Here is a 56,548-nt window from a genome sequence, read left to right on the forward strand (position 1 = left end):
TCGCCGCCCTGAACGATGAATTTGATACCCACCTGCCGGTAGATTTCGACATTCTTGGCCGCTACGTGCTTCGGCGTGCAATCGACGACCAGGTCGGCTGCTGCGAGCAGATCCTCAAGCGTTCCGCTCACATCGAGTCCGGCTTCACGCATGAGGTCGGCCTGTTCTTTCGCCGCACCAAATAGCTGATAGCCCTTTTGCGTCACCATGCGTGAGCGCCAGTCGGCGTTGATGTCGGAAACCCCTGCGAGTTCCATATCGCCCTGCCGGGCAACCGCGTCGGCCACCCGTTTGCCGATGACACCATAACCGTTGACGGCTACGCGGATCTTTCGATTTCCATTCACGTCATTCTCCTCAGGTTGATTGATTCTCGCTGGCTGTCCATCGGTCGATCCTTCTATAGCCGGCCTGACCGCCCGACCGCCCCGACCAGTCGGAATGATAACCCCAACGCCAATAAATAGCCGAGGAGCGCGAGCAGCGGGACGTTGCCCAGCACCCGTGGCCCGGCGCTGTGCAGCATCAAAAGGGACGCCGCGATGTAGAGGCCCAGGGTCACGAGCGCCAAGGCGAGCCGGTTGCCGGTCCTGTCGAGGTGAGCTTCGATGGTTTCCAGTCCCTCGTGCCGGACAATTATGGCGGGGTGGAAGCCATCGCTCTGCAGGCGCCGGAGAAAGGCCGCGAGCACGCCGGGCAAGTCATGGGCTGCCAGCGCGGCTTCTGCCTTCAAACGAGCGCGGCCACCATTGCCCGTCTCATCACTCAGGAGACCTTTCATCACGTCGCGACCGCGCGCCAGCAGCGTATCGAGGATTTTGAGGTCCGGATCGAGCGTACGCAGAGCGCTCTCGATAAGGAATAGGGTCCGGATCAGAACCACGAGGTTTTGCGGCAACATAACCTTGTCGTCAGGACCCAGATGCGCAACCCGCAGGACCGCCTCGGCAAGCGACCAGTCTTTCAATGGCAGTGACGCATAGTCGGCGAGTATTTCGTCGATGCCCCTGATAAACGCGGATCGGTCATCGACCTCATGGAGCAGCCCCAGGTCGATCGCTGAATCCAGCAGCCACAGCGGGTCGCCACTTACGAAGGCCTGAAGGAAAAACGCGAGCGCGCGGCGTGTACGGTTATCGAGATATCCTGTCAGACCAAAGTCGTGGAAGCACAGTCTTCCATCAGGCGTGACGAATAAATTGCCGGGGTGTGGATCGCCGTGGAAGAGCCCGATGACGAAGAACTGGTTAAGGTAGGCGTCGACAAGTACTTCCGCCAGGCGAGGGCCATCAACCGAAGGGTCTGCAATCCCCGTCCCACCGCTCATTTCCTGGACCAGAACGGTCTCGGTTTGAAGGTCGTCAATTACATTGGGGATAGAGAGCGACGGCCAGTCGCGAAAGGCCTCGTTGAAACGGCGGATGTTGCGTGCCTCTTGCCGGAAATCGGTTTCCTTGCGCAGATTAGCCCATATTTCGTCGACGAGACGGAGCGGTTGAAGGCGCTCAAGTCGGGGGGCAATGATTATGAGTAACCGCGTGGTAGCGACCAGCGCACGCATGTCGCGGTCGATGCGGGCGCGGATTGCGGGCCGGCGAATCTTGACGATGACCGCACGCCCGTTGTGCAGACGGGCGCGGTGGACCTGCGCAATGGACGCGGCCGCCAAAGGTTTGGTCTCGAAAGCCGCAAAGAGTTGCTCGGTCGACTGGCCAAAGGCTTCCTCGACCGCCTGTTGCGCCTCAGCACCTGGAAAAGGCTCGACATTATCCTGCAGCCGCCTCAGTTCATCGAGCCACCGCTCGGACAACAAATCCCGGCGCAAGCTCAATGTCTGCCCGAGCTTGACGAATGTCGGACCGAGCCGTTCAAGCGAAATGCGGGCGCGGCGTGGCAAGCACGAGCGATCGGGCGGTGTGCGGCGCAATCGCTCATAGGCAGCGAGGCCGAGCAGACCTGTAGCCCGTGCGCCAATGTGGAGAAGCCGACCGATCATGATGCCCGCAATCGGACTCTCGCGCTCATAGCGCGGCTTTCGAGAAGTGCCCGCGCGCCGGCCACTGGCCCCTGGGAAATCGCGCGGACGAACGGTTGCCGGCGGCGGCAGTCTCGTAGAGTCGACCCTGGTATCCGGTGCTTCCGACAGGATCAATGCGAGGCTTGATGTCGCAGTCGCGGGGCGATGAGCGCGGACCAAGAATGGATTGCCTCTGCTCGCAATTGCCGAGTCGCGCTTTCCGGGCTGTAAGAACTCGTACGGCAGGGAAGCGCCGCGCGTCCCCTTGCCGCGCGCGTCCACCGAGAGCTATCGCATGCATCCGTGCATCGCGCCGCAGCCATTCCATCCTGATGCCAACCTCCTCTCTCGAAAAACCGCCTAGCCGGCTCGCCATCAAAACCGGCGGGCTGACCTCGAGAGAGACGCGCGAGCACCGGCATTGTTACAGAGGCGTCTTAGCGAAAGGTCAGGAGCGGCGAGTGAGGACCGCGCTTATCCTCGCTTTGCCGCGGAGGAGATATCGTCGCCCCGGCGCCACTGTTCGAGCCATGATAGATCGGTGTATCGTGCCGGCATTTGGTCATCCTCCGGATCTCCAATATACTTGGAAAATTCTACCTGGCGGATACGATGACCTGCCGCCTCGAGACAGGCGCGTACGCTCCGCTGTGATGAGGCAACGCTGGTCTGTATGATTTCGCAGCCAAGCCGGAACGCGAGGCTGTCAATGGCAGCGACCAGAGACCGGGCGACCGGCGCCTGCTGACCGATGCCGAACGCTGCGAGATAATGTGCTACAAGGGGCTTGGGACTCTTAAGCGGTTCGACTCGGTACAGGCACAGCCCATAAAGGTGGCCAGAAGCGACTGTCGCTGCGAGAATCCCGCGTCTGTCGAATTTATCTTCCCTTGTCAGGGGACTGGCAATCCGGATCCATTGCTCGAACATCAAACTGGGTGCGACTTCTCGCACAAGAGGAAACGCCTGGCCGATTTGCGTGCCCCGGAGCGGGGCGACGCTGATCGGATTCCCGAAATTCATCTCGTGCGGCATTCACAACTCCATCACCGCAGCAGTTGATAATGCGGGGATCGCGGAGTTCCTTGATGTGTCTCAATGGTTAAGCTACAAATTGGTGGACGAAGGAAGTCCATGAAGAGCGCATGCGCACAGCAAGTACAATCACTCTCGTCCGGAAAGGAGCCCTTGCCGGAACCCTGCGCTGCATGTGCCGCGCGCGTCCTCAGTGTATGCGATGCGATCGACGATTGCGATCTTGACCGACTTGCCGCGATTACCAGCGTGCAGGACATTGCTCGGCATCAGATTTTCGTGACCGAAGGCGACCCGGCAGACCACCTTTTCAATGTCACCGACGGTACGGTAAAGGTCTACAAGCTGTTACCCGATGGCCGGCAACAGATTACCGGTTTTCTGTTGGCCGGTGACTTCCTCGGGCTCTCTTTCCTGGAAAGATACGGCTGCAGTGCAGAGGCAGTCACGCGGGTGCGATGTTGCCGATTTCCCCGCAAGCAGTTCGCTGCCTTGCTGACGGACTTTCCGGGCATCGAGCGGCGGCTTCTCGGGATAGCATCCAACGAACTTGCGGCCGCACAGGACCAGATGGTGCTGCTCGGCCGCAAGACCGCGCGCGAACGGGTCTCCACATTCCTCCTCATGCTATCCCGCCGCGCCGCGCGCTCCGGAGGAACCACTGATCCTGTCATACTGCCCATGACCCGGACCGATATCGCCGACTATCTCGGTCTCACGGTAGAAACCGTAAGCCGTACCTTCACCCAACTGAAAAAGGGTGGGTTCATAGAACTTCGCGAAGCTGGCATCGTCCATCTCTCCAACCTGTCTGCGCTTGAGGACCTCAGCCAAGGTTTCTAAACTGCCGGGCCGTCAGGTCAGGACCAGCTCCTGACTTCAACGGTTACCCACCCGATCTGCCGTCCAGGTCGATTTGACGGTGCGGCCACTATATCTCGGCGCGCCCGCCCAGTTGCTCGCGGCGGCGGCGCCATCGCTCTGCCTCGTCACATCGACAGTCGAGGAAACCATGAACCGGACAGGTCATGCACATTTCTTCCAGCCGCTTCTTGAGCGCCTGACGACCGCGATGCAGCCTGACGGTGATATTGTTCAAACTGACACCAAGGCTCGCCGCCACCCGGTCCCGTGGTTCTTCTAGCAAGTCTATGCGCCAGATCACCTCGGCATATTCCGGCTTGAGAGTCGGCAAGAGCTTGTAAAGACAATTGCAGATCGCCTCTTCGAGCTCGTCATCCGGTTCGATCGACAGTTGCTCGAGATCGACGGGATCCACGATTTCCTCCCGTTTACGCCGTTTGCCGGCTCGACGCTGGTGATCAACGATTGTCGTGGCGAGAATACGGCTGAGCCAGCCACGAACGCTGCGCACATCGCGCAGGTCAGCAGACCGCTCGACAGCGCGCAGCATGAACATCTGCAGGACCTCCTCGGCCTCCTCCCCGCTGCCCAGTCGCCGGCGAAGAAAACCTAGAATCTGCCGGTGCCCTTCGACGAGCGCGCGGCGAACTGCAGCATCCGCTGCCCGGGCGGCGATGTCCGGATCATCATCCGGCAATGGGTCGTCATGCGTCAATGTGGGTCTCCAGCCATTATCGACGCAGTGGCCTAGCGGTTGTTACAGGCAAGCCTGCCTACAAAGGCTTTTCAGACCTCGATTGATGCGAGTGCGCCTTAACGGAAGTGAAGCTTGGGCCTGACCTTTGAGGGGCCTGCGCCTCGACGAATATACCTGCCGAATCCCTGCGGCCCTTGAGCCGCGGTGACGTGACCCCCTGACGCCACGGCGCTACCGATCGGACCGCCCTCGGGCTCGCTGGTGGCCGATGCAGTGCACTCTCGCATCCGGCGCACCACGAACACCAGGCGGGCGATCCAAGCCGCACGGCCAGAATGCCCTCGGAATTGCCAGAACGCCTCCGCCCGCACCGATACCGCGCCTTGCCGGGATCACCCTCTGTCAGGAGAACCGGCGCGTGCCAGAGGAGCAGTCTGATCCATTGGGGAAGTGATCTTGGTTAGAATCCCGATGTGATTGACTGCTCTTCTGACGATGCGAGGGCGTTTGATATTCAAACGATCACTCCACTCCTTCCTGGCCCTGCCATGGCGTGCCATGCTTCCAATCCTCTCCTGTCTCGCACAACGGACAACAGGTGCCGCGCAATTCAGAAGAAGGACGCCGCAATGGCAGCTCCTTTCAGACCATCGTGTTCGCTGTTCCGGTGCGCCCCGTGCGCTATAGGACGGCAGTCGCAGTCGCCGGAGTTCCTGAAATGGCAGGTGGAACAGCGCTTTTCGATCTGATCCTTCATCGCCCTACGCGCCCTGTGCAGGCGCACTCCGATATTGTTGGACGTGAGCCCGAGATCAGCCGAAATAGTTTCTCGCGGTTCTCCTTCGAGATCGACGCGCCGAATGATCTCGGCGTAATCCGAGCGAAGCGCCGGCAAGGCGTCCTGAACGCAAGTGCATGGATTTTCATCGTAGTCCGTTTCGGGAGTATCCGCCGTTTCCCGGGGCTCGGCTTCATAGGCATCCCTGCCCCGCTGCCGCGCCGCGCGCCGCCGATAGTGGTCAATAAGCGAATTGCGCAGGACCCGGCGAAGCCAGGCGTCCACCTTCCCGTTGTCCTGCGGTTCCCGGGCGGCCCGAAGGACTTTGACGCAGAAATCCTGAAACGCATCTTCCGCTTCCTCGGTACGACTCAGCCGCCGTTGGAAGTACCGCATGAATTCGGCGCGGCATTCGGTCAGTCGTTGGATGACGGCGTCCTCGCCGAGCGCAGACGAGGGTCTGAATGACCCGTTATGTGTTAAGGTTGGCATAGTAAGACCTCCATGCCGAGAGGAAATCAAAAGGGGGGTTCGGATCGCAAAGGACCCGCGTGTACCCACCGCGAAAAGCCGGATTTACGCGGTGAGCCGGGGCGGTGGGATCTCTTGTTCGAGGAGTGCAGGATCAAAAGCGTCCGCTGGCCCGATCGACCATGCTCCGGTTGTCGGTGCGGCGCGACGAGACAAGGTGCTATCGGGCAGAACCGCGCAGCAGATCGACGAGCGGCAATGGTCAGCGGTTGCAGGGGACTGTTTGTGAAGTGCGCCGGTCGTGCAATGCTCTTCCAGTTCGGCTACTTGCGACGTGGATGGCGCGACCGGAGCCGCGAACACGGCCGCATCGAGATGAAGAAAGTTCAGGCCGAGCGCCAGCAACAGGCAGAGAACCAAGCGGCGCAAGCTTGCAGCACGATTGGGGTTTCTTGCAGAAGCTTTTCTCACTGAAGCGGCACCGACATATCCGATGGCCCGGTCGCCATCTGGGGCACCTGACACGCGAATGCCTCGGCCGGCATTGAGCTATGTCAACGCCGCGCATCTAAGTCGGCCGGCCGGGCGCCCTACCGGGTTCGCTCCAACGAGCGCCAACATTGGTTTGTCTTTTCCGTTGTTCGACTTTCCGGTGCGCTCACGGCCGAGGCGGAATTTGCCTGCTCAGTTCGCCGTAAAGCCGCTCGACATCTTCACGGCGGCACAGGCCAGTGCCAGGCGACAGTACGGCGGCAGCGCCTGCCGCCATGCCGTAGGCGAAGGCATCTTGCTCATCGCGGCCCTGCGCCAAAGCGAGTGTCATCGCCGCGACGAAGCTGTCGCCAGCGCCGACCGCGCTCTTCGCGACCACGTCGAGCGCCGGCTGACGTAGCGCGGCTTGAGCGGTCACGAGCAGCGCACCGTCGCGCCCAAGCGTCAGGGCCACCATCTCTGCCGAACCAGCATCAATGAGTTCCCTGGCCGCCGCCTCTTGTGCCGCGCCGTCGGCGAGCCTGCGTCCGACCAGCGCCTCGAGTTCGCCAAGGCTGGGCTTCACCAGGTGGACGCCGCGAACAAGCCCGGCACGAAGCGCGCTTCCCGACGTATCGAGAACCAGTCGAATTCCCTTGCGGTGCGCCAGGGCAGCTACGGTCTCATAGAAATCGTCGGGAACAGCACGCGGCAAGCTGCCGCTGGCGACGAGGTATTCGCAATCGATATCTTCGAGGGCCTCCAGGATTGCGCGCCATTCCCACTCCATCACGAGCGGGCCCGCGGGGACGAAGCGATATTCCTCGCCGCTCGAACGTTCAAAGACTGCGTGACTGATGCGGGTATGGTCCGCGATCGGTACACGACGGTGTGCGATCAATGCGGTATCGAGAAGGTCGTCGAGCACACCGCCGGTCGCGCCGCCGGCCAGATACATCGCAAGTACAGGGCCACCCAGCTCCCTGATGACCCGAGCCACATTGATCCCGCCCCCACCAGGATCATAGCGTTCATCGGACGTTCGAATCTTGTGAACCGGTCGCACGATGTCCGCCTCGGCGGAGCCGTCGATCGACGGGTTCAGAGTCAATGTGACAATCGTCTTCATTCGCCAGTTCCTCCCGGCTTTCCTGGACACGGTGCCGGCCGAGGGACAGCAACCGGGTAGCGCCGCCCGCCAAGGGCAGCGTAGCAAGTCTTCTGTGATCTCGAGCCGGACATCGCCCGAGAGACGTTGCCCATGCCGATTTGTTACGCGCAAGCCACTCCCGTGGTCCTTCCGAAAACCGCCGACAGGTGAAATGCGGCGCCGACGCGGCGGTCGTCTCGGCCCATTGCCGCAAACTTGCCGGTCCGGAGGACCACCGCAGGAGCGAGCGGCCCGCGTGCCGGTGTAATGGGCCGGCAGCGCGTTCGTCTAATGGTAGTCCTTCTTCTTGGGAGCCTCTCTTGTGCGTCCGCAGGGAGAAAAAAGGGCTTCATCACTCGAAGTTGGGCAGAGCGCTGATGCCGGTCATCGGTGGACCGCCGCAAAACGGAGACACAGCAAAGCGATGAGCCCTGGTCCGGCCGATCCGCATGAAGAGGGTTACGCGGCCTTCCTCTTTGACCTTGACGGCGTGGTCACCAATACGGCGCAGCTGCATGCAGCGGCATGGAAGCAATTGTTCGACGAATTCCTTGCCCAGCGTACAAACCGGCGCGGCAAGCCATATCGCGCGTTCGGAGAAGAGGACTACCGACGCTTCATCGATGGCATGCCCCGATACGAGGGAGTGCGCAGCTTCCTCGTATCGCGCAAGATCAGCCTGCCCCATGGCGATCCTGCCGATCCGCCTGATCGCGAGACGATCTGTGGTCTCGGCAACCGCAAGAATCGTTTCTTCCAGGAGCAGCTGGCAGATAGCGGCGTAGAAGTCTTCGAAACCAGCGTTGCCTTCATCCGAGAGCTTCGCCGTCAAGGCGTGAAAACCGCTCTCGTCTCCTCAAGCAAGAACGCATCGGCTGTCCTCGATGCAGCCGGTCTGAAAGGGATTTTCGACGTGCGGATCGACGGCGTGGAAGCCGAACGGCTTTCGCTGGCAGGAAAGCCGCGGCCAGATACCTTTCTCGAAGCAGCGCGGCGCCTGGAAACGCCCCCGCAACACTCGGTTGTCATAGAAGATGCCATCGCCGGTGTAGCAGCCGGCAGGGCGGGCGGCTTCGGACTCGTGATCGGTATCGACCGGACCGGCGTTGCGGCTGCCATGAAAGCAAAAGGTGCCGATATCGTGGTTGAGGATCTTGCCGAACTGGAGCTTCGCCCGATTCCTCCGATCCAGAACCATCAGACCGCCGATCTTCTACCCGACGCCCTCTCCTGCACGGCCGGCATATGCGCACTATTTTCCAAGAAGCGTCCGGCCGTTTTTCTCGACTACGACGGCACGCTGACGCCGATCGTCGCCCGGCCAGAACTTGCCGTCCTGTCCGCCGAAATGCGGGGGATCCTCGCGGATCTTGCCTCGCATTGTCATGTCGCCATCGTCAGCGGGCGCGACCGCGCGGAGGTGGCTCGTCTGGTCGGCCTTGACGGTCTCGTCTATGCTGGAAGTCATGGCTTCGACATCGCAGGTCCCGATGGCTTGCATGAGGAGCATGAAGGCGCTTCCGCCTTTCTTTCGGCGCTGGACCGTGCCGAAGCACTGCTCCAGGCCGAGATTGGCGACATCGAAGGCGTTCTGCTCGAACGCAAGAAGTTCGCCATCGCTGTCCACTACCGTCTGGTGGCGCGAAGGCAAATCACGCGAATCAAACGCGCCGCGGAGACGGCGGCTGAACGCCATGGCCTGAGGCAAACGACCGGCAAGAAGGTTTTCGAGCTGCGTCCGGATTTGGACTGGGACAAGGGCAAAGCCGTTCTCTGGCTATTGTCCGCGCTCGATCTCGAAGCAGAAGACGTCGTGCCGCTCTATGTCGGCGACGACGATACGGACGAAGACGCGTTTGCCGCACTGTCAGGTCGGGGGATCGGCATCCTGGTGACGAACGCTGCCCGCCATACCTTAGCGCAGTATAAATTGTCGGACACCCAGGCGGTCGAGCAGTTTCTGGGCTCCCTCTCTCGAAAGCTGGCGCGTCGTGGCTAGTTGGACCCTTGCCTATGACGGCTTCGACCCGGACCAGGAAGCCTTGCGCGAGGCGCTGTGCACGCTCGGCAACGGCTATTTCGCAACCCGTGGCGCGGTGGAAGAGAGCGATGCGGACGAAACCCACTATCCCGGCACGTACCTGGCGGGCGGATACAATCGTCTGGTGACGGATATTGCCGGGCGGCCGGTTGAAAACGAGGATCTCGTCAACCTGCCGAACTGGCTCCCGCTCACCTTCCGGCCGGAGGGCGGCGAGTGGCTCAATCTGCCCAGCACCCAGATCCTTGTCTACCGCCAGGAACTGGACCTGGAACAAGGCGTGCTCCGGCGCGTGATGCGCGTGCGCGACCGCGAAGGGAGGGAAACGCATCTCACCGCCCGCCGTCTCGTCCACATGGGTTCGCCCCACCTCGCCGCGATCGAATGGACGCTGCTACCAGACAACTGGTCGGGGGGCATCGAAGTGCTGTCCGCTCTCGACGGACGAGTGATCAACTGCGGCGTTACGCGCTACCGCCAGCTCGATGGCAAGCACCTCATCCCATTGATCGCCGAGGAGCTTGGTGAGGACGGACTCCTTCTCGTCGCTGAGACCAGCCAATCGCGTATCCGGATCGCCGAGGCGGCCCAAACTCGCGCTTACAGCAACAACGAACGGATAAAGAGCGAACGCCAGTTCCGGCAGGATCACGGTTATGCCGCTCACGCGCTCTCGTTCGAGGTGGCGGAAGGAAGCCCCGTCACGATCGAAAAGATTGTCGCGCTACACACTTCGCGTGACCGGGCTATTTCGAGTCCCGAGCAGGCGGCGCGGAACACGCTGCGCAAGGCAGGGCGCTTTGCGGCGCTGCTCGAGGATCACGCCCGCGCCTGGTCGCAGCTGTGGCGCCGCTGCGACATCACTATGGAGGGAAGACAGCGAACGCAGATGATCCTGCGGCTGCATATCTTTCATTTACTGCAGACCGTTTCACCGCACAGCGTCGATCTCGACGCCGGTGTGCCCGCGCGTGGCCTTCATGGCGAGGCGTATCGCGGTCACATCTTCTGGGACGAACTCTTCATCTTCCCTTTCTTCAACCTGCGCATCCCCGAGATCACGCGCGCGCTGCTGTGCTACCGGCATCGCAGGCTGCCCATGGCACGATGGCTGGCGCACGAAAGCGGATACCGCGGCGCCATGTACCCGTGGCAGAGCGGCAGCGACGGGCGGGAGGAGACGCAGACGCTCCATCTCAACCCCAAATCCGGCCGCTGGTTGCCCGACAACTCGCACCTGCAACGTCATGTCAACGCCGCCATCGCGTACAATGTCTGGCGCTATTACCAGGCGACGGGAGATCACGAGTTCCTGTCGTATTACGGCGCGGAAATGCTATTCGAGATCGCCCGATTCTGGGCGAGCATTGCGGTCTTCAACCCAATTCGCGGCCGATACGAAATTCGCGGCGCAATGGGCCCGGACGAATTCCACGATCGCTATCCGTGGTCGGATACGCCCGGACTCGACAACAACGCCTACACCAATGTCATGGCAGCCTGGGTGCTCGGTCGCGCATTGGAGGCCCGCAATCACCTCGATGCTGAACGGCGAACCGAACTCGACGAATCGCTCGGTCTCAGCGCGGAGGACCTCGCCGCCTGGGATGAGATCGGCCGCAAGCTGATGGTGCCGTTCCACGAGGGGGTGATCAGCCAATTCGAAGGTTATGAAAGGCTGCTGGAGTTCGAGTGGGAGGCTTACCGAGAAAAGTACGGAGACATTCGCCGGCTCGATCGCATCCTTGAGGCCGAAGGAGACACCGTCAATCGCTACAAGGCATCAAAGCAGGCCGATGTGCTGATGCTGTTTTATCTCTTTTCATCCGACGAACTGGGACATCTGTTTAACCATCTTGGCTATAGCTTTGAGAAAGAGCTGATCCCGCGAACTGTCGATTACTATCTGCGACGAACCTCCAACGGCTCGACGCTGAGTGGGATTGTGCATTCCTGGGTTCTGGCCCGATCGGACCGAGCGGAATCCTGGATGCAGCTGAAAGACGCGCTGGAGAGTGACATTGCCGATGTTCAGGGAGGTACGACCCCAGAGGGCATTCATCTTGGTGCCATGGCCGGCACGGTTGATCTGATCCAGCGCGGGCAGACCGGACTGGAAATTCGCGATGACACGCTGCGGCTCGACCCTTGCCTTCCGCACGAGCTGCAAGGTCTGAGCTTTCGCATTCGCCACCGCGGTCAATGGCTCGATGTCGAGATCAAAGGCGGCCGCATCACCGTGTCTGCATCCGAGAGCTGGGATGGACCGAGCCGGCTTGTGATTGGCGGCAAAAGCTACCCTCTGGGCGCGGGCGAAGTCCGTCAGGTCGCTTGCCATTACCCACAGCGTGGTGATGATCGGGCTGAAGGCGGCTAAGCGTGATGATCAACCGGAATGACCTGCGATTTCGAACTGGGCGCACCGAGCCAGCCTGGTGCGGGGCTCGTAGCAGTTTGCGGTTGCTCCGGCAAACCTCTCAGCAAGTTGTCCTCTTACCCGGACCTTGCCGCCCCGATTGGCCGACCTGGCCGAACCCCCCCCCCTGTTGCCGGCGCCGCGTCGTCGGATCGGATGACGCAGAGCTCTGTGGGCCGCACGTGCATGACCATCTCCATCGGCATGATCCGGCACTATTCGGCAACCAGGCCGGCCCGCAACAACACAGGAGAAACGAACGTGAGCTATTATTCTGCCAAGACCATCGAAGCCGGAGACATCGAAGCCGCGCACGAGCGCGTAAAGGCGCCGCTGCAAGAACATGGGTTCGGCATTCTCACTGAGATCAACCTGCAGGCAACTCTAAAGGAAAAGATCGGCGCGGACTTCCGGCCCTACCGTATCCTGGGCGCATGCAATCCAACCCTGGCGCACAAGGCATTGCAGGCCGAGGACAAGATCGGAACCATGCTGCCCTGCAACGTCATTATCCAGCAGGTTGCTGCCGAGGCGTTCGAAGTCGCGGCGGTCGATCCGGTCGCCTCGATGCAAGCGATCGAAAACGCGGCGCTGGCAGAGGTCGCGGCAGGCGTGAGAGATAAATTGAAAGCGGTGATAGCGGCTCAATCGGCCCGTGCACCCCCCTAAGAAATAAACAAGGAGAATGCCTACGCCAAGGAAATATTCACGATCAACCCACCGAAATTTAGAGGAAATGATGATGAAACGGACACTCTTTACAACCGCACTTGCCGCCGCGCTTGCTTCGTCGCCCGCCATTGCACAGCAGGCTGAACATCAGCACGGCGCTACAACCGCTCAGGCTGGTGAACCGGACCACAAGGCCGGCATGATGATGGGGTCTCAAGCGATGCAAGAGCACCGTCAGAAGATGGAGGAAATGCGCGCGCTGATGCAAAAGGCGCGCACCGCCACCGACCCGGCCGAGCGCCAGCGGCTGATGGCCGAGCACCAGCAGAAAATGCAGGAACACATGGCAAGCATGATGAAAGGCGATCATGCCGCCATGATGCGCGCTTGTCAGGAACGCATGGCGATGATGCATGACATGATGGAGCAGATGGCGGCTCAGCAGGGCGAAATGACGCATCATTAACAAACCGATCAGAGCCGCCGCGCCGGGAAAACGACACGGCGGCCCATCGGGCTTCAACCGACGAGTCGCGGAAACGCGGCGCGAAAGGCACCAACCGATTGCTCGGGAGGCAGCGTTCCTTCCTGCTAATAAGTTTGCCGCTGATCAGATTTTTTGGAAATGTCCAATCAGAGGCTCAACCGTTCCTCTTTGTTCTCAAGCGGCAACGCCATACGGCAGAGCAATCCCTGGGGAAGATAGTCTATTTCAACTTTCCCGCGCAAAGATCGCGTAAGCGTCGTCTCGATCAGGGTACTGCCAAAACCGCGGTGCGTTGGCGGAGATACGGGCGGTCCGCCGCTCTCTCTCCATTCCAGCGTCAGCCAACAGCCTCGATCACTGTCCTCAAGGGCCCATTCTACCGAGACGGTCCCTGTCGCAAGGCTCAGGGCCCCGTATTTCGCAGCATTGGTAGCCAATTCGTGGAGAACCAAGCCGACCGAAAGACCTGTCTTCGCATCAAGTGAGACAGTTGGGCCCGCAAGCACGATATTGGTGCCGTGCGCGTTCCGGAAGGGCTCCAACTCGCGAAGGAGCTGATCAAGCAGAGTGGTGCCGCTCTCGCCGTCTTGCGTCAGGTTCAGGCTCTTGGCGACCGCGCCAAGCCGCCCCTGCAGCGCTTGCTTGTAAGCATCCACGGATTGGGTGCCACGAGAGGAAAGACTCACGACGGATTGAACCAACGCCATCATGTTCTTCATGCGGTGATTCAGCTCGGCGGCGAGCAGGCGTCGCTGTTCGTCAAGCTCACGCCGCTCGCTCACATCGAAGGAGACGCCAACAAGGGTCTTGGCTTCTCCTTCCCCTCCGCGCAAGACCGTGCCCCGCGCGGCTACCCAGCGGGATGATCCCTCCCGATCGCGAATCCGGAACTCCCCGGCAAACTCTTCGGTCCTGGCAATGGCGTTATCGAGCACCCGGCGCAGCCCGGGTAGATCCTCCGGGTGAACCCTCGCAAAAGCATCATCGACATTGAGCCGTTCCTGTTCGCTCAACCCCCATAGGTGCCGCAAGGCGTCATCGCCCACGAGTTCATTGTTCTGGAGGTTCCACTCCCACGTACCCATGCGCCCGCCCCCGAGCGCCAGGCGCAAGCGACTTTCGTTCGCTGCAAGCTCGCGGTTACGCGTTTCGAGTTCCTGCTCAAGATGCCTGCGCTCCGAGACGTCCCGGATCACGACCGTGAGGGTGGTGTTCCCACTGAGCACATGCCGGGATAGCGTGGCTTCGACGGGGAATTCTTCGCCATTCTTGCGTTGCCCGAGCACATCCCTGCGATGCCCCATGATGCGGCGGGTCGCCTCCGAATCCGCCGCGAACGCCTTCACGTCGCTGACATGTCTCGCACGAAAGCGACGAGGAAGAAGGATCTCGACCGTTTCGCCAAGTATCTCGTCAGCCTCGTAGCCGAAAATCTCTTCAGCTGCACGGTTGAAAAGCAGGATGCGTCCGCTTCCGTCTGTGCTGACGACACCATCGCCAATCAGCGCAAGAATATCCGATCCTGAAGCTGCTGATGCAGGATGGCTTCCGCCGACCATGAACTCCCTCCCAATGTGGCGATCTACATTAAAACCCGGTGTACCTTGTCCCTGCCCCACGGCAAATCCAAGGACTATCCGACCACCGCACTGAAAAGGTTCAAGCCGACGGAAAAAAGTCATCATCGGCATGGTTGCTCCGCAGCCGCCTGTCCGGACAAGGCTTCAGAAGCGTCCTGTTGCCCGCAATCTCCCGCCCCCAGGTCCAGAAATCGTGAATGCGTCATTCGACTGCCGGCAGGGATGGCTGGAGGCGATTTCCTCCATCGACACAAAACCTCCGATGAACCTGGAGCGACCTTTCCGCCCGTCAGCCCAAGACACTCACTATCCAAGATGCTGATAGCGCCAGCTCATTGGAGGTACACAAACGTGTGACGAACGAACAACGGGGTGATAAGAATATGTGCCAGTGCAATCGTCAGATCGGCGGATATGAAGAAACGACTGGACGCACGGCAGATCACGGCAACTTGCTTGTTGATGACAATGTCGGCTTGTGACCGCACGGGGGCCCAGAACGGCGGCGATCCCTCCGAGGCCATTTCACATGATCTTGGGCCATTCTTCCGGGCCGAAACCGCCATGTACGACAGCATGAGAGCCGCCATCGGAACGAGCTCGGGCGACAATTGGGTAAGAATGATGATTGCGCACCACGAGGGCGGAGCGGCACTGTCGCGGGTGCTTCTTCAGGAAAATCCATCTCCTGAAATCCGGGCTCTGGCAATGCACACGGTGCGAGCGCAGGAACGGGCGGTCCGCGAGCTCGAGAAGCTGCTACGCGACGGGCCCACAGATGTCGAGAGCGCGCTGGTCTTTCTGCGGCCGATACAAAAAATGCACGATGCAACCACAGGCGTTTTCGGTCCCGATGTGTGCACGGTCTGGTTGAGGAAGATGATCGAACATCATCGCGGCGCGATAGACATGTCCAATGTCCTGCTGAAGCAACCCGGCGTTCCTAGAGACACTGCCAATGCGGTCCGAAAGCTCAGGAACGAGCAGGTTAAGGAGATGAAGGTGCTCGAGCGTGCGCGGGAGGGGCTAGAAACCTAGAGGTGCGAGGAAAGAGGTCATACATGGTTCTGTGCGCATATGATTTCACCTTCATCTTCGCAGCGCCACGACGCCGGGCAGCGCCTTACCCTCTAGCCATTCGAGGAACGCCCCACCTGCGCTCGACACGTAACTGAACCGGTCGGCAACGCCCGCGTGGTTGAGCGCTGCGGCCGTGTCACCCCCGCCCGCGACTGCTCGGAGGCGCCCAGCATCTGCCAAATCGGCGATCGCCCCGGCAAGGGCTACCGTTCCCTGGTCGAAAGGCGGAACCTCGAACGCTCCAACCGGACCATTCCAGACGACGGTCCGCATGTGCTTCAGCGCCTTCTCAAGAAGCGCTACTGTCGCGGGACCGACGTCGAGGATCATTTCGTCTGCGCCGACCCGCTCAACCGAAACCGTACGCGAGACGGCGCCGGCGGTAAACTCGGTGGCTACGACCACGTCGATCGGCAGGAAAATCGTGCAATCGGCCTCGTTAGCACGGTGGATAACCTCACGGGCATTGTCCAGCATTTCGCGTTCGGCCATCGATCTGCCTATTGGCCGGTCCTGGGCAGCCAGAAACGTGTTGGCCATCGCACCCCCAATGCCGATGGCCTGCATCTTGGCGACCAAATTGACGAGGAGATCGAGCTTGGTGGAAACCTTGGCTCCGCCGACAAGCGCGAACACCGGGCGATCCGGGTTTTCGAGAACCAGGCTCAGCGACTTGATCTCAGCCTGCAGAGCGCGCCCTGCCACCGCCGGCAGCACGTGCGCGATGCCCTCCGTCGATGCATGAGCACGATGCGCTGAGGAAAATGCGTCGTTTACGTATATGTCGCCCAGGTTTGCGAACTGCGCGACCAGCTCTGGATCGTTGGTCTCCTCACCCGGATGGAACCGCGTGTTTTCCATGAGCAGTAGATCGCCCGGCGCCGCGGCTTTGACGGCCTCTCTCGCATGGCCATCGCGCCAGTTCGTCGCGACGAAACGAACCGGCATGCCCATCGCTTTCTCCAGCGCGCCCGCGACGGGCTCGAGACTCATATCGGCAACCACCTTTCCCTTCGGACGACCCAGGTGAGAAAGGAGGACAACTTTCGCGCCCTTCGCGGTCAGTTCGACAAGCGTAGGGATAATGCGCTCGATCCGGGTGGCGTCGGCCACGACCCCGTCTTCGACGGGCACATTGAGGTCGACCCTGACGATGGCGGTCTTGCCGCCAAAGTCGATATCATCGAGTGTCCGCAAGGATGAGGCAGAGGAGGGCCCGAGCATAATATGCGCCTTTCATTCTGTCTGCGAACGGGTGGATACTCTCCACGCTCAGTGCAAAATATGTTCCGATCGCCTTATCAGCTTTACTCGGGCCGAAGGACGTGGCCGAGACCGTCACTGCAATTGACGATCCGGCTCATACTCGAGAATATTCGTTTCCCAGCTGAGGCTTGCGTGTCAGAACCATAGACGCACGCCAACGACGAAACTGGTCACGCTCGGATCCTCTCCGGCAGCCCTGGCATAATCGGCGCTTTGGCCAAGCCGCCACTCCTGATCGATCCCGACATAGGGTGCAAATTCGCGCACGAACTCGTATCGCAAGCGCAAGCCGGTCTCGATACGATCGACGCCGGCGCCAATCCCGAGCTCTGGTATGTCCTGTGCCGAAAGGCCTATTTCCGCACGCGGCTGCAGGATCAGCCGCTGGGTGATACGCTGGTCAAGCTCGCCCTCGATCCGCGCGGTGACATCACCCTTGTTGGAGACGAAGGCGGCCGCATCGACTTCGAATAGGTAGGGGGCAAGCCCCTGGACGCCAACGACTGCATGCGTCCGGTCGGGACCGGCCAGATCTTGCCGGACACCCGCTTGCAGATCCCACCATGGGCCAATTGCGTGGCTCCAGAGCGCTTGGACTTCAGCTGATTCCGGATTCTCGCTGAAAACGCCCTCACCTTCGCTCTTGAACCAGAACTTGTCGATATCGCCGCCGTAATAGCCTTGAACATCCCACAAATATCCGTCTTTGCCCTGGCGCACGCGATATTCCGCCCGGTCAGCCATGAACCAGAAGACGGGCAGGCCGCTGACCACGCGCGCCACTGCTGCGCGCGAAGCTGCCATGATTCGGGGACCGACGAAGGCATCGGCCGCATAGGCAGGGCCAGAATATGCCTCCGGCGGCGGCGGAGCTTCCGGGATTCCCGCAACTTTATCCATCGCGCCATGAGCCGAGTGATCTATGGCGCCGTCCATCTCCATGGCTCCCGCAGGATCGTGGCCAACGGCGCCGGAATCCATTCCTCCCGGCTCGCCTGGCTGCTGATGATCCATCGACCCGTGATCCATCGGCGGCAGCGCTGTGGCTGCCTGGATTTCGCTTTCCTGCTCGGGATGCGCCGACTGCGGCGGCGCCTTATCTGGTGCATCTGCTTGCACTTCGTGGGGTTGGTGCGCTGCATGGTCTTGTGCGTATGCAGGAGCAGCCGAAGCCAGCAGAAGAATGAACGCTCCAGTCCTCATTGCCCAACCTCCCCGTTCAGGGGGCGGACGGTGACGACCTGAAACATGCCGTTGTGCATGTGGTAGATAAGGTGGCAATGGAATGCCCAGTCGCCAGGCTCATCGGCAGTCAGATCAAAAGTTGCACTGCTTCCTGGCTGGACCGTAAGCGTATGCTTGAGGGGCTGAAAACCGTCGTGGCCATTCACCAGTTCGAAGAAGTGGCCGTGCAGATGAATGGGATGCGCCATCATCGTATCGTTCACCAGACGCACACGGACGCGTTCGTTGAACGCGAAGCGAATGGGGTCATCGGTGACGGCAGAAAACTTCTTCCCGTCAAAAGACCACATGTAGCGCTCCATGTTACCGGTCAGATGAATCTCGACCGAGCGCGAAGGCCGGCGCTGATCCCTGTTCGGTTTGGCCGCCACCAGGTCCTTGTACGTCAGCACGCGGTGGGAGACCTTGTCGAGCCCGGTACCGGGATAGCCCATGCGGTCGACCGGATTCATTGCCACCATGTCGAGCCCCGGACCGACCTTTACGTCCGGTGGCAACTTCGATGTGTCGCGCATGCTCATTCCGTCCATCGCCATCGCACCCATTGGCGCAGACTGCGCGCCTCCCACGCCTTCATGGTCCATCGAGCCAGGTTCCATGTCGCTCATGCCCATATCGGCCATTGTCAGCAGCGGCGGCGCGCGCAGGTCAGGGACGGAAGCGCGCGCGCCCGGTCGGGCCGCGAACATGGCCAGGCCCATCCCGGTGCGATCCATCGCTTCGGCGATAAAAGCAAAGGCATCGCCATCTCTCGGCTCGATGATGACATCGTACGTTTCCGCGTTGCCAATCTGGAACTCGTCAACCTCCAAGGGGCGGACATTCTGCCCGTCTGCGGCGACAACTGTCATCGGCAATCCGGGAATCCGCACATTGAAGTATGTCATCGCGGCGCCGTTGATGATTCTGAGGCGGATTCGTTCACCCGGGCGATAGGCAAATTCCAGCCCGTCGTCGGGACCATATCCGTTGACGAGAAAGCTGTAGGTCGACCCGGTCACATCAGAGATGTCGGTCGGCATCATCCGCATGCGCGCCCACATCCTGCGCGCTGCACCGCTCAGCGGATAATCGTCGGTTGCAGTGGTTTTGTTGTAGTTGAAATAGGCGTCGGCCACCTTGAGCTTTTTCATGATCGTATGCGGGTTCATCGGCGACCAGTCCGAGAGCATGAGGACATAGTCGCGATCATAGGCGAAAGGCTCCGGCTCGGCCGGATCGATGATGATGGGGCCGTAATGTCCCATTGGCTCCTGCAACGTGTGCGCGTGCCACCAGTAGGTTCCCGCCTGCCGGACCGGGAAGTCGTAGCGGAATCGTTCGCCCGGCTTGAGGCCAGCCATCGATACGCCCGGAACACCGTCCATAAGGAATGGAACCAGCATGCCATGCCAATGGACCGAGGTATCTTCCGAGCTGTTGTTGAGCAAATCGACGACAAGGTTCTGTCCCTCTCTCAGCCGTAACAACGGTCCCGGGATCGTCCCATTGACGGTGACGGCGGGACCACGACGAGCCCCCGTCTCGAAAACGGCGTCGGCCACTGTCAGGCTTAGATGTTCTCCCGACAGGACATCGCTACCGCGACGCGCAAGAGTTCCCCCCATCGCTCCGCGCGCCCAAGCTGGCATGGCAGCCGCGATACCCAGGGCACCGAGCGAGACGCTGCCTGCGGCCAAAAACTTTCGTCGATCAATTGATGTCATCTATTATCTCTGCTGGTGGTTCGGTCGTGCGGTTCTGAAGCCTGGGTTTGGCAAAGACCTTTTTGATTGCCCTCGCCCATGATCCAGATCAAAATATCCATTATTGTATCGGCTTTCTCTTGGCCAAACCCCAAGGCCTGGGACCCTTCGAGAGAGGGAGGCTTTTTTAAGGTGTGATGGCCACCTTGAGTACGCCGTCACGCTGGTGGGCGAAGAGTTCATAGGCTGCTTCGATGTCGTCGAGCTTGTAGCGATGGGTAACCATGGGCCGGAGGTCTACCCTCCCCGCCGCCAGGACGTTGATGAGTCGGCGCATGCGTTCCTTTCCGCCCGGACACAGCGTCGTTACGATGCTGAGATCGCCAAGCCCGGCGGCAAACGCATCCAGCGGGACATTTATATCCGCGGAATAGACGCCAAGACTCGAAAGCGTTCCACCTGGGCGCAGCACCCTCAGGCATGCCTCGAATGTTGCCTGGCTTCCAAGCGCCTCGATCGCGACGTCCACCCCCCGCCCGTCGGTCAGGCGCAGTATCTCGTCCACAGGATCGACGGTGCCGGCGTCCACCACGGCATCAATACCCAGCGCTTTCGCGGTCAGGAGACGTGCGGGCAAACGATCGACCCCAATGACGAGGGTTGCCCCGGCAAGCTTCGCGCCGGCCGCAGCGCAGAGGCCAATAGGCCCCTGCGCGAATACCGCGACGGTATCGCCGATCCGGACGCCGCCTCGCTCTGCCCCTCCAAAGCCCGTCGACATGATATCCGGGCACATCAACACCTGCTCGTCCGTCAGACCGTCGGGGACAGGGGCGAGGTTAGCCATGGCGTCCGGAACCAGCACATACTCCGCCTGGCAGCCGTCGATCGTGTTACCGAGCTTCCATCCGCCGATCGATTTCCAGCCATGGCGAGCGTCCGGTCCGTCTTGCGAATGAAAGCCGGCAAGACAGGCGTTGCTGTGGCCACTGGGTGAGATCGCGCCTGCGATCACCCGCTGACCCTCGTGGTACCCGGTGACGGCCGAGCCCAGCTTTTCGATAATCCCGACCGGCTCGTGTCCAACGGTAAGGCCGGGGGCAACCGGGTATTCGCCTTTCAGAATGTGCACGTCGGTGCCGCAGATGGTGGTAGTGGTGATCCGCACAAGCGCATCGAGTGCCCCGACTTCCGGAATCGGCTTCTCATCGAGCACAATCCGCCCCGGCTCCACGAACACCGCTGCCTTCATCTTCGCCATGATCATCCCTGTCTTTGTAAACACGCATCTCTTTTGATTGCACAAAGAGACATCCCAAGGCTGCGCGACGAGTACTGATCAGCAAGTTGTTGCTGACAGGCATTTTCCGTGCACAAGGATTTAGACGCTTATCGAGACGTGATATTACAACTTTCGGAGCTGTCATAGCGGTTGGTGTCCTATGCTCCGGTTTCGCGAACTGCTCGACCTGGCCGACGACAAGTCACGATCCTGCGCGGCCGTCGGTGCGCTTGCGCGCACTGATCTCGCCGAAGTCGAACGGAAGATCGATCTCCTTGCGCTCCACGGGGAACTCGACCGAATGCTTGCGACCTGCGACCAGGGCACCGTCAGCGACTGTCGGGTTATCGAGACGCTCGCAAAAGACGCGATCCAGTGAGCGCCGTCTGGATCTATCCCTAGCCGCGCTCGCCGAAATCGCGGGGTGTCTTGCTTTCTGGCGTGGATGAGTATGGATCGCTCAGCGCTTGTGGCTGAACCCGGCATCCTGTCGTACGCCCTCTTCGCACATTTTTTGCGCGGACTGACGCCGACGCCGCAGGTCGGGCGTTTGCGGCTTATCGCGGCGTCTATATCGCTGCCTCACGTCGCTGGCTCTGGATGGTCGAAGAAACTCCGACGGACCGCTGGGACCTGCTGGAAACGGCGATTTGTCCCGCCAGTGCCGCAGCTATTCTGTTTGCGCCGCACGACGTCTGATCGGCCTCGCCCTCACCGCAATTGGCTAGCTGGCGGAGTTATCATCTGGAGACTCCACATCATGGATTGGACGCAGCGCCACCCCATCAACAATTCGTGGCTCCTGCTTTTCGCGCTCGGCGGCACATAGTTTGCCCTTTCCGAATTTATCCTGCTCGCCAATCGCATGCCTAGGATAAGGCGGCGGGGGGAATTTTGAACGAAACAGTAAGCGCCGAGGTTAATCATTCAGGTTAAGGCCGCACAAACCTCACGAAAGCCAAGGAAAGTAAGGTACGATAATCCACATACTGATGAGCACCAGCGCCAGGCCCGTTGCAGGCTCGACCGGCATCAAGTCGCTATAGCGCCAACTCGAGATGCTCTCGCGCGGCAGCGAGGTGGCAATCAATACCACCACGGCCGCAACCTCGAGACCAAAGGCAAGGTAGATTGCGATCGGGGACTTGGAAGGTTACCAAAGCCAGTTGCCACCACCTTTGAGGACGGCCAATTCATTAACCGTCAACAGGATTCGGCCATCGCCGAGACTGGCGAGGCCGCAGCGTACTGTTCGCTCATATGGGGTGAGGTTTGCACCGTCGAAGAAAGGCATTTGGAAAATCTCTTAGACGAAGGCGACCAGGCTCCCACAAAAATATCAGCCAAAAAGTTCGATTCACGCTTCGGCCTTTATTCGCGACGGTCGTAAAAAGCGGATCCGGCAAAACCAGCAACTTCAATCACTTGGTCGATAGTTATTCTATGATCGCGTCGCTGGAACCGCTTACTTTCAGGATCCTTTGAGATCGATCAAGAAATTTCCGCATGTCGTCTGCTGCCAATTCGGTGAGCGGATGCCTTGTGGCATCAGCGCGTGGCTCTATCATATCGGCGCGCCGCCTTATCTGGTCGACCTGCTTTTCGGTCGCATCAGAGAGGAGCCCGAGAACGATGTTTTCAAGGGTGATGAGGCGAATTCGCATCTGCACGAGTTCAGAGTGACCCGGCTCTGGGATTTGCCAGCTGCCGTCGTCACGCGTTACCGATTTCTCGACGTGTCCATCGGATTCTTCTACCGCCATGTGTGGTCTCCCAATTATACTGCGCTTACCGCGAGCTAGCCCAAGTTCGAGAAGAAACCTATTGTCCATCGGGCGGCGTTAGGTACAGAAACCGCTCAGAAACTCGTGTCCCGATTACCATAACAAACGCCCTCTCTCGTCTGCACGACGTTTAACGTGGCCGCGAAACAACCGCTATGACAAGACCAGAGAGTCCTACCTCGGCTTCGTCGCGCTCGCCTCAGTCAAACTCTGGATATCCTTTGTCCACGAAGCCTAGTTTTGTTGGAGGCTCCGCAATTCTCAGAGTCTGACTCGAAACTATCGGCTGTATTTTCATAGACGTACGATGCGTCGAGTGAGGAGCTGGACGGAAGCGGTGAACAGCCAGCAGCGGGCCGATGCGAGGGTCTGTTCGAAGTCCTTTGCAAGGCGACGGTTGCGGCCGAGCCAGGCGAATGTCCGCTCGACCACCCAGCGTCGCGGCAGGATTTCGAAGCCCTTTGCCCTGTCGGACCGTTTGATGATCTCGATGGTCCACTGCCCGAGCCGGGCGAGGCTACCCCTGAGCTTCTTCCCGGCATAGCCGCCATCGGCGAAGACGTGCCGCAGCCATGGGAACGAGCGGACGATCTCGGCCAGCAGCAGCGGAGCACCGTCACGGTCCTGGATATCGGCGGTGTGGACCACGGCATGAACCAGATTACCTTCGGTATCGGTCACGATATGACGCTTGCGCCCCTTGATCTTTTTACCTGCATCATAGCCCTGCGGACCTCCGCTTTCGGTCGTCTTGACGCTTTGGCTGTCGATTACACCGGCACTGGGCGAAGCCTCACGGCCCTGGGCGGTGCGTAGGTCTTGCAGCAGATAATGGTTGATCCGTTCCCACAGGCCCGCATCGCGCCATAAGTAGAACCAGCGCTGCACGGTCGAGGCCGGCGGAAAACAGGGGGGCAGCATCCGCCAGGGCAACCCGCCGCGAAGCAGGTAAAGGATCGCCTCGACAATGCGCCGGACTGGCCATTTGCGAGGCCGCCCAGTCTGCGATGGCGGCGGGAAAAAGGGCTCCAGAACGGCCCACTCACCATCGGTCAAATCGCTTGGCAGGGCGAGGCCTTTGCGCGAATGATGCGCGCGGGTGGTATCGGTCCACATCGCTGATCTCCGGAAGTTCTTCGCAAAACCTCCTGAATCAACGGCAAGGCACGGCGTCAAGCTAACCTGCTGATATCACCCACCTTAGTTTCGGGTCAGACACTCAGCATTGTCCAACGGACGGCTGCGGCACTACGTTGGCCTCGATCTCAAAAGAGACTGTGGTGAAGCTAAGCAACTCAGTAGTGCTCTCTTGGGGTGTTTATCTACTGGGAGTTATTTCTTAACCGCGACAGACCAGTAGAATATACCAAACCGAAAGGAAGAGCGCGCGACCGGTTTGTCCGTCGTCAGAACATTTGGCACAACTCGCGGCGTAGATCAGCGGAGTGTGGGCCTCGTCTCGGATTGATGTTTAGGCGGCGAGCTTGCAGTGTTGCAAGCGCCGATGTTCGAGTGTCTTTCGCTTGATCCTTTCTCTTCGTTTGATGATGGCGGCAGCCCTGCCGAAGTAGGCATCGGCGGGTGTCACATTGTCCAGGCTCTCGTGGTAGCGCTGGTGGTTATAGTGCTCGACGAAGGCCTCGATCTGCTGTTGGAGATCGCCGGGCAGGAAGTAGTTTTCCAGCAGCACGCGGTTCTTCAGGGTCTGGTGCCAGCGTTCGATCTTGCCCTGCGTCTGCGGATGGAAGGGAGCGCCGCGCACATGGCTCATCCTGTTTGCCTCGATGTATTCGGCTAGTTCCCCGGCAATGTAGCTGGGGCCATTGTCCGACAGCAGGCGGGGCCTGTGCAGCACGTTGGCGTGGTTGCAGCCTGAAGCTGCCAGCGCCATATCGAGCGTGTCAGTGACGTCCTCGGCTCGCATGGTGGTGCAGAGCTTCCAGGCGATGATGTAGCGTGAGTAATCGTCGAGCACGGTCGAGAGATAGACCCAGCCCCATCCGATGATCTTGAAGTAGGTAAAATCCGTCTGCCACATCTCATTGGGTCGAGAGGTCTGCGTGTGGAACGCCTCTGCCGCCTTGATCACCGTGTAGGCCGGGCTGGTGATCAGATCATGGGCCTTCAGCAGCCGGTAAACCGTGGCTTCGGACACGAAGTAGCGCTTCTCGTCGGTGAAGCGCACCGCCAGCTCGCGGGGACTGAGATCGGTCTGCTCCAGAGCCATCTCGACGATCTGGTCCTGCACCTCGGGCCCAATACGGTTCCACACCCGGCTCGGCGCTGAAGGACGGTCCTGGAGCGCCTCCGGCCCACCTTCGAGGTAGCGGTCATACCAGCGATAGAAGGTCCGCCGTGCCACGCCGAGCTGGTCCAGCGTACGCTTGGCGGGCAGGTGCGACTGCTCGACGATCCTGATGATCTCCAGCTTCTCGGATGCGGGATACCTCATTCGTCGTCTCCCCCATCCGCGATCATGCTTTTTTTGAGCAGACGGTTCTCCAGCGTCAGGTCCGCCACGCATTCCTTCAGATCGCGCGCTTCACGGCGCAGATCCTTTACCTCGTCGGTGGTAGCAGCACGGGCTGTATCGCCAGCAAGCCTGCGCTTGCCGGCCTCCATGAACTCCTTGGACCAGGTGTAATACAGGCTCTGTGCGATCCCTTCACGGCGGCACAGCTCGGCAATGGAGTCATCGCCGCGTAGGCCATCGAGCACGATGCGGATCTTGTCTTCAGCAGAGAAATGCCGACGGGTCTTGCGGCGGATGTCCTTCACCACCTGCTCGGCAGGCAATTTGGGCTTTGAGGATTTGGGCTTCATCTTCGTTCCTTCGTCACTACGACGAAGCCCAAATCCTCCTTAAATCACAACCTCAAATCTGTGCCATAGGTGCTGACGGGGGACAGACTGGTCAGGCAATGTCGAGCGCGCGGCCGCTCAAGGGGAACGCCTGCTCGGTTTCGCCATGCTCCGGCTCGAACAGTCAAGAGAGCGCATTGCGCACGCAGATCTGAAGAATGCACGGATGCTGGGATTGATGGGGTTCGTCGATCCGCCGCGCGAGGAGGCGAAGCGGGCGATCGCCGAATGCCGATCGGCCGGCATCGCGATCAAGATGATCACCGGCGATCATGCCGCGACCGCCATGGCGATCGCCCGGCAGTTGAACCTTTCGGACAATCCGCAGGCTTTGACCGGCACAGAGATCGAAGCATTGGACGACGACGAGCTGTCCGGGCGTGTAGAGCAGGTCTCGGTGTTCGCGCGCGCCAGCCCCGAGCACAAGCTGCGTATCGTGCGCGCGCTGCAATCGCATGGCCATATCGTCGCGATGACCGGTGACGGGGTCAACGATGCGCCGTCGCTCAAACAGGCCGACGTCGGCACCGCCATGGGCATCGCAGGGACCGAGGCCGCGCGCGAAGCCTCCGAGATGGTGCTGCTCGACGACAATTTCGCATCGATTGTAGCCGCCGTACGCGAAGGCCGCACTGTCTACGACAATATCCGCAAGGTCATTGCCTGGACCGTGCCAACCAATGGAGGCGAGGCAATAGTGATCGTCCTCGCCGGCTTCGCGCTGCCAATGACTGCGACGCAAATCTTGTGGGTCAATCTTGTCACCGCGGTGACGCTGGGTCTCGTCCTTGCCTTCGAACCCCCAGAGCCGGGTGTCATGGAAAGGCCTCCGCGCAGGCGCGATACCCCTCTGCTGACCCCGCTCCTCGTCTGGCGAGTGGCACTGGTTTCGGCATTGTTCGCGGGCGTTTCGCTGTTGATTTTCTTTGGCGCGCAATCGCTGGGTGCCAGTGTGGAAAAGGCCCGCACGATGGTGGTCAACATGCTGGTGGTTGCCGAGATCGCCTATCTTTTCAATGTTCGCTTCCTGCACATGCGTTCACTCACGTTGAAGGGGGCGCTCGGCACCAGACCCGTGCTGGTCGCGCTGGCGATTGTGATCGTCGCGCAGATCGCGTTTACTTACTTGCCGCTCATGCAAATCGTTTTTGAAACCGAGGCGCTTACCATTACCGAAGGAGCGATCATCGTGCTGATCGGCTTCGGATTGCTGCTGCTTCTGGAAGCCGAGAAGCGGTTCACCCGCAGATATACGATGTGATATCCATCCCACCTACTAACCAGGAAAAATCCATGTTGCGCCCACGCCTTACTCCTCCCAGAGACATCTTCCCGGTCGACCCGTGGGGAGTGGGGGCGGCGCGGTTCGATCGTGACCTTCTTCAGGCATATACCGGGCAAGCGGAGACGATGTTTGCGCTCTCCAACGGGTATCTCGGCATCCGCGGGACGATGGACGAGGGACAACCGGTGGAAGAGCCGGGTACCTATCTGAACGGCTTCTACGAAACGCGGCCGATTACCTACGGTGAGAGCGCCTACGGTTTTCCCGACACCGGCCAGAGCATGCTTGTCTGCCCCGATGGCACCCCCATACGCCTGACCGTCGATGATGAAATCTTCAATCTCGCCACAGCCGAGGTGCTGGAGTTCTCGCGCCGCCTCGATCTGGCGAAAGGCGTGCTCACACGCAACACCACGTGGAGAACGCAGCGGGGGCGCCGTCTTACGCTGAAAACGACACGTCTGGTCTCGCTCGACATGAAGCACGTCGCTGCGATCCACTGGGAACTCGTGCCCGAGGACGACGTGGACTTGGTGATTTCGTCGGAGATCGTGGAGCGCGCTCCGTTGCCACTCGAAGACTTCGACCCGCGACTGGCCGAAACTCCGGAAGGCAGCATCCTGTGTACGACCGGTGGGTCGGTGGACGGCCTGCGAGCCGTGCTGGGCTTTGTGACCTGCCGCTCGCGGCTCGCGCTCGGCTGCGCGATGGATCACGTGCTCGAAACGTCCTCACCGTGCGAGACGGTCGCGGAACGCAAGGAGACCGGCGCCGCGGTGACGATGCGAATAGCCGAACGCGCGGGCGTGCCGATCCGGCTCACCAAGTTCATGGCCTATCATTACGGGCTTGAAGACGGCGACGACATGGTTGCCGCTGCCAGAGCAAGTCTCGACAAGGCCGTCGCACGCGGTTTCCCCGCCCTGCTTGCAAGACAGGAGGAGAACGTGGCGCAATTCTGGGCCGGTGCGGACGTGGAAGTGGAGGGCGACCCTGCGATCCAGCAGGTCATACGTTGGAACCTGTTTCAGCTCATGCAAGCGTCTTTCCGTGTGCATGGTCATGGCATCGGCGCGCGGGGCCTGACGGGGCGCAGCTACGAAGGCCACTACTTCTGGGACACCGAGATCTACGTATTGCCGTTCCTGAACTACACCGCGCCCGATACCGCGCGCGCGGTGCTCAAATTCCGTTACGATATGCTTCCCCAGGCACGAGCGCGCGCGCGCGAGCTGGGTCATCGGGGCGCAACCTTTCCCTGGAGGACAATCAACGGGAACGAGGCCTCGGCCTATTACGCGGCCGGTACCGCGCAATATCACATCAACGCCGACATCGCCTATGCACTGAATAGATATGTCGAAGTGTCCGGAGATGACGAGTTCCTCGCCCGCTACGGCGCCGAGATCCTGGTCGAGACGGCACGCTTCTGGCTCGACCTCGGTTTCTTTTCGGCTCGTCGGGAGGGCAGGTTCTGCATCAACGCGGTGACGGGGCCGGACGAATACAATGCGGTAGTTGATAACAACTACTTCACCAATCTGATGGCTCAGGAAAACCTGCGCCTCGCAGCCAAAGCCGTGCTAACTCTCGACAAGGATGCGCGCGCAGCGCTGGTCGAGCGGACAGGCCTGGCGCCCGAAGAGCCCGCGGCATGGAGCGAAGCCGCGGATCGCATGTACCTACCATATGACGAGCGGCTCGGCGTCCATCCGCAGGACGACAGCTTCCTCGACAAGGAGGTCTGGGATTTCGAGAACACCCCGGAGGAGAATTATCCCCTTTTGCTCAACTATCACCCCTTGAATCTCTACCGATCGCAGGTTATCAAGCAGGCCGATACGCTGCTGGCCATGTTCCTGATGAACGGTCATTTCGCCGATGCCGAAAAGAAGCGGGATTTCGACTATTACGACCCGATCACCACTCATGACAGTTCATTGTCTGTCTGCATCCAGTCGATCATAGCGAGTGAGATCGGCTATAGTCGAAAGGCCTTCGACTACTTCAATTTCGCCGCCTCGATGGATCTCTCCGACGTCGGCGGCAATGTAAAGCATGGCGCACATGTCGCCTCTATCGGAGGCACCTGGATGGCGCTCGCCTACGGGTTCGCCGGTCTGCGCGACGGAAGTGGCGAAACAAGGTTCCGCCCCCGCCTGCCCGCCGAATGGACACGCTTGCAAATTCCGCTCACGATCCGCGGGCGGCGCATTCGCGTGTCGATCGATCACGAGGAGACGGTCTACCGGCTGGAAGCCGGCGATGCGCTAGAAATCATACACGAAGATGAAACTGTGCAGCTGACCCCTGCCGTTCCGGAAGCGCGACGACCGACGACGAAAATGGCGCCCGATCGGAAAGCGGGCTCCGGGGCGGTCGATCCCGCCGAACCCGACGATAGCACGTAAAGTCAGTCTCGAACTGACGCTCAGAGAACTTCCACAACGGATAGATCGGGCACCACCATGTCCGCACCTGCTGCAAGCAAGGCCTCGGCATGCTGGCCACGACCGACGCCGATGACGGTGTGGAAACCGGCTTTCCGGCCCGCCGCGACACCGGCAATCGCGTCCTCGAAGATCGCCGCCCGCGTCGGCTCGACTTCCAGCCGCTGCAGTGCCTCGCGAAACAGCGCCGGGTCCGGTTTGCTTGGCAGATCAAGTCGTGCTGAGTCGACCCCGTCTACCCGTATCTGGACAAAGCTGTCCAACCCGGTGGCCTTGAGTACCGCCCCTGCGTTAGCACTGGAGGAAGCGACCGCCACCCGAATATCTGCTCGCCGCAAAGCCTGAAGCAGGGCCCTGGCACCTAGCAGCGGCGCAGAATCGCACCGAAGTCGCTCCTGTACCGCCTCGTTCTTGCGCCGGGACAACCCCTGTACCGTTTCAGCATCGGGCGGGTCGGACTCCGATCCTTCGGGTAATTCGATGCCGCGCGAGGCAAAGAAGGCGCGAACGCCGTCCTCGCGGCGGCGGCCATCGACGAACGCCCGGTAATCCTGTTGGCTGAAATCGGCCAGGGGCGGGCGCCTTTGGCGCAGGAAGGCGTCGAAGGTTTCCTTCCACGCTGCTTCGTGCAGACCAGCCGTGTTTGTAAGTACGCCATCAAGATCGAACACTGCTGCGTCGAGGTGTTCGGGCGAAAGCGACACTTCCATGCGGGTCAACTGTAATCTCCAGGCGGCCCCAACACCTGAGCGGGGCTTTCGGCATGCTGCGGTTCGACCTTTATACTACCAGCCACAGGATGCCTGCAAACCTTCTAAATGCCCACAAGCCTCTGGCTGGCATTGACACCGCCAGGTTTGGCCCCCGATGCGTGGTGCATAGCGTACCGCCACGGCTTTTCGCGCAGTTCCCAGTGCAATAGGGTATTGAACTGCGCCTTGTTGCCAGTTCGCTGCTATGTAGTTATTCTGGCCCGAACTGACACCTTGCCATGAAAAACACGTTTGTTGGTTAAAGCGGAACTGGAGATCAACGCCTGATGCTAAGTATTGTGACGCTTACGATGAACCCAACCCTCGACGTTGCGTTCGAAATCGATCGCATCCTGCCAGTGCACAAGATGCGCGGAGGCAATGAGCGACATGATCCGGGCGGCGGCGGTATCAACGTTGCGCGAGTATTTGTACGGCTGGGAGGCAACGCCCGTTGCTGCTATCTGAGCGGAGGCGCGGCTGGTGCTGCTCTCGATTGGCTAGTCGATTTGCATCAGCTGGTGCGCAACCGGATCGCGATCGTTGGCGAAACCCGGGTAAGCACATCGATATTTGAGCGGGACAGCGAGAGTGAATATCGCTTCGTAACCGACGGACCAATCATATCGGCTGGAGAGTGGCAGGAATGCGAAGCTGCCGTGGCGGAAATCAGCTGTGATTACCTCGTCGCCAGCGGTTCGCTCCCGCAGGGCGTGCCGAATGATTTCTATGCCCGCATCGGCAGATTGGCTAAGAAGCGGAACATCCGGTTTGTCCTCGACAGCTCCGGAGCCGGATTGGCCCACGGCCTGGAAGGCGGCGGCGCCTTTCTGGTGAAGCCGAGCATTGGCGAACTGCGCGCGCTGACCGGCAAGCAATTGCAGGAAGAGGAAGCGATTATCGAAGCCGCAGAAGGCATAGTCCGGCGTGGAGAAGCCGAGCATGTCGCAGTGACAATGGGTCACGACGGCGCGATCCTGACGAATGGAAATGGAACAACCCGGCTCCCCGCGCTTCCCGTGGAAGCCATGAGTGCCGTCGGAGCAGGAGACAGTTTTCTGGCGGCAATGGTCCATGCATTCTCGGCTGGGCGTGAGCCTGTCGACGCCTTGCGCTTCGGCATGGCGGCCGGCGCTGCCGCCGTGCTTACTCCCGGTACCGACCTTGCCCGGGCAGACGATATCCATCGGCTTTATGGAGATATGTCAAAACACCACAGCTTCTGACGCTGGCGGCCGGATTGAGGGTTACGCCGTTCGCGGCGATTTCAGAACATCGGCAGCAAGGCAGACAGCGCAAGGAGCAGCGCGCCGCCAGCAACCGCATAAAGCACGCAGACCGGTAGCGTTTGTTTCAGAACCTCCCCCTCCCGTCCAATCAAACCCACGGTCGCAGCGCCGGCGACGATGTTGTGCGGCGCGACGATATTGCCGATCGCTACGCCGAAACCCTGGCCGGCAAGCGCTAGCAGCGGCGCGACATTGCCCGCAGACGCCGCGGACACCTGGAATTCGGCCAGGACGATGTTCGAGGTCGTGGCCGAACCAGTGACGAAGGAACCCAGCGCTCCGGTCAATGGCGAAGCGAGCGGCCAGGCCGATCCCAGCAGCTCGGCGGCAGCGAGGGCCAGTGCTTCTATCATTCCGCTATGCACCATGAATCGGGCAAGCAGCAGGACGGAAACGAGGGCCAGGGCGACCGGAGGCAACCGGCGGGCGGCGGCAACGAAGGTGACGTTCAGCATGCTTCGCCCGGTTGCATTTGCGTATGCGGGGATAAGCAGGGAAAGCATCAGCAACCTGCCCGGATGGTAAAGCGGCGCCAGCGAACCTCCAAAGTTCCGTCCCAAGGTCCATTCCAGAGTTGCTTCCTGCAATATACCGGCGATTGACGGGATCAGCCGGGTAGCAAGAATTAGGACCAGTACTGCAAGATAAGGCATCGCTGCTATTGCAAGCGTCCCCGCAGGGATGGAGCCAGCTGGGGCCATTCTTCGTCGCCGCACCACCAGAACGAACAATACCGCTCCGATCAATGCTCCGCCCAGCGTCGGCAACTCGGGTCCCGCCGCCCAGGCGAAGACCGCAGCCGGAGCAAGGAACAGCAGCGCCGCCCCAACCGGCGCCAGCCAGCTGGCGCGCATCGCGGGATCGTCGGGCCGAGCGAGGCGGAATACGAGCATGGTGAGCATCCAGCCGATTGCGCCGTGCAAAAGCATGATAAGCAGGGACAGGGTCCGGGGGTCTGCCGCCATGGTTTCGACCAACGGTACGATCGGTGTGCCGACAGCTCCGAACGAAACGCCGGCGGCATGGCCGAACAACGCCAGCACGAGCGCGCGCAAAGGCGTAAAGCCAAGCCCGACAAGCATCGGCGCGACCAGCGCGATCGGCGTTCCGAAGCCTGCTGCCCCCTCGAGAAACAGGGCGAAAAACCAGGCGAGCAACAATGCGTGGATTTGTGGCTTTGGCGATACGGAGGCCAGCCAGCGCCCTATCTCGGCGGTAGCTCCCATGCGCTGCTGATATTCGTAGATGCAGAGCGCGGGAAAAATAATCCACAGGATCGTCGCCGAAGTAAACACAGCTTCCAGCGCGGGGCCGGCAAGCGCCAGGGAGTTCGTCGGGTAATCGAACGCGAGAACAGCGATTGCGAGACCGCCTGCGGCACTCCAGAACCCGGCCTCCGCTGCCGAGCGGCGCAGGCCGACAAGAAGAACGACGAACGCGATGAACGGCAAGAGTGCCAGTCCGGCCATAGCTCAGGCCAGTTTCTCGACCGAGACCTCGTGAAGCGCCACGCCGTTCTCTTCGAAGCTGGTTATATTGGCGATCGTAGTTTCCGCAATCGCCGTCATGGCTTCGCGCGTGAAGAAGGCCTGGTGGCCTGTGATCAAAACGTTGGGGAAGGTCAGCAGCCGGGCGAAAACATCGTCCTGGATCATCTTGCTCGACAAGTTTTCGAAGAACAGATCTCCTTCTTCCTCGTAAACATCGAGACCAACCGATCCGATGCTCCCGCTCTTGAGGCCGGCGATCAGCGCCCTGGCATCGACCACCCCGCCACGGCTCGTGTTGATCAGCATGATACCGTCCTTCATCTTGCCGATCGCCTGATGGTCGATCAGATGATAGGTCTGCGGAGTCAGCGGACAGTGAAGCGAAATGATGTCCGATCTCTCGAAAAGCTCGTCGAGATCGACATATCGGCCTCCAAGATTCTCCATTTGCGGATCAGGCTTCGGATCGTGCGCGATCAATTCGCAGCCGAAGCCTTTCATGATCCCCGCCATGCAGAGACCGATCTTGCCTGTTCCCACAATGCCGACGGTGCGTCCGCGTAGATCGAACCCAAGCAGTCCTTCGAGCGCGAAATTGCCTTCCCGTACGCGCGCATAGGCCTTGTGGATCTTGCGATTGAGCGAAAGGATCAGAGCGGCAGTGTGCTCGGCGACAGCATCGGGCGAATAGGCCGGAACGCGTGCCACCGTCAGCCCTTCTTTCCGGGCCGCTTCCAGATCCACATGGTTGAAGCCGGCGCTGCGAAGCGCAATCAGCCTGACGCCTTCCCCGGCGAGAATCCCAAGAACCTGACGATCAAGCCTGTCGTTGACGAAGGCGCAAGCCGCATCGTGACCTTTCGCGAGCAGTGCGGACTGCTTGTCCAGCCTTCCGTCCAAGTAGGTGAACTGATGCCTTCCATCGGTCCTCTCGGCAGCCGCATCGAGAAAAGTACGGTCATAGTTCTTCGAACTGAAAACGGCGATCCTCATGATGATTTTTCCCTTCAACCTGTCCTATGGACATAGCGCGGCAGGGTTCCTGCAAGTTGAGAAACGGCCTGTGCAAACGCCTGACTGGCACCGAGTTGATCGACGATATGCCCAACCGGATTACTCTTTGTCACCAGGGCTTTGGGAATTAACAGAGCTTGATGATTGTCAAGTCGGGTGGCGCCCCTCGGGCATATAAAATAACCGCCGTTACTTCGAAGACATGATGTGGATCGCCCGAACGGGCGCGCAGTGGCGGCATTTGCCAGATGAGTATGGCAAGTGGAACAGTGTCTTCCGTTGCTATCGGCGATGGGGCACGACCGGCGTCTTCGATACCTTGCTGGAGAGGCTGGCCGAGCTTGCGGGACGCGACACAGCCGCCGACATCCATCCCGGCATAAGACCCCTGCAGAAGGGGCATCGGACCTGCGGCTCGTCGATGATCGCAGCCCTTCCTCCCGAGCTCATGCCTTCTTTTGGCATTTCGCTTTCCGGCAATCATTCCGAACGTCGCTTTTCGCCTGATCGCCGCAGTCCTGCTTCTCCTGTTTGCAGTCGTGGCATTTGATCATTTCGTTCAGCGACATACGGCGCTTCTTGCCCTCGACACTGTCCTCGAGCATCGCTTTCGCCTTCGCTTCCCGGGCGACAAGATCGAGCATCTTCCGGGCGACATTGCCGGTGCTCTGATTCACCCCCTTGGCGATCGTCTTCGTGGCGGCAGCGTGTTCGTGCATTTCGTCCGCCGCTAAGGCGTCCTGTGCTGCTGCCGGCACCGACATGAAAACTCCTGCCAGTGCGACGGCTGTCATCATCTTCTTCAACATTGTCAGTTCCCTCTTCTTTCCGGTTGCCCGGGGTGGTTGATGCGCCGGTGGCGCGTGATGCCCCCTGCGGAGCGGTTGCGCGGAAGGTGAATTCCTCCCGGACCTTTGAGGCGCTTGCGCGCGAGCATGGGCGTCATCGCCAGAAGCCGTCGCGCCTTTCGCCGCTGCGGTTGTCGTAATTTTCCTTGTCGTCGTATCCGCTCTTGCGAATGCCGACCTCGACGCGATCGCCTCCGGCATTGCGGATGTGGAGGTCGCGCAGGTCCACCCTGTTACGGTGTGCCCAGTCCTCGGCGGCTCGCTTGCTTCCGAATGTGCCTACGTCTTCGTAATCGAACGCCATCGTGATCCTCCTTCAGGTCTGAGTGGCTTGCCAAAGTGATTGGGTTGGTGGGACAGAGCTCGATCTGAGCGCGTCCTCGATGTGCCGCCCGACGCTCGTCTGGGTGGGCCGCTCTCCAGCGAGAAGACGCAGGTGGCCTGCATTCCGTTCAGGAGCGTGCCCATCATGCCTCCTTCTCCCGCCAGAATTCGTTCAGGCGACGCGGAAAGAGCGCGTAGACGCGGTTCATTCCGAGCGGCGCGGCGAACTTCGTGGCGAGATTGACGAAGGCCACGGCGATCGATCCGACGATCACCGCGATGAGGATGGCGAGACCGAGTGCGACGCATTCGGCTACCATCTGCTGGTTCGCGACCATTTCGCGCATGTCGGCGCATCCCTGGACCCCGTGCAGATCCAGATCGCACACCACGAAACTGTCCCCCTCCACCATTTCGGCGACTTCCTGCAGGCCCGCCTGCTTCACGAAGTTGGAAAGCGTCGGCTGTTGCTCGAGAACGGCCATTAGACCGTCGTTCTGCGGGACTTTGGCGATCAGGCCATGCTGGGTCTTGTCCATTGCCGGTCTCCTATCGGGCACGTTCGATGTTGCGTTCGGGAAGGTCGATCTGCGGCACCGCGCGCAGGCTCTCTTTGTCGACCGAGGGCAGGCGATCCGCGCTTGCTTCTCCGACCTTCAGGTGTTCGGGGATCTTCGGATTGAAGTCGGGGGCCGCCCGCTCGGTGCGGACATTCTCGATCCGCTTTTCGCCAAGCGTCTCGAGCGCGCTGGTCTTGTCGCCGGGGTTGCGGCCGATCTGGGCGAGCAGCTGATCCCTGTCGTTCGTGACGATCGTGATGTCGTCGCGCACGCGGGTCATCATCACCAGTGCGAGGCGCTGGTTCGAGAGATGGCGCGCCGACGAATGCATCTCGCCGATCGCCATGTCGCGCGTGTCGCCCTGCGCCTGGTGCATGTTGATCGCGTAGGCGAGGCCCATGCGCTCGAGCATCTTGTCGTTCTGCTTGAGTTCGACGGTCTCGCCGTGGCGGCTCTCGACCGTGACGACGCCGTCCTTGATGCCGAGGACTTTCGCCTCCTCGGATTTCATCAGCTTGCGGGTATCGTCCTTCTCGGTCCAGCGGACCTTGTCGCCCTCGTGGATGGTTTCCTTGGTCTTCTCGGACAGACGCAGGGCGTCGCGTTTGTCGACCGGGTCGATGCGCGACGGGTCGAAGCGCTTCAGCTTGCCGTTTTCGTCGCGGAGGAGCACCCTGCCCTTCGCGTCCAGGCCCTCGACATCGTATCTGCCGCGAGAAAGCCCTCCAGGGGCATTCTGGCGCATCACCTCGAGCAGCTGACCCTTGGCATAGGTTGTTGCGTAACGAAGCTCCTCGCGCGTCGCATGGGCCGGCCTGAGCGTATCGAGCGCCAACCCCTCGCCCTTGATCGACCCTTCGGCGCGCAGCCCGTCCTGCACCATCCGGTTGAGCGATGCGCGTGCGTCGCGACCGGAGGAATAGATCGCGGTCCGCTCGCGGTCCTCCGGGGGTAGATCGAGCCAGGTCTTCGCCGCGACCTCCAGATGGTCCTTGCCCGCCTCGACTACCTTGTCGCCGAGCGAGGCGAAGCTCTCCCGGAACCTGCCCGCGCGGGCGAGGCCCGAGGCTTCCTTCATGTGCTCTGTGCGCTGACGTAGGCTCGTGTCGAGCCGCGCCAGCGCGGGATAGTCCGTCTGGATCAGCGAGAAGCTCTTGCCCGCCTCGATCGGTTGCAGCTGCGCCTTGTCGCCGATCATCACCAGCTTCTCGACACCTAGGCGATTGGCGATGGTGAGGAGGTCGTTCATCGGCTTGTTCGCGACCAGCGAGGCTTCGTCGAGCACGAGCACCTTGCCCTCGAGCGCAGCGCGCGATGCTTCGAAGGTTGGTCCGCTGCCATGAAGCGCACCGCGCAGATGCTGGTTCACGAACGAGGAGACGGTCTTAGCTTCGATGCCCTCCTTCACCGCCTCGCCGTTCGCCGTGCGTATCTCGGTCTCGTTGCGCAGGTCATTGACCATCTTGTTCGCGAAGGCGAGGCCGATCACGTCCCTGCCCTCCTCGCGCGCAACGCTAGCGATCGCGGAGATGAGGGTCGTCTTGCCGGCTCCGGCCACGCCCTGAATGACGACGGTGCGGTCGTCGCTCGACAAGGCCAGCGTGCCGGCAGCGATCTGCTCGGCGTTGAGATCGTATTCGCCCGACACCGCGCGCAACCGCTCGGGGGCCCCGCCAGCCTCTATCATGCCTGGACTCGCGTCTTTCCCCGCAGCCACGTTGGCGAGGGTCGCCCGCTCTATCGCCACGTGTTCGGGGGTGGTGTATTTCTCGATCGCCCCATCGAGCCGAGCGCTCTTGCCTGGCAGCATCTGGCCCTTGTCGACCAGCGCTTCCATTCGCGCTTCGACGCCTTCGACTGTCACTCCCCTGGCGCCGAGGTCGAGCGCGGTCTTCACCAGCTCGCCGCGCGTCCACGACGTCTCGCGCTCGCCGATCACGCGAACAGCGGATGCCGTTACGAGTTCGGTGCGCAGCTGCGTCGGGGTCAGACCCATGCGCTGCAGGCCGTTCGTGGTCAGTTCGTCGGCGGGACGCGTGTAGAGCTGCGCGGTCTCCTGGACCGCTGCGATCACTCCGCGGACGCGTTCGGCCGTTCCCAGCGGTCCCTCGCGGCCGTTGTCGATGCGGGCGCGCGTTTGTTCGACCATCGCCTTGGCATCGAACTCTAGTCCTTCGGCGCGCTTCGCCCATTCCTGGCGAAGCGCCTGCTTGTCATCAGGATTGAGTTTCGGATCCCGGGTGTTCTTGGTGACGCCTCGCAGGAATTCGGTCTCGTTCGCGCGTCGGCCGAGCTTTTCGGCTGTCGCGAGTATGTCCAGTCTACGTTGACTGAAGGCTTCGATCACCTCACGCGAGACGCCTTGGATCTCGAACTGTCCGTGTTTTCCGGTAAGCTCGGTCCGATAGCCAAGCTTCTCGAGGTTCGTTCGGAGCGCGGCATTGTAGATCGAGCCCAGGACGGAATTGTTCTTCCAGACCTCGCCGTTCCAGAGTGCCTTCCAGTTGCCCGCCTTGTCCTGGGTCATGGCGGCGATGACGGCATGGGTGTGGTTCTGCGGATCGAGCTTGCGGCTCGTGTCGTGCTGGAAGAGCGCGTACAGCAATTTTCCTGTCTGAACCGCTTCGCCATTCGGATTGCGCGAATAGTCGCGCGCCTCGGCGAAATGCTTCTCGAGATAGGTCATGGTCGCCTTGACCGCCGCCTCCTGCGCGGTGAGGACGCGCTTGTCTCCGCCGAGCTGCGCCATGAGGCTTGCGGACTTCGGCATGGAGAAGGTGAGGTCGATCCCAGCTCTCCGGTTCTCGTTGCCGTTGACGATGGTCCCGTCGGGCAGCTTGCCATCGAGGACCTTCTCGAAATCCTCCTTCGTGACGGGACCGCTCAGGCCCAGCGCCTCGGCACCCTTGCCGCCCCACTCGCTGAGCTCGGCAGGGCCATCGCCGACATAGTAGTCGTCCTTGGCGAAGTAGTTCGCTGCTCCGCCTGCGGAGGAAACCGATGCGACGGACAGCATCAGACGCTCCCGAGCCTGATTACTCTTCGAAGCATTCGGCCGCGGCCGCGGAGGAGCCAGTCGGCGCTTATGCCGAATTGCTCGCCGCCGATCCCGGCTCTCACCTCATTGTCGAGGAACCGCGTCTTCGTAGCTTGATGGGGCAGCGCGGCGATCATGTGGTCGCTCCGGCTTCGGCGCATGGATGGAGAGGGGGTCACCGGCCCATCTCCTGATCCTCTTCGATGGAGACCTCATGGTGCTCTTCCGTCTCACGGCCGAACCCTTGACGGTTCTCCCGTTCGAGGATGCTTTCCTGGCCGTCGTCGCGTCCTCTGACCTGGCGCGTCTGCGCGACGACGTTCCGATTGGACGCGTTTCGCTCTTCGACGTCCCGCTGGGCCAGGCGCTGCCGTTCGCGATCGTCGCGCTTGCCGGTGTGCTTGAACTTCGACAGGTCGTCGTGATCGCGCTGGTCGCTGGTTCCGTCGACCACTTCCTTGGCAGCGGTCCTGTGCTGCAATTCGCCCGCGGTTTGCTCCACCGAACGATCGAGCGAACCCTCCACCTCCTCCCGCAACTTCTCGGCTTCGATCTCCGCCTGGCTGAGGACGACATCCACCCCGTCGCGCGTGTCCTTCGGCACGTTGTCCGGCCCCTCCCCCTCGCGCCCCCCGACACCCATTTCCGCGGCTTCCTCGTCGGTCGGCACGTATTCGGCAGCGCGCATGTCGGTGACGCGGCAGAAGCCTTCGGCGCGTTCGGGATAATCACTCCAGGTGAGCCGGATGCGTGACGCCGGGAAGCCGTCGGGGAATTTGATGAAGCCGGTCAGGCTTTCCAGATTGCTGATGTCGTCCGGCATCACGAGCTCTTCGACATCCGAGCGCGGTGTGATGGTGGATGCGTCGCGGCTGTTGTTGTAGCCGTAGGAGTAGGCTTCATCCATCAGGCGAACCTTGCGGTTGCCGATGAATTCGGAGCATCGCCGGGAGGTTTCCGGATCGGCAGTCTTGAGGATCAGCTTGGTGCCGGCAAGCGAAGCGAGATTGGTCGCGCCATGCTCGCCGTAGGTCTCTTCCAGCTTGTCGAAGGAATGCATTCCGAGGACGAACGCACCGCCGAACGCGCGGGCGGTCTGCAGGCCGTGATCGATTGCGGGAAGGCGGTGGAGCGCATGGACCTCGTCGATGAGGAACCATGTGCGCAGATTCCGGCTCCGCCTCATTTGGAACAGGGCATTGACGGCAAGGTCCATCCACAGCGTCAGCAGCGGCCGATTGAGTACGAGATCGGGGTGGGTGGAGGTGATGAAAAGGATCGAGCCTTCCCTAACGTCCTCGCTCATCCATCGCTTGATCGAGAAGCCCTCTTCGCCCGGCTTGGGTTCGGGCAAAAAGCGGAAGGCGTTGGCGTTGGCGATGAAGGTGGTCCGGATCGATTCCGCCATCTTCGCGGCGGATGGGGACATCATCGGTCCGGCAATCGTGCCCTCGAGCTGGGCATGGATCGTCTTGAGGTCCGACATCATCAGGAAGTAGGCGAGACCCCCATTCGAGCGGACGCCCATCTTGAGCATCTTGACGCACATCTCGACCATGAGTGTGCGGGCTGACTTCTGCCAGAAATCGTCCTCGACCGATTGCCCGCTGGGAACGAGCGCTGTGGCCGCGCTCATGAACTCGGCGTAGTTGCTGCAATCGTTGAAAATGGACCAGGGTTTGCAGCGCTTGTCCATCGGGTTGAGGATCACGTCGGTGTCCTCGTTGTAGAAGCTCTCGACGAAGGTTCCTGTGAGGTCGAAGATTACACAGCGATGGCCGCGTTCGCGCGCCTGCTTGACGATCTTCTTGAGCTCTGTGGTCTTACCGGCGCCGGTCGTGCCGACGAACATCGCATGGCTTTGTTCGAGGCGCCACGGATAGGGCAGTCCGGCAAGCCTGTAGGGGTGGTGAAGGCCGCGTCGGATTCGGTCTTTGAGCGGCTCTTTCAGAACAGCGTTGGGATCTTCCGGCGGGGTGCGCGAGAGGCATTCTTTCTGATGCTCGCGCCAGTTGTGGGCGAGGATGGATTGCTTGAGGATCGAACGCTCGACCAGGACGGCGCCGCGTTCGTGGCGCTCGGTCAGGATGTCCGATCCGCGCTTGCGCGAAAAGTCGATGAACCAGATGGTCAGCGGGACGCAGATGAAGGCCGCGCCGAGCATCGAAGATACGGTCACTTGGATAGCCCGCGACCACGCGGCTTCGACGGCGGGATGGTATGGCACCATCGACATCGTCCCCTGCACCACCTGGCCGGAAGGAAGCGTCAGGTTGATCGCCTTCATCGGATCCAGCGACATCCATCCCCAGACCGAGGAAAGAAGCTTCATCAGGACGAGGTGGATTTCGTGAGTCTTGAACGTGAAATAGCCCAGTACGAAGAGCAGGAGGACGGTGGTTCCGATCCATGTGTAGAGCGGGATTCTGATCCCCGCCCAGGTCATCAGGATCTCGTGATGGAACAGCTGCGATCCCCGCGTGAAATTGCCCGCGTTCCGCTTCACTTTTCCGCGCGCAGAAGCGTGCGTCAGAGTGATCGCCTGCTGGTTGTATCTGATATCCTCACGCATGGTGCTCTCGCACGTTGCGCATGGCCGCACGGATCAGCTCGTCACTGTCCTCCGGATACTGCCTTTCGACCAGGAGGGAGAGCGCAAGCTGGGTGTGCTCGAGGATGGTGAGCGCACGCTGGCCATTGAGTGCGATACCCAGCTTGAGCATCGGCAGGCCGATATTGACGGAGGTGCGTATTACCTCGGCACGCGTTATGCCTTGTGCGGCCGCGTAGGCGTCGAGGGCTTCGAGAGCATCGGGGGAGAACCCTACGCCGATGCCTTTGTAGGTACTGGCCATGCAAACTCTTTCCGAGTTGTGCATGGTTTCTCTATCGCAAGCCCTTTATATATCCGCCGAAACGGAAAGGGAAGCGCGTTTGCGGAAGAAAGATATTTCGGCGCTAACGCGCTGATGTACCGGCATATTCCGATCATATCGCTTCTTTCGTCCTTCGCCGAAATATGTTTCGGGAGCGCCATTCTGAACTAAGTGGCTGTTCCAAAACCTATTTTGTCCCGAAAAGAGCTACGGCGCAGCCGTGTTCGGTGTGCATAAATCAGGGACTTGGCGGTTCTTCTCTTGGTCTGCTGGTCTTGGGGGAGTCGTAGAGGAGCTGGTCATCCAGCTGGAGGTGCCGGCTTTCTAGCCGGAATGAACCTCACGCTTGGTCCGCAGGGCTGATCCTCGATACTGCCAGGGCGGACAAGAGTGGACCGACAGGTCCACGTCGATCGTGACCCGCAGGGCCGAGACAGGCATCGCCCGGCTCGGTGGAGCTTGATGACGAGACGGCCCTAGCGAAGCCAGGGCAGTGAGGAACCTAGCGCAATAGAGCGCGGTCCTGAGCGGCGCAGTCCGCGAAGGATGGCCCGAAACCCTCCTTCCCGAAACGATAAAAGAGCGAGAGCAGATCGCAAAAAAACATCTCGAAATTGCAGTCAGGATCGGCCATCAGATTCCACCTCGATCATTCCGGAAATGGAGTTGAAAATGGTGTCGAAAGTGGAACGCGAACGGGCGGCGTTGGAAGCGGCCGAACAGGACATTGCCGAGCGCAAGAAAAGGCTCGCGCAGATGGAGAAGGAAGAGGCCGGAAAGGAGCTTGCGCGACTGGTCCGCAAGGTCGGGCACGAACGGTCCGTGAGACTGTTGGAGCTGGCCGTCAGCGTGAAGCCGAAGAGCGCGATAGAGGCGCTCGAAAAGATGGAGCCTGCGGGTCAGAAGCAGGCGTCCTGATGGGCGGCGTCCGAGAGGTCTCGGCGGCCGCCCATACCCGTCAGTATTGGTCGTCCATCTTGCCGGTTGCGGTGTAGACTATGTCGTCGATGAGGTGCATCGGGAGCTCGCCGTAATCGCCTTCTTCTATCAGGATGTAACCTTCCTCCGTCTGGACGACATGGACGTCGAAGAAGGAGTGGTAAGAGCGCCGCTCCGCTTGCAGAGTCTTCTCATCGAGTGCGATTGTATCGGTGTTGATCTGGCGCGTCGTGGCGGTGTCAGCTTCGAATGTTTCCGTGGTGTAGCACATGGGTAGCCTCCTGTCGTTGGCGGCTCGTCCGCCATGCCATGAATCAGCGCTCCGGCGGTGCGCGGGTCACCGGAGCGAAGCGGAGGGGAAACGAAAATTGATCGAGTGGTGCGGAAGGTGCGCAGCACCTTCACGGTCGGTCCATTTTCGTTTGACCCGTGCATGGCCGGAGTGCTCATGGCGATGGTGGCGGACGGGCCATCGGCGGGAGGCTTAGATTATCTCTGCACCGCATGTTCGAGGCGCTGCCGGGATGCGCCAGTGCTCCGATTGGCTTGCATGAGAAAAGGGTGCCGCGGCGCGTGGCCGGGCACCCTTCCCCAGGCATCGTTCCAGCGGGGAGGCTAGTCGCTGGTCGATGGGATTTCGCGAGAGGCTGCACTCTGTTCGATCGGGCAACACTGCACGCAATGTGGAACGCCGGTGACGGGATGCGGCTGCATGACATGTCGTTCGCCCGAAACGCAGTTTTCGGTCAAGCCTTCGTCGGGTTCTGATCCCATGATCGCGCCGGTTTCGATGTCGATCCTGTCGAAGTGGTCATCCCCTTCGTGCTCGCATTCGATTCAGGTTTCACGATCGTAGACGCCGCCCAGCTCCCGTCGCTGATTGGTCTCGTCCCAGGCGGCCCACGCGTCCTTGCAAATCGATTCCGAACCGCAGTTTGGGCACCGCATCTTTAGCTTGGGGCGAGGCTTTGCGACCGCGTTCATGAGGCCCACGCCAGAACAGGACGTTGTTCGCCGCAATTCGTGAATGCGAGGTATGCCAGGCTGTCGTAGATCGGCATGATCTTTGCGCCGCGGAACGCGTCGTAGGTGCGATGGTTCTGCAACAGGGTCCGCAGGCTATCGAGCGTGAGTTCGCCGGCATCCGCATTGTCCCGGCCGAGCGCGAACAGCACCTTTCCCGCGAGGTCTGGTCCCATCATCAGATCGCGCGCGAGAGCGATATGCTCGGAGACCTCGATCGTGATCGGAGCGAGACGGCCGAGGTGCCGGACGCGCAGCGTTCGCCCGAGAAATTGCGCCTCCTCGACAATCGCGATGATCTCGGCGCGGTGGTCGAAGCAGGCCGTGAAAGCGGCCATCGAAAGTGAGTTCGCGTTGATCTCGAAGTTGAGCGGCGCAGCTCCGAATTCGTTCGCATCGACGTCCAGTGCGATATCGCTTGCATGAAGCCGCCGTGTCAGCGCGGCGAGTTCGAGCGCCGAAATTTCGGCGGGCGTCGAATGAAGCTGGGTGCGCGTGTCTTCGATGCGGAATGTGACGAGCATCCTTGCCTCCTATGATGGCTCGTCTCCCTCCTTCCCTCTCCCCTTTGATGCGCTGCCCTGGCATTGTCGGATGAGCTTGCCGGTTGCGCAGAGCCGTCGGCATTCGGCTAGGCGACAACCTGCTCCGGCAAGTGACCGCTGTCTCAGGAGGATTGTGATGGCGAAGCGCAGGCGAACGTATGTTCGTCAGCGAGCCGGAGCGATGCGGTCGTGGTCAGCCGTTCGAACGCGAGGGTTTGATACCCGAGGAGGGCGACGATATCCGCAGCGGCCTGTCTTTACGTGGCGGTGGCACTGACATGACTCGCCTCGGCAGGCGACACCTCCATGTCGGAAAATTGGGTGGGGAGCAGAATGGCAGCTTTTGAAAACGACGTTCCGGAAAACCGCCGTTGAGCGAAAGACTATCCTAACTTGCTCTCTAACCGAGCTTTCTTCGCATCGCGAAGAATTTCCAGAGCTTCCTTGACAACATACAACCCTATCGCTGCGCCCACGAAGAGGTCGAAATAGCCGATACTGGTAAGCAGAACCGCAACGCCTGAAGCAATGACAGCAGAGTTGGCTACGATGTCCGCGCGCGTAAAAATCCATGCCGCGCGGATATGGACCTCGTCCCGTCGCTGCTTACTCAATAGGCGAAGAACAATGATGTTCACGAGAAGCGCGACCAGCGCGACAGCGATCATCCAACTGCCTTCGGGAGTTGACCCGACAATCGCACGTCGGACGACATCCGCAAGAACTCCGATGCCGACGAGCATGAGCAAGCTACCGCTCAGTGTTGCGGCTTTGGCTTTGAAGTTTGCGCTTCGCCCAATTGCTGCCAATGCAATCGCGTATGCGCTTGCGTCCGTCAGCATGTCCAAGCCGTCTGCGATCAGGCCAGTCGACTGGGCGATAATGCCCGTCGTGGCTTCGACGACGAACATGATGCCGTTCAAGATCAATGCGATCCACAAGGCACGGCGCTGCTCTTTCGTTTCGGCTTCGGTTGGTCCGCACCCACAATCGCTCATGGATTGCAGATAACCGAGTGTCGCAAAGCCGTAAACACGTGGTCCCCCAACGATCTAACCCGAGAACACGTTGGTATTGCCCATGAGCCTGCCGACAACTCGATCACGGCCGATTACGGCGATTTCATTCGGAAATGGCTGTGACTGCAACGAGGTCGGAAGTTGCCAGCGCAAGCCATGTTGAATGCCACCGCCATTTACCCGCAGTCGACTGGCCTGACCGCGAAGGCTCCAGAAACATCTAAATCCGGGCAAGGCAGCCATGCCGGTTCGGCCAAGGCGGACCGCGCTATGCGCAGGCGACTGAATAGTCGCCAGCGAGCAAGTGATCGCCGAGGTCCTGTGATGCGCCCACACGGGCGACGGGGGCTCGATGCCACCCGAGCCCGTTCTGCTGAGACAGAAAAGGAAGGGAGGCCCCGGCTTCCGCCGGAGCCTCCCGAGAGGCGCTCACCCGAAGGTGGACGCGCCGACCCGCTGCGTTTGCGGCCGCTGATCGGCGATGCGGCGGACGTGAACCGGCACGCCTGCCTGCCGCAGTCGCTGTGCCAGGTTCGACTGGATGCCGGAGCCTTCGCCCACGACTGCTTCGACCGGGCTCAGCTTGACCATGTTCTCGTTGCGGAGGAACGGAGCGCGGTTGCCGTGGCGTCGGTCAGGCATGAAGAGGATCGTCTGCACGCCGTTCTTCTGTGCCCATGCGTTGGCCATCGCGTCGACACCCTTGCGCATTCCGGTCGTTCCGAGGACCATGTTGGGCACGCGCGACTTGATGTCGTCGAGGATGTCCCAGATCATCTCGTAGTCGTGCCATTCCTTCATACCGCCCGACACCACGACCAGCGGCCCTTCGGGCTGGAACTGCGCCCTGCGGTCCTTGGCCCGTGCGGCGAGGAAGTCGCGTGCCTGGATCTGCGAGGCGGTCACGCCGTTCTTGCTGACCTGCGATCCGCGGGTGGCGGTGAACGGACGTCCGGTCTCGACCCGGTATACGTCCGAAGCGTGATCCCGCATCGCCTCGAGCGCTTCGCGGCATCCCTGAAGGGTCTGCACCAGCATTTGCGTCTCTTCGAGCTCGACCGCGTAGATTTCGGAAGGATCGAAGTGGCGAGCCATCTCTCCCAGCTTCTTCGCGGCATCGTCCTCACGTCCTTCGACCAGGCGGGCTGTCATGTGGAAGGAATTGACCATCCCCCAGGCGAGCTGCTGGGCGAATTCCTCCATGCGGGTGTCCTTCAGGACGTCGAACACGGTGCCGATCGCCAGTTCTACCGCAGCCCGGACCATGTCCGGATCGGGCATCTCGGCGGCCATCGGCTCTTCGACGACGCTCAGCTTCGCCATGTCGCTCTGCTCGAGGAAGGCGCCATCATACGCGGCGGTAACATCGGAACGGGTGTCTGCCAGTTCCATGCGGGCGTTCGCGAGATCGGCGAAATTGTTGAACTTTTGCATTGTAAGCCTCCATTGGTTTTGTGTCCGTCATCTTGTGATGACGGGGTCCAATGGTGCGCAGCGGACAAGCGAGGTCAGGGACGTTGACCGGGAAGCCGGCACGTCAGTGCCGGACCCCGGTTAACGCCTACGGGCCGTGGGGGAGCCGATTTTTTCCCGTCTGCTGAAAGCAGACAAATGCGGGGAAAAAATTGGGGGAACCGCGGATCCTTGACCGGATCCTTGCCGCAAGTATCCTTCGGACCCCATCACACGAGGATGCAATCAAACACACCCTCCCCCTCCCCTTTGCTTGAGAATATCGGGCTCCCGCAGGAGCTGCGGCAGACAGGCCGGGGCGTCTCGCGCGCGCGGCAACGCCAGGGGTCGTTGCCCTCGCGCGGCCGCTTCGGACGCGAGCGGCGGGACCGAGAGCCCGCGGTGTGGAATCATAAAATGGAGGCCCGACCGTAGGCCGCATCGCCCTCTTTGGAGCGCGGAAGTCTGTTGGACGCCAGTTAGCCTTCGAGGCCATGCGGGCCGCAGGACGAGCCGATGCATTCTGCCCCGCTCTTCTGGCCGCAGCGCGATAGCGCGGTGCGCGGCTGTCCCGCCATGCGATCGTGACCCGGATGGGCCGAGACCCGCAGGGTCTCGGTGGAGCTTGATGACGCGGCGAGCCCCAGCGAAGCCAAGGCCGCAAGGAAGCTAGCGCAATAGAGCGCGGTCCCGGCCGGAGGACGGGAGGCGGCAACTATTATAGTGTCACCTGCGCAAGAGTCTCACTATCCTGACGACGATCATGGAACGTCCAAGGCACTTAAACAGTCTCGGCTATGTAATTGCAGGGAGCGCCACTGAGCGCGCGTCCTCCCAGGCTATGATCGCATGAGGTGAGAAGCCGCGAAGAGTGGGACCAGTACCTTGGAAAAAGCGTATGATCCTTTTGGTTCGGTAATGCTGGAACCGCTGCAGCGCGAACTTGATCTGTGAGCGGCCACTGGGTTTTCGTTGGGGTAAATCTATGGCGAAGAAGCGGATCTCTCGGAGTTCTTCAACAACAACCCTCGGTCAATTCAACAGAATGCGGAAGGACCGACGCTTCAACAACCTGCGTTGTACGGCGCGGGCGGCTCTGGCCCCCGCCCCGGCACAGCTGGTTTGCAACATATACGGCCGCTCGTAGAGCGCCGTCAGGGCTCCCACACATAGGGGACATAATCGTCCGGCTTCACGACGTAGTAGCGGGCGGAATGCGGCCCACTGTGAAGCTGGTTCATGCTCTGAGCTTTCTCTTCGGCGGCCCTTGCACTCAGGCCGGTCGAGACGACGCGGTCGCTGATGTGGTCGCGGCCGAAATTTTCGATCGCGATAACTTGCATGGCGAGATCTCCTTTCAGGCTGCGCGCGGAAGCGTTGCGGCGATCTCGGCACGTTGTGCTTCAAGCGTCGCGAGATGGTGAACATAGATCGGGCCGAATGCGAGCGTTTCGGCAAGATCCTCGTCGGTCTCGAGAATGTCGAACGCGGTGTTGCGATCGAGTGCATCGAGATCGATGGTTTCCAGAAGCTGTTCGCGACGTTCTGCGAAGCGGGTGAAGTTGTTGAGCTTGCGTTGCGCATGTGCGGCGTCGCGCTCGGCAAAGAGACCGAAGTCCTTCATGGCCATTCTCCTGCGATAGATGGTGAAAGGGCGGCGCTTTCGCGCCGCCCCCCTGGTCGGTCAGATGAACTCGACGTTTTCGGCGATGATCTCGCAGCCGTAGCGATCGTTGCCGTCGGCATCCTGCCAGCGCGAGTAGTGCAGGCGGCCGGAGACAGCGAGCTGGTCGCCCTTCGACTTGTGCTCGCGGAGCGGAAGACCCATGCCGTTGAAGACGGTGATCTTGTGAAACTCGGCGTCCGTCTTGGTGTAGCCGGTTTCCGGATCCTTCTGGACGCGGCCGTCGCGGATGACGGGACGTTCGGTGACGAGCAGCAGCTCGGTGACCTTGGTCTTGGCGCTGTCGCGGGCGATGGGGTCCTTCGCCAAGCGGCCCACCAGATTGATGTTGTTCATTTCGTAATCCTCCATTGGTCCCGGCGGACCGTCCGCCGGTGGCCTCAACGAGCCCCGGAAGGAGGGATGGGTCACCGCGCACTCGTGCGCGGGAAACCTCGAAAATCGAGGTGGTGCGGGCAGCTCGCGAAGCGGGCAACACGGCTCGCATTTTCAGGTTGGCCTTAATCCCGATCGGAGGGGCAGGGGCACTAGGCGGCGGACGGACCGCGCAGGGAGCAATGGGACCGATCCGAGTATCGACGACGACCGGCATGGTCGCTTGGCCCGTAGGACCTTGCTCGCGACTTTAGCGAGATCGCGCCAGCCACGCTGATTTCGGCTAACCAGTGAATTCGGCCACAAGGCCGTGATATCCGGTTCGAACCGCTACTCCTCTGGAGCCGGTCGCAGGATCATCGTCTCCGGGCGTTTCTCGCGGAAGTGACCATGTGAGTGCCCCTGCCCATCGGACGCTATGATCGTGCCGGGAAGCCGGGGGCTATACGCTGACATGGGAGCATCCAGAACGCAGTTCGCGGCGCAGGGGCGGTGCGCGAGGGCCGCTCAGTTTGGCCCGAAGCCCGATCGACTGTCTGCTACAATTGGATAACGGTTTTCAGCGCCACGATTTGTCGTTTGTCGGAAGGCGGCGGTCCTGATCGATTACGCGTAGTATGGCCTCGCTATTCAGGTTCCAGGCCCATAGTGCGACATTCTCGAGGTCATTTTGCATGGATGCATAGGACGCTCCATGAAAACCGTCGGCAGCAAGGGTATCTGCCAGATCCCAGGTCGGGGCTTGGGTCTGCTCCACTACGTGTGTGTACCAATTGGTAGCGAGCAAATCAGGGGTGATATCGTACTGGGCGTGTGTGTTCGGATCACGTGTATCGAAAACTCTGGCATTGCGCAGTACGTAGGAGATGAGCGTGACAGGTTTGAACGGGTCTAGACTGGGCTGGCTCTCGACCATCGCTGTGGTCGGGTCGGCACTCAGATAGAGCATTTCGACTCCTGGCGGATTCCAGCGTCCTCCGTTTGAAGCGGCTCCTGCACCGCTCAGAGGCGCGCAGGAGCTGGCCGCAGTAAAAAGGCCCGCCCGCGGGGTCGCGCGGACGGGCCTTCGCAGTTGGCCTGTGCGGGAGGAGTCGCACCGGCCCGGGGGACGCTGTTGGTCAGGCGTCGGCGGTCTCCTTCGCCTTGGTCTTCGCCTTCGGCGAGGGAGCGGTGCTCTCGCCCAGGCCGTCGCCGCCGACGGTGGAACCGGGCTGCTCGGGCTCGCTGCCGGTCGCGGTCGCGTTCAGCGGCGGCAGCGCCTCCTCGCCTTCGCTGGCCATGCCGGGGAGCGTGCGCTTGCGCTGCGGGCGGCGCCAGGCGACGTTGTAGGCGCCGTCTTCCTGGCGGAACATGGCGACGTCGATCGGCTTGTCGAGCGAGGGATCGTCGACCCGGCCCGAGAGGAACACCTCGCCGGTGTCGTTCGACGAGTATTCCCACAGCGCGCCGACCTTCACCCAGCTGCGGCGGTCGGCCGACAGCGCCATGACGTCGAAGGCGGGGGCGCGCTCGTTGGTCGAGACGAACTCGCGCAGGGCGATGGTGGCAGCGAATGCCATGGTGACGATGCGACCGATGTGAACGCCGTCCGCATTGGCCTTGAGGGTACCGATGTTCATGGGAAGTTCTCCTGATGCTTTTGCCCGAACCCCTTGTCCGGACCACCTTCCTTCATCCCTCCTTCCCCCCGGGCGCAGCCCGGCAGCGCGCGCCAATCGGCGTGGGCGCGCGCCAATCCGCACCCGACCCGTCGGGAGGGAGCGTCACCGGCTTGTCGTGGTTTCTATGTCCTGTTCGACCTGTTGCGCGCTTCAAGCCGAGCCAGGAAGGCTTTCGCTTCGAGCTGGTTAGGCCCGTCGGTTTTCGCGAGCGTCTTCATTCTGTCGATCTCGAGACTGGCGGCGGTCTCGGCGGGAATGTCGCAGTAGGGCTCGAGCAGCCTGATCGCATCGATGGGCCGCGGCAGTTCGGCCTCGACGGTTCCTTCCCACAGGATCGGAACCTCTTCATCCTCGTCCTTCGGGTCAGTGGCGAAGACCTGTGCGAAGAAGGTACGCAAAGGACGATCCCAGCCTATCCATGCGGATGTCGCGGGCACGCCGTCTCGCAGCTGAAGCTGATGGCGGCTCATGCTTGCGTCCTCGCACGGCGGTGGTCGCAGTTGCGCATGGCCTTCATGATGCGCGCCTGTGCGAGGATGTCGTTGCGGCGGGTTCCGTCGCTGAGGCTGTCGAGCAGATTGAGCGTGAAGATAATTCGCGCGGTACAATCGAGCCCGAGCCGGGCGCGGTCGTTTAGAGTGGCGATCCTTTCAGTCGTCGAAGGTGGGGGTTGAACAAGCATGTCAGGCATGGTGGATCTCCTGTGCGTGGAACCGCTCGAGCCAGGTCGACATCGGTTCGCGAGCTTCGACGGGTTGCTGCGCGGCGCGCTCCTGGAAGGCGACCAGGTCGGACGGGGCGCTCTCGATGATGCGATTAATCTCGGCCTCTTCGAGGAGCGCTTCGCCGTGGATGAAATCGGTCATTCGTCCGGGCCGCGTCTTTGTCGACTTCCGCTATAATCCCTCTACCGTCTTGAGCCGCGGCGCCGCGCGCCCCGATCAGAACGATCGTGCGCAGCCATTCAGCGGATAGTGCGCGGACCTCGTCGGGTTTCGTTGTCCGTCACGCGGTGACGCATCGTAACCGATGTAGCGCACAACCTTGGCGCCTTCCGCCCAGGCGTCGATGGCTGGTTGCCAGGGCTTGTTGAAGGCTTCCTGCGGGGCGGCCTTGTATTCGAGACTGCAACTGTGCCGCTCGAAGGCGATCGATGGGGGGCACCCGTTGGTTAAGAGCAATTCCGTGAGGTCGCGATATGGCGGCCAGTTCTTGGAGCGCTTGGCCTCGTAGCGCACGACTTCGTACGCGATGGAGCGCTCCGCCATCCAGCGCCCATGATTTCTTGGAAGGCGTAGATCTCGATTTTCTCCGCGCCGGTGTCCGCGGTGAGGACGAGATCGGGGGCCTCGCGATTTGCCAGCTCGATCAGCAGGGCGGTGCTGTCTACGCCGATACCATAGCAAAGAACGCTTGATGGCTTCACGTCGCCTGCTCCAGATCGGAAACGGCCACATCGATCGGGCTGTCGTGCGTAAAGCCGATCGTTACGCTTTTACCCTTGGGCAGAGTCCACATGATGCGCGCCACCGCGTCGCGGAATTGGGATGCGATGGCGGCGTTCTCGCCGACCAGGATGCGGTATGCGAGCTCTCGTGCGTCCCGGAGGAACCGGTCGTGCTGTGTGTCCCAGCTGTCGGCGTCGGAATCGTTCCAGGCTGAGAAGCACGCGTTGTCTAGGAGGTCCACGAGGCCATCGGGCTGAAGGCTATCCGATGACACGTAGGCGATGGTAACGTCCTCGATCCCGTCGGAGCAGCAACCGTCCGGGAAGGTGAGAACGATGTCGGCTTTCACCCGTTCGCGCTGAGCGGTGCTGCAGCCTTGCTCCTTGATCGCGTATTCGAGGTGGATTTCCTGCGCGGCGCTGATCGCGGGGAGGGGCGGATCGGCGGCGATCGCGTCGACCGTGTGGATCGTACCATCGGCGTGCACGATGAAGGTCGGATCGCTGAGCTCGCGCAGCTCGTCATACCAGCTATACCCTTCGAAGGCGGTGTTACGATCGACCAGTTTGGCGCGGATTGGAGTGCCGTGCAGCGCGCGGGCAATGATTTGTCCGAAATGCGCTTCTTGGGCGTCCATCAGGAATTCCTCACTGGTGATCGTCCGGCGCTGCCCGGCCTCGCTGCCGCTTTCGTTGTCGGCAATGTCCGGTTCCCACGCATTGAGAACGGCCTCGGCCTCCGCGAGGTTGATGCCGAGCTCGGCGGCTCTGCGGTAGCGTTCGAAGCTGAGGCTGTGCGACGTCTGGGCCGCGATCGCGCGGTAGCAGGCGGCCTCGCAGGCGACTTTTAACGCGTCCAACCCGGCGTTCTCCACGAATTCTTTGCGTGCCGGGAGAACGAGCTGCAGTTCGGGCGTATGCCCGATGTCGATCCGGGCGTGCATTTCTTGCTTGCCGATCTGCGGTATTTCGAAAAGCCGCGCGAAGACAGCGACGCCGTGGAAGTTCACCGTCGGTGCCCGGTGATAAGTTCGGCCTTGGAAGACGCCGATACGACTTCCGCGCCAGTCTTCGACATGGATCGCTCCGCAGAGGAAATCCTTCTTGGGCATTTCCTTGCCATGAAAGCAGACGGGCACCGGGAAGAATTGCACGGCTTCCCGAAGGGCGTTTTCGGCTGTGCCTTCGTCAACGCCGGGGACAACGAATGAGACTGAGGTTCCCGTGGTCCTGTTGGAGCGGTCGACAACGATATCGACGTCTCCCGTCCAGGCAGCGGGCGCGATTTCGATCCGCCAGGCATCGCTCGACGAGCTAGGTCGGGATTCGATCACCGTTGCCTTACCGGCCAGGCTGAACACGCCCATTCCTGCGGGGTCTTCGCCGTTGGCGACGGCGGCGTCCCATCGCGATGCTCCCAAGGCGAGAACGCGTACCGGATCGTCAATCCCGCAACCATTGTCGTCGAGGGTAATTCGCAAACCGTTCTCTTGAGGCGTCGTGGTGACGTTGACGACGCTCGCGCCGGCCCGGCGAGCGTTCTGCAGGAGTTCGTTCAGGATGTCGCTTAGCGAGCCGTTGAACAGACGCGTTACCTTTCCGATCGTCTCGGGGCTCACGCTCGCGCGAATGGGTTCGTATTTCATCGGGTTCCTCCTTGTCGGACTGATTCCCGTCTTCCTCTCCCCCTCCTCTTTGCCCGAGATGGCCTGAAGCGATGGCGCGGGCGTTGCCCGAATTTCTTCGTCGGTGGTCGATCAAGCCGCCTTGGCGGCGTGAAGCTCGGCAAATCGCTCGCGGATCGTCAGCGCGTCGGGCCAGTGGTTTACGAGGTTGTGCGTGGTGGTCATTTCCCTCCGCACGCGGTGAATGGTGTGTGCTTCGTCGAGCGTGGGAACGCGCGGTGGCCACCCCTTCATGAACCGGAGGTCGTTGGGTAATTCGCTCTCGATTGTACGGCGGCGTTCCGCCATCAATTTGGCTTTCCTGATCGCAGCCGTTCCCTGCGCGTCGAGGAGCTGTGGGCTGACGTCGGCTAGCCAGCGCCCCGGTTGGAACGAGAATCCGGATTTGGCCTCGATCCCGACGATGGCGCGATAGGCCGGGTGGTTTCCCTCGCATGTCGACGAGACGGCGAGGTTGTTGAGTCCTGCGAGCACGCAGTAGCTGCAGCTCAATCGGTCCGCTCCGCGGCCGTAGGCCTCGTGCAGCGGGATGCGGCGCGTGGCGTGATAGGCGAACACGTCGCGCGCCGACCATTCGACTATCGGATGCCACGTCAGCATGGTCGTCCCTGCCCGGTTTCCGATAGGCGCAAAGCGGGTATCAGGCTTGCTGATCGGGGCCTTGGACCGGACGATGCTTTCCTCGCGGCGAATGCCGACCACAGAAATGACGGTTTCCCCGGCAAACCTCTTCCTGAGATTTGCGCCGATCGGTTGCACCTTGGTCTCACCCGTACAGAAGCGCAGGCGTGCGGAGGAAAATGGCGGCACGAGCTGGTACGTCTCGAGGTTCTCGTATCGGCGGAGCGAACTCTTCCAGCGCTGTTCCCATCGCTGAACAAGCCCGCCGGCCTTGCGCCTCACGACGGATAGGTCGACCGCGAGCATCGTCGCGATTGTTTCGACGAAGCCTGATGTGGATGGCCATTCGATCATGCCGAGATCCGCATGGATTGCATGGCGCCGATCGCGCGGATGTCCGATCCGGTCGAGGTAGGCATCGACAACAAAGGCGGCCGCGCTGGAATCCTTCCCGCCCGAAAGGCTGTAAACGACGTGTGTGCCATCGGACAGAGCCGAGGCGACGGCGTCGTCGATGGCGATGTCGTTAACCTGCGTGGTCATGCCACTCTCTTCGACCGAAGCTCGGCGGGCGGATCGATAATTTCATGCGGTATCGAGGCGAGCATGGTGACCTCGCCGCGCTGGGCGTAAGCATCCTTGTCGATCAACGCGCAAACCTCATCGTCGGCGTACGTTGGGCGCCCGAGGTGATTTACCGACGTGAGCCGGCGAGCGATGACGCCGGTCTTATCCTGCGGGACCCAATCGGCCCAATCGCCCCACGCGCTGGTCGTGCAGAACTCGCCTATGGCGGCTTGGTATGCTGCACGAGTACGCAGGATATGCGATTCATTGGGCGCGACGGTTTCGCTGGTATGCGCCGTGAACCGGTCTGAGTGCCAACACCGGGCGGTGTCCCGCGCGAGCTGCAGGAAGCCTGCAGTGCAGGTTTTCTGCTGTGCAAGTTCTCCTTCGAAAGCCAGGTAGACCAGACACCAGTCGGCGTCTTCCTCGTAGGCGTTCTCATCGAGACGGAGCACATCGGGCATTGCGTCCTGTCGCGCATCCGAGAGGAGAAGGCCGCCGTGGCTGGCCGTCATTACGGACCAGATGCCCGGTGCGAGCTGATCGGCCTGCTGGATCGCCCCCCAGGGCGAATTTACCGGTCGTGGCGTGGCGGGGAATACTGACATGAGCGAAACCTCCTGATTGTTCGCTCAAATCCTTCCCCCTCCCCCTTTCAGCTTATGATCTGTCTCGCGCGTTCGGCGATGATCTGTACTGTGATCTCATCCAAGGGCAACGCTACGACCGGGCCTATCTCGAGAAGGCGCTCGTGTTCTATGCTGCGCAGTTCGAGATAGCCGCTATCGGCAGACTGGAGGATCTGCAGGGCGAAGGTAATCTGTCGCTGCGACGCCTGGTCTTTCACCGCCACAAGGAAGTCAGGTCTGGCTGAACCGTGTTCGGTCTCGATATCAAAGAGGATTTTCTTGACCGCCATGCGGATGCCGTGACGCCGTAGGCTGTATTGCGCTTTCTGGAGTTCCAGCAGGATATCCCGATCGTGGTCTCGTTCTGCCGGTACGAACTGGTTGCCGGTGAATACGGGCTGCGCATAGGCCCGCAAAGCTCGGTAGCCCTCACGCTTGCTGTGTTCACCGACGACGGCGAGAACTAGGAAAGGGGGCTGGACTTCGGCTCGAATGATTCCGGTGTGCTGTATGCGATTTCGGATCTGCACTGTGCCGAGCCCGGTCACGATCTCGCTGCTTGTCACCTCGCTCGCTTCAAGAAGGAGGAAGGCCTGCGGCGCGTATTCTTCCGGCCAGTCGTCTTCGGCCTCGCGCAGCCTCGCATGGACCTTGCATTTCTCGTACTCGATCGCGTTCGTGTAAAAATGATGAGCGAGCTTGATGCCCGGGGCGATTTCGAACTGTCCGGCCACCTCGCGCAAGCGCCTCATCTCTGCGCTTATCGAGCCGTCGCGCGGACCCTCTGGCGGAAGCTCGCGCAATACGTTTGATCGCGCGCGTTCGAGCAAAAGCCAAAGGAGTTTGCCGAGCCTGGGGATGGCGACGCCGCGGGATCGGTCGTCTGGCTCGCTTTCATCAGGTTTCTGGGCGAGCTTCTCTGGCGCTTTCTGGTGCGCGTTGAACAGTCCCTTGGGCTGCTCGATCTCGTAGAGTGTGTCGCGGCCGGTTTCGCGGATACGTTGTGGCGCTTGCGGCATGTAGAACGGGCACCTGGGGCTGTGGCTCGGACGAGCGGTCAGGCGGCGGAGATAATAGGTTTCCTGGAAGCTGA

General features: G+C 61.0%; 51 protein-coding genes and 2 pseudogenes (2 of these 53 running past the window's edge). 13 read left to right on the forward strand and 40 right to left on the reverse strand.

All coding sequences use genetic code 11. From position 1 onward, the window contains the following. From FHS75_RS14895 to FHS75_RS14905, 3 genes are all read right to left on the reverse strand, one after another. On the reverse strand, window positions 1-347 hold the beginning of the coding sequence (locus FHS75_RS14895; protein ID WP_179408485.1) for a type II glyceraldehyde-3-phosphate dehydrogenase. The gene continues 709 nt to the left of window position 1, outside the view; 347 of the gene's 1,056 nt are visible here — the first part of the coding sequence; the start codon lies at window positions 345-347; the stop codon falls past the left edge of the window. A gap of 53 nt (window positions 348-400) precedes the next feature. Then, window positions 401-1,996 carry an ABC1 kinase family protein gene (locus FHS75_RS14900; protein ID WP_218845288.1) on the reverse strand — a complete coding sequence of 532 codons (1,596 nt, stop codon included), beginning with the start codon at window positions 1,994-1,996 and terminating at the stop codon, window positions 401-403. Between the two features lie 495 nt (window positions 1,997-2,491). Next, the gene (locus tag FHS75_RS14905) at window positions 2,492-3,052 is read right to left on the reverse strand and encodes a hypothetical protein (RefSeq protein ID WP_179408486.1); all 561 of its coding nucleotides are present in this window, start codon (window positions 3,050-3,052) and stop codon (window positions 2,492-2,494) included. Window positions 3,053-3,151: 99 nt separating this feature from the next. Here FHS75_RS14905 and FHS75_RS14910 point away from each other — a divergent pair, with 99 nt between their 5' ends. Beyond that, window positions 3,152-3,895 (forward strand): Crp/Fnr family transcriptional regulator, encoded by a 744-nt coding sequence (locus FHS75_RS14910; protein ID WP_179408487.1) that lies wholly within the window; start codon window positions 3,152-3,154, stop codon window positions 3,893-3,895. 88 nt (window positions 3,896-3,983) lie between these two features. Here the strand turns inward: FHS75_RS14910 and FHS75_RS14915 are convergent, their stop codons facing one another. The 3 genes from FHS75_RS14915 to FHS75_RS14925 form a co-directional block, all read right to left on the reverse strand. Then, window positions 3,984-4,631 (reverse strand): RNA polymerase sigma factor, encoded by a 648-nt coding sequence (locus FHS75_RS14915; RefSeq protein ID WP_066850935.1) that lies wholly within the window; start codon window positions 4,629-4,631, stop codon window positions 3,984-3,986. Between the two features lie 592 nt (window positions 4,632-5,223). After that, the gene (locus tag FHS75_RS18280) at window positions 5,224-5,883 is read right to left on the reverse strand and encodes an RNA polymerase sigma factor (RefSeq protein ID WP_179408488.1); all 660 of its coding nucleotides are present in this window, start codon (window positions 5,881-5,883) and stop codon (window positions 5,224-5,226) included. A gap of 637 nt (window positions 5,884-6,520) precedes the next feature. Continuing rightward, the gene (locus FHS75_RS14925) at window positions 6,521-7,462 is read right to left on the reverse strand and encodes a 1-phosphofructokinase family hexose kinase (RefSeq protein WP_179408489.1); all 942 of its coding nucleotides are present in this window, start codon (window positions 7,460-7,462) and stop codon (window positions 6,521-6,523) included. 343 nt (window positions 7,463-7,805) lie between these two features. Between FHS75_RS14925 and otsB the strand changes: the two genes are divergently transcribed. The 4 genes from otsB (at window position 7,806) to FHS75_RS14945 (ending at window position 13,078) form a co-directional block, all read left to right on the forward strand. Beyond that, window positions 7,806-9,482 (forward strand): trehalose-phosphatase, encoded by a 1,677-nt coding sequence (gene otsB, locus FHS75_RS14930; RefSeq protein ID WP_229735664.1) that lies wholly within the window; start codon window positions 7,806-7,808, stop codon window positions 9,480-9,482. Continuing rightward, complete coding sequence (locus tag FHS75_RS18200) at window positions 9,475-11,901, forward strand: glycoside hydrolase family 65 protein (RefSeq protein ID WP_179408490.1); 2,427 nt, start codon at window positions 9,475-9,477, stop codon at window positions 11,899-11,901. The genes otsB and FHS75_RS18200 overlap by 8 nt, the downstream gene beginning before the upstream one ends. A 225-nt stretch (window positions 11,902-12,126) precedes the next feature. Then, complete coding sequence (locus FHS75_RS14940; protein ID WP_244959110.1) at window positions 12,127-12,609, forward strand: DUF302 domain-containing protein; 483 nt, start codon at window positions 12,127-12,129, stop codon at window positions 12,607-12,609. A 73-nt stretch (window positions 12,610-12,682) separates the two neighbouring features. Then, window positions 12,683-13,078, forward strand: a complete 396-nt coding sequence (locus tag FHS75_RS14945) for an EMC3/TMCO1 family protein (protein WP_179408491.1) — start codon at window positions 12,683-12,685, stop codon at window positions 13,076-13,078. Window positions 13,079-13,245: 167 nt separating this feature from the next. On the opposite strand, the gene FHS75_RS14950 is transcribed toward FHS75_RS14945, so the two are convergent. Beyond that, entirely contained in the window at window positions 13,246-14,658 is a 1,413-nt protein-coding gene (locus FHS75_RS14950; RefSeq protein ID WP_179408492.1) for a PAS domain S-box protein, read from the reverse strand. A gap of 435 nt (window positions 14,659-15,093) precedes the next feature. Between FHS75_RS14950 and FHS75_RS17975 the strand changes: the two genes are divergently transcribed. Continuing rightward, window positions 15,094-15,717 carry a DUF305 domain-containing protein gene (locus FHS75_RS17975; RefSeq protein ID WP_179408493.1) on the forward strand — a complete coding sequence of 208 codons (624 nt, stop codon included), beginning with the start codon at window positions 15,094-15,096 and terminating at the stop codon, window positions 15,715-15,717. 51 nt (window positions 15,718-15,768) lie between these two features. Here the strand turns inward: FHS75_RS17975 and FHS75_RS14960 are convergent, their stop codons facing one another. From FHS75_RS14960 to FHS75_RS14975, 4 genes are all read right to left on the reverse strand, one after another. Beyond that, entirely contained in the window at window positions 15,769-16,983 is a 1,215-nt protein-coding gene (locus FHS75_RS14960; protein WP_179408494.1) for a phosphoglycerate kinase, read from the reverse strand. Between the two features lie 177 nt (window positions 16,984-17,160). Further along, window positions 17,161-18,228, reverse strand: a complete 1,068-nt coding sequence (locus FHS75_RS14965; protein ID WP_179408495.1) for a copper resistance protein B — start codon at window positions 18,226-18,228, stop codon at window positions 17,161-17,163. Next, complete coding sequence (locus FHS75_RS14970; RefSeq protein ID WP_179408496.1) at window positions 18,225-19,976, reverse strand: copper resistance system multicopper oxidase; 1,752 nt, start codon at window positions 19,974-19,976, stop codon at window positions 18,225-18,227. The genes FHS75_RS14965 and FHS75_RS14970 overlap by 4 nt, the downstream gene beginning before the upstream one ends. A 166-nt stretch (window positions 19,977-20,142) precedes the next feature. After that, the gene (locus FHS75_RS14975) at window positions 20,143-21,216 is read right to left on the reverse strand and encodes a zinc-binding dehydrogenase (protein WP_179408497.1); all 1,074 of its coding nucleotides are present in this window, start codon (window positions 21,214-21,216) and stop codon (window positions 20,143-20,145) included. Between the two features lie 181 nt (window positions 21,217-21,397). Here FHS75_RS14975 and FHS75_RS14980 point away from each other — a divergent pair, with 181 nt between their 5' ends. Together FHS75_RS14980 and FHS75_RS17980 are read left to right on the forward strand one after the other, a co-directional pair. Continuing rightward, a complete protein-coding gene (locus tag FHS75_RS14980; RefSeq protein WP_066850924.1) occupies window positions 21,398-21,616 on the forward strand; it encodes a MerR family DNA-binding protein in 219 nt (72 codons plus the stop codon). A 188-nt stretch (window positions 21,617-21,804) separates the two neighbouring features. Beyond that, window positions 21,805-21,936, forward strand: a pseudogene (locus FHS75_RS17980) (YnfA family protein); the annotation flags it as partial. A 737-nt stretch (window positions 21,937-22,673) separates the two neighbouring features. Here FHS75_RS17980 and FHS75_RS14990 read toward each other — a convergent pair. The 3 genes from FHS75_RS14990 to FHS75_RS15000 form a co-directional block, all read right to left on the reverse strand. Continuing rightward, window positions 22,674-23,000, reverse strand: coding sequence for a hypothetical protein (locus FHS75_RS14990; protein WP_179408498.1), 327 nt, complete (start codon window positions 22,998-23,000; stop codon window positions 22,674-22,676). 315 nt (window positions 23,001-23,315) lie between these two features. Continuing rightward, complete coding sequence (locus FHS75_RS14995) at window positions 23,316-24,137, reverse strand: IS5 family transposase (RefSeq protein WP_053556532.1); 822 nt, start codon at window positions 24,135-24,137, stop codon at window positions 23,316-23,318. A 355-nt stretch (window positions 24,138-24,492) separates the two neighbouring features. Beyond that, window positions 24,493-25,844, reverse strand: a protein-coding gene (locus FHS75_RS15000; RefSeq protein ID WP_149036422.1) for an IS3 family transposase whose coding sequence is annotated in 2 segments (ribosomal slippage) — window positions 24,493-25,506 and window positions 25,509-25,844 — 1,350 coding nt in all. Because the reading frame shifts where the segments join, the coding sequence is not laid out codon by codon here. Window positions 25,845-26,049: 205 nt separating this feature from the next. Between FHS75_RS15000 and FHS75_RS15005 the strand changes: the two genes are divergently transcribed. Both FHS75_RS15005 and FHS75_RS15010 read left to right on the forward strand, forming a co-directional pair. Beyond that, entirely contained in the window at window positions 26,050-27,144 is a 1,095-nt protein-coding gene (locus FHS75_RS15005) for an HAD-IC family P-type ATPase (RefSeq protein WP_229735662.1), read from the forward strand. Window positions 27,145-27,176: 32 nt separating this feature from the next. Then, complete coding sequence (locus FHS75_RS15010; RefSeq protein ID WP_179408500.1) at window positions 27,177-29,579, forward strand: glycoside hydrolase family 65 protein; 2,403 nt, start codon at window positions 27,177-27,179, stop codon at window positions 29,577-29,579. 20 nt (window positions 29,580-29,599) lie between these two features. On the opposite strand, the gene FHS75_RS15015 is transcribed toward FHS75_RS15010, so the two are convergent. Beyond that, complete coding sequence (locus FHS75_RS15015) at window positions 29,600-30,328, reverse strand: HAD family hydrolase (protein WP_179408533.1); 729 nt, start codon at window positions 30,326-30,328, stop codon at window positions 29,600-29,602. 353 nt (window positions 30,329-30,681) lie between these two features. Here FHS75_RS15015 and FHS75_RS15020 point away from each other — a divergent pair, with 353 nt between their 5' ends. Next, complete coding sequence (locus tag FHS75_RS15020) at window positions 30,682-31,596, forward strand: 1-phosphofructokinase family hexose kinase (protein WP_244959111.1); 915 nt, start codon at window positions 30,682-30,684, stop codon at window positions 31,594-31,596. Window positions 31,597-31,637: 41 nt separating this feature from the next. On the opposite strand, the gene FHS75_RS15025 is transcribed toward FHS75_RS15020, so the two are convergent. Both FHS75_RS15025 and FHS75_RS15030 read right to left on the reverse strand, forming a co-directional pair. Further along, window positions 31,638-33,128, reverse strand: a complete 1,491-nt coding sequence (locus FHS75_RS15025; RefSeq protein WP_179408502.1) for an L-lactate permease — start codon at window positions 33,126-33,128, stop codon at window positions 31,638-31,640. 3 nt (window positions 33,129-33,131) lie between these two features. Continuing rightward, the gene (locus tag FHS75_RS15030; RefSeq protein WP_179408503.1) at window positions 33,132-34,142 is read right to left on the reverse strand and encodes a 2-hydroxyacid dehydrogenase; all 1,011 of its coding nucleotides are present in this window, start codon (window positions 34,140-34,142) and stop codon (window positions 33,132-33,134) included. 211 nt (window positions 34,143-34,353) lie between these two features. On the opposite strand from FHS75_RS15030, the pseudogene FHS75_RS18285 reads away from it, so the two are divergent. After that, a pseudogene (locus tag FHS75_RS18285) lies at window positions 34,354-34,713 on the forward strand (transposase); the annotation flags it as partial. Here the strand turns inward: FHS75_RS18285 and FHS75_RS15040 are convergent. The 6 genes from FHS75_RS15040 to FHS75_RS15065 form a co-directional block, all read right to left on the reverse strand. Continuing rightward, entirely contained in the window at window positions 34,610-34,972 is a 363-nt protein-coding gene (locus FHS75_RS15040) for a hypothetical protein (RefSeq protein ID WP_179408505.1), read from the reverse strand. The pseudogene FHS75_RS18285 and the gene FHS75_RS15040 sit on opposite strands and share 104 nt — an antisense overlap. A gap of 133 nt (window positions 34,973-35,105) precedes the next feature. Beyond that, the gene (locus tag FHS75_RS15045; protein WP_063612683.1) at window positions 35,106-35,315 is read right to left on the reverse strand and encodes a hypothetical protein; all 210 of its coding nucleotides are present in this window, start codon (window positions 35,313-35,315) and stop codon (window positions 35,106-35,108) included. A gap of 163 nt (window positions 35,316-35,478) precedes the next feature. Next, complete coding sequence (locus FHS75_RS15050; RefSeq protein WP_179408506.1) at window positions 35,479-35,874, reverse strand: hypothetical protein; 396 nt, start codon at window positions 35,872-35,874, stop codon at window positions 35,479-35,481. A gap of 10 nt (window positions 35,875-35,884) precedes the next feature. Beyond that, complete coding sequence (mobF, locus tag FHS75_RS15055; protein ID WP_179408507.1) at window positions 35,885-38,911, reverse strand: MobF family relaxase; 3,027 nt, start codon at window positions 38,909-38,911, stop codon at window positions 35,885-35,887. Between the two features lie 196 nt (window positions 38,912-39,107). Continuing rightward, on the reverse strand, window positions 39,108-41,504 hold the full coding sequence (locus FHS75_RS15060) for a type IV secretion system DNA-binding domain-containing protein (RefSeq protein ID WP_179408508.1): 2,397 nt from the start codon (window positions 41,502-41,504) through the stop codon (window positions 39,108-39,110). Then, a complete protein-coding gene (locus tag FHS75_RS15065; protein WP_149036579.1) occupies window positions 41,497-41,787 on the reverse strand; it encodes a hypothetical protein in 291 nt (96 codons plus the stop codon). Before FHS75_RS15065 ends, FHS75_RS15060 begins: the two co-directional genes overlap by 8 nt. A gap of 693 nt (window positions 41,788-42,480) precedes the next feature. Between FHS75_RS15065 and FHS75_RS15070 the strand changes: the two genes are divergently transcribed. Then, window positions 42,481-42,726 carry a hypothetical protein gene (locus FHS75_RS15070; protein WP_149036580.1) on the forward strand — a complete coding sequence of 82 codons (246 nt, stop codon included), beginning with the start codon at window positions 42,481-42,483 and terminating at the stop codon, window positions 42,724-42,726. Between the two features lie 40 nt (window positions 42,727-42,766). Here FHS75_RS15070 and FHS75_RS15075 read toward each other — a convergent pair whose 3' ends face one another. From FHS75_RS15075 to FHS75_RS15150, 17 genes are all read right to left on the reverse strand, one after another. Further along, a complete protein-coding gene (locus tag FHS75_RS15075; RefSeq protein WP_202392059.1) occupies window positions 42,767-43,018 on the reverse strand; it encodes a hypothetical protein in 252 nt (83 codons plus the stop codon). Between the two features lie 709 nt (window positions 43,019-43,727). Continuing rightward, complete coding sequence (locus FHS75_RS15080) at window positions 43,728-44,294, reverse strand: hypothetical protein (protein WP_063612689.1); 567 nt, start codon at window positions 44,292-44,294, stop codon at window positions 43,728-43,730. A 404-nt stretch (window positions 44,295-44,698) separates the two neighbouring features. Further along, window positions 44,699-45,313 (reverse strand): cation diffusion facilitator family transporter, encoded by a 615-nt coding sequence (locus FHS75_RS15085; RefSeq protein ID WP_063612691.1) that lies wholly within the window; start codon window positions 45,311-45,313, stop codon window positions 44,699-44,701. Between the two features lie 450 nt (window positions 45,314-45,763). After that, the gene (locus tag FHS75_RS15090) at window positions 45,764-46,768 is read right to left on the reverse strand and encodes a DUF2493 domain-containing protein (protein WP_179408509.1); all 1,005 of its coding nucleotides are present in this window, start codon (window positions 46,766-46,768) and stop codon (window positions 45,764-45,766) included. A 1,172-nt stretch (window positions 46,769-47,940) separates the two neighbouring features. After that, the gene (locus tag FHS75_RS15095; RefSeq protein WP_179408510.1) at window positions 47,941-48,129 is read right to left on the reverse strand and encodes a hypothetical protein; all 189 of its coding nucleotides are present in this window, start codon (window positions 48,127-48,129) and stop codon (window positions 47,941-47,943) included. A gap of 14 nt (window positions 48,130-48,143) precedes the next feature. Beyond that, window positions 48,144-48,410, reverse strand: coding sequence for a hypothetical protein (locus FHS75_RS15100; RefSeq protein ID WP_149036581.1), 267 nt, complete (start codon window positions 48,408-48,410; stop codon window positions 48,144-48,146). Window positions 48,411-48,470: 60 nt separating this feature from the next. Then, window positions 48,471-48,806, reverse strand: a complete 336-nt coding sequence (locus FHS75_RS15105; RefSeq protein ID WP_063612695.1) for a single-stranded DNA-binding protein — start codon at window positions 48,804-48,806, stop codon at window positions 48,471-48,473. Between the two features lie 598 nt (window positions 48,807-49,404). Further along, window positions 49,405-49,917 carry an RES domain-containing protein gene (locus tag FHS75_RS15110; RefSeq protein WP_179408534.1) on the reverse strand — a complete coding sequence of 171 codons (513 nt, stop codon included), beginning with the start codon at window positions 49,915-49,917 and terminating at the stop codon, window positions 49,405-49,407. Window positions 49,918-49,963: 46 nt separating this feature from the next. Then, window positions 49,964-50,464: a DUF736 domain-containing protein gene (locus tag FHS75_RS15115; protein WP_063612697.1), complete on the reverse strand. Its 501-nt coding sequence runs from the start codon at window positions 50,462-50,464 to the stop codon at window positions 49,964-49,966. A gap of 164 nt (window positions 50,465-50,628) precedes the next feature. Next, window positions 50,629-50,976, reverse strand: coding sequence for a hypothetical protein (locus FHS75_RS15120; RefSeq protein ID WP_179408511.1), 348 nt, complete (start codon window positions 50,974-50,976; stop codon window positions 50,629-50,631). After that, window positions 50,973-51,197, reverse strand: a complete 225-nt coding sequence (locus tag FHS75_RS15125; protein ID WP_179408512.1) for a hypothetical protein — start codon at window positions 51,195-51,197, stop codon at window positions 50,973-50,975. The genes FHS75_RS15120 and FHS75_RS15125 overlap by 4 nt, the downstream gene beginning before the upstream one ends. Further along, window positions 51,190-51,372, reverse strand: coding sequence for a hypothetical protein (locus FHS75_RS17985; protein WP_227819749.1), 183 nt, complete (start codon window positions 51,370-51,372; stop codon window positions 51,190-51,192). The genes FHS75_RS15125 and FHS75_RS17985 overlap by 8 nt, the downstream gene beginning before the upstream one ends. A 75-nt stretch (window positions 51,373-51,447) precedes the next feature. Next, window positions 51,448-51,774 carry a hypothetical protein gene (locus FHS75_RS17990; RefSeq protein ID WP_227819750.1) on the reverse strand — a complete coding sequence of 109 codons (327 nt, stop codon included), beginning with the start codon at window positions 51,772-51,774 and terminating at the stop codon, window positions 51,448-51,450. Window positions 51,775-51,928: 154 nt separating this feature from the next. Next, a complete protein-coding gene (locus tag FHS75_RS15135) occupies window positions 51,929-53,599 on the reverse strand; it encodes a sensor histidine kinase (protein ID WP_179408513.1) in 1,671 nt (556 codons plus the stop codon). A 111-nt stretch (window positions 53,600-53,710) separates the two neighbouring features. Beyond that, window positions 53,711-54,802 (reverse strand): phosphoadenosine phosphosulfate reductase domain-containing protein, encoded by a 1,092-nt coding sequence (locus FHS75_RS15140; RefSeq protein ID WP_063612701.1) that lies wholly within the window; start codon window positions 54,800-54,802, stop codon window positions 53,711-53,713. Beyond that, window positions 54,799-55,434, reverse strand: a complete 636-nt coding sequence (locus tag FHS75_RS15145) for a DUF7007 domain-containing protein (RefSeq protein WP_179408514.1) — start codon at window positions 55,432-55,434, stop codon at window positions 54,799-54,801. The genes FHS75_RS15140 and FHS75_RS15145 overlap by 4 nt, the downstream gene beginning before the upstream one ends. A 47-nt stretch (window positions 55,435-55,481) precedes the next feature. Further along, window positions 55,482-56,548, reverse strand: the 3' portion of a protein-coding gene (locus FHS75_RS15150; RefSeq protein WP_149036584.1) for a hypothetical protein. 190 nt of this gene lie beyond the right edge of the window; only the last 1,067 of its 1,257 coding nucleotides appear in the window; its start codon lies off the right edge, out of view; its stop codon occupies window positions 55,482-55,484.

Source organism: Novosphingobium marinum (assembly GCF_013408095.1).
GTDB lineage: Bacteria > Pseudomonadota > Alphaproteobacteria > Sphingomonadales > Sphingomonadaceae > Novosphingobium > Novosphingobium marinum.

Excerpts from the sequence above, each read along its gene's own strand:
- FHS75_RS15095 (WP_179408510.1), bottom strand. The coding sequence starts at position 48,129 with ATGCAAGTTATCGCGATCGAAAATTTCGGCCGCGACCACATCAGCGAC.
- FHS75_RS18280 (WP_179408488.1), bottom strand. The coding sequence starts at position 5,883 with ATGCCAACCTTAACACATAACGGGTCATTCAGACCCTCGTCTGCGCTC.
- FHS75_RS15125 (WP_179408512.1), bottom strand. The coding sequence starts at position 51,197 with ATGCCTGACATGCTTGTTCAACCCCCACCTTCGACGACTGAAAGGATC.
- FHS75_RS14940 (WP_244959110.1), top strand. The coding sequence starts at position 12,127 with ATGACCATCTCCATCGGCATGATCCGGCACTATTCGGCAACCAGGCCG.
- FHS75_RS15030 (WP_179408503.1), bottom strand. The coding sequence starts at position 34,142 with ATGAGGATCGCCGTTTTCAGTTCGAAGAACTATGACCGTACTTTTCTC.
- FHS75_RS15115 (WP_063612697.1), bottom strand. The coding sequence starts at position 50,464 with ATGAACATCGGTACCCTCAAGGCCAATGCGGACGGCGTTCACATCGGT.
- FHS75_RS14900 (WP_218845288.1), bottom strand. The coding sequence starts at position 1,996 with ATGATCGGTCGGCTTCTCCACATTGGCGCACGGGCTACAGGTCTGCTC.
- FHS75_RS15045 (WP_063612683.1), bottom strand. The coding sequence starts at position 35,315 with ATGGCGTTCGATTACGAAGACGTAGGCACATTCGGAAGCAAGCGAGCC.
- FHS75_RS15100 (WP_149036581.1), bottom strand. The coding sequence starts at position 48,410 with ATGAAGGACTTCGGTCTCTTTGCCGAGCGCGACGCCGCACATGCGCAA.
- FHS75_RS15135 (WP_179408513.1), bottom strand. The coding sequence starts at position 53,599 with ATGAAATACGAACCCATTCGCGCGAGCGTGAGCCCCGAGACGATCGGA.
- FHS75_RS15145 (WP_179408514.1), bottom strand. The coding sequence starts at position 55,434 with ATGTCAGTATTCCCCGCCACGCCACGACCGGTAAATTCGCCCTGGGGG.
- FHS75_RS17990 (WP_227819750.1), bottom strand. The coding sequence starts at position 51,774 with ATGGCGGAGCGCTCCATCGCGTACGAAGTCGTGCGCTACGAGGCCAAG.
- FHS75_RS15015 (WP_179408533.1), bottom strand. The coding sequence starts at position 30,328 with ATGGAAGTGTCGCTTTCGCCCGAACACCTCGACGCAGCAGTGTTCGAT.
- FHS75_RS14965 (WP_179408495.1), bottom strand. The coding sequence starts at position 18,228 with ATGAGGACTGGAGCGTTCATTCTTCTGCTGGCTTCGGCTGCTCCTGCA.
- FHS75_RS14975 (WP_179408497.1), bottom strand. The coding sequence starts at position 21,216 with ATGGCGAAGATGAAGGCAGCGGTGTTCGTGGAGCCGGGGCGGATTGTG.
- FHS75_RS14980 (WP_066850924.1), top strand. The coding sequence starts at position 21,398 with ATGCTCCGGTTTCGCGAACTGCTCGACCTGGCCGACGACAAGTCACGA.
- FHS75_RS15070 (WP_149036580.1), top strand. The coding sequence starts at position 42,481 with ATGGTGTCGAAAGTGGAACGCGAACGGGCGGCGTTGGAAGCGGCCGAA.
- FHS75_RS14995 (WP_053556532.1), bottom strand. The coding sequence starts at position 24,137 with ATGTGGACCGATACCACCCGCGCGCATCATTCGCGCAAAGGCCTCGCC.
- FHS75_RS14945 (WP_179408491.1), top strand. The coding sequence starts at position 12,683 with ATGAAACGGACACTCTTTACAACCGCACTTGCCGCCGCGCTTGCTTCG.
- FHS75_RS15025 (WP_179408502.1), bottom strand. The coding sequence starts at position 33,128 with ATGGCCGGACTGGCACTCTTGCCGTTCATCGCGTTCGTCGTTCTTCTT.
- FHS75_RS15075 (WP_202392059.1), bottom strand. The coding sequence starts at position 43,018 with ATGTGCTACACCACGGAAACATTCGAAGCTGACACCGCCACGACGCGC.
- mobF (WP_179408507.1), bottom strand. The coding sequence starts at position 38,911 with ATGCTGTCCGTCGCATCGGTTTCCTCCGCAGGCGGAGCAGCGAACTAC.
- FHS75_RS14970 (WP_179408496.1), bottom strand. The coding sequence starts at position 19,976 with ATGACATCAATTGATCGACGAAAGTTTTTGGCCGCAGGCAGCGTCTCG.
- FHS75_RS14950 (WP_179408492.1), bottom strand. The coding sequence starts at position 14,658 with ATGGTCGGCGGAAGCCATCCTGCATCAGCAGCTTCAGGATCGGATATT.
- FHS75_RS15120 (WP_179408511.1), bottom strand. The coding sequence starts at position 50,976 with ATGAGCCGCCATCAGCTTCAGCTGCGAGACGGCGTGCCCGCGACATCC.
- FHS75_RS15080 (WP_063612689.1), bottom strand. The coding sequence starts at position 44,294 with ATGCTCGTCACATTCCGCATCGAAGACACGCGCACCCAGCTTCATTCG.
- FHS75_RS14910 (WP_179408487.1), top strand. The coding sequence starts at position 3,152 with ATGAAGAGCGCATGCGCACAGCAAGTACAATCACTCTCGTCCGGAAAG.
- FHS75_RS14990 (WP_179408498.1), bottom strand. The coding sequence starts at position 23,000 with ATGGCGGTAGAAGAATCCGATGGACACGTCGAGAAATCGGTAACGCGT.
- FHS75_RS15020 (WP_244959111.1), top strand. The coding sequence starts at position 30,682 with ATGAACCCAACCCTCGACGTTGCGTTCGAAATCGATCGCATCCTGCCA.
- FHS75_RS17975 (WP_179408493.1), top strand. The coding sequence starts at position 15,094 with ATGAAGAAACGACTGGACGCACGGCAGATCACGGCAACTTGCTTGTTG.
- FHS75_RS15065 (WP_149036579.1), bottom strand. The coding sequence starts at position 41,787 with ATGGCCAGTACCTACAAAGGCATCGGCGTAGGGTTCTCCCCCGATGCT.
- FHS75_RS15140 (WP_063612701.1), bottom strand. The coding sequence starts at position 54,802 with ATGACCACGCAGGTTAACGACATCGCCATCGACGACGCCGTCGCCTCG.
- FHS75_RS15060 (WP_179408508.1), bottom strand. The coding sequence starts at position 41,504 with ATGCGTGAGGATATCAGATACAACCAGCAGGCGATCACTCTGACGCAC.
- FHS75_RS15085 (WP_063612691.1), bottom strand. The coding sequence starts at position 45,313 with ATGAGCGATTGTGGGTGCGGACCAACCGAAGCCGAAACGAAAGAGCAG.
- FHS75_RS15005 (WP_229735662.1), top strand. The coding sequence starts at position 26,050 with ATGCTGGGATTGATGGGGTTCGTCGATCCGCCGCGCGAGGAGGCGAAG.
- FHS75_RS15040 (WP_179408505.1), bottom strand. The coding sequence starts at position 34,972 with ATGTTGAAGAAGATGATGACAGCCGTCGCACTGGCAGGAGTTTTCATG.
- FHS75_RS15105 (WP_063612695.1), bottom strand. The coding sequence starts at position 48,806 with ATGAACAACATCAATCTGGTGGGCCGCTTGGCGAAGGACCCCATCGCC.
- FHS75_RS14960 (WP_179408494.1), bottom strand. The coding sequence starts at position 16,983 with ATGCTCGGGCCCTCCTCTGCCTCATCCTTGCGGACACTCGATGATATC.
- FHS75_RS15010 (WP_179408500.1), top strand. The coding sequence starts at position 27,177 with ATGTTGCGCCCACGCCTTACTCCTCCCAGAGACATCTTCCCGGTCGAC.
- FHS75_RS17985 (WP_227819749.1), bottom strand. The coding sequence starts at position 51,372 with ATGACCGATTTCATCCACGGCGAAGCGCTCCTCGAAGAGGCCGAGATT.
- FHS75_RS15050 (WP_179408506.1), bottom strand. The coding sequence starts at position 35,874 with ATGGACAAGACCCAGCATGGCCTGATCGCCAAAGTCCCGCAGAACGAC.
- FHS75_RS14925 (WP_179408489.1), bottom strand. The coding sequence starts at position 7,462 with ATGAAGACGATTGTCACATTGACTCTGAACCCGTCGATCGACGGCTCC.
- FHS75_RS15090 (WP_179408509.1), bottom strand. The coding sequence starts at position 46,768 with ATGCAAAAGTTCAACAATTTCGCCGATCTCGCGAACGCCCGCATGGAA.
- FHS75_RS14905 (WP_179408486.1), bottom strand. The coding sequence starts at position 3,052 with ATGCCGCACGAGATGAATTTCGGGAATCCGATCAGCGTCGCCCCGCTC.